47 protein-coding genes and 9 tRNA genes (2 of these 56 running past the window's edge) are annotated in these 57,240 nt (G+C 64.4%); 17 read left to right on the top strand and 39 right to left on the bottom strand.

Features of this window, described 5'->3' with window-relative positions:
* Positions 1-648 carry the 5' portion of a 3-deoxy-D-manno-octulosonic acid kinase gene (locus tag A7D16_RS16220; RefSeq protein WP_064634260.1) on the bottom strand. Its footprint begins 102 nt before the window's first position, so only the first 648 of its 750 coding nucleotides appear in the window; the start codon lies at positions 646-648; its stop codon lies beyond the left edge, outside the window.
* 20 nt (positions 649-668) lie between these two features.
* Here A7D16_RS16220 and A7D16_RS16215 point away from each other — a divergent pair, with 20 nt between their 5' ends.
* Positions 669-1,718: a glycosyltransferase family 9 protein gene (locus A7D16_RS16215; RefSeq protein ID WP_064634259.1), complete on the top strand. Its 1,050-nt coding sequence runs from the start codon at positions 669-671 to the stop codon at positions 1,716-1,718.
* A 94-nt stretch (positions 1,719-1,812) separates the two neighbouring features.
* Here A7D16_RS16215 and A7D16_RS16210 read toward each other — a convergent pair whose 3' ends face one another.
* A complete protein-coding gene (locus A7D16_RS16210) occupies positions 1,813-2,217 on the bottom strand; it encodes a DUF6165 family protein (protein WP_064634258.1) in 405 nt (134 codons plus the stop codon).
* A gap of 241 nt (positions 2,218-2,458) precedes the next feature.
* Positions 2,459-2,549: transfer RNA gene (locus A7D16_RS16205), tRNA-Ser, on the bottom strand.
* Positions 2,550-2,746: 197 nt separating this feature from the next.
* On the opposite strand from A7D16_RS16205, the gene A7D16_RS16200 reads away from it, so the two are divergent.
* Positions 2,747-3,451 (top strand): PP2C family protein-serine/threonine phosphatase, encoded by a 705-nt coding sequence (locus A7D16_RS16200; RefSeq protein ID WP_064634257.1) that lies wholly within the window; start codon positions 2,747-2,749, stop codon positions 3,449-3,451.
* 43 nt (positions 3,452-3,494) lie between these two features.
* Here A7D16_RS16200 and dnaQ read toward each other — a convergent pair whose 3' ends face one another.
* The 3 genes from dnaQ to A7D16_RS16185 are packed head-to-tail and all read right to left on the bottom strand — an operon-like array spanning position 3,495 to position 5,390.
* The gene (gene dnaQ / locus A7D16_RS16195) at positions 3,495-4,229 is read right to left on the bottom strand and encodes a DNA polymerase III subunit epsilon (RefSeq protein ID WP_064634256.1); all 735 of its coding nucleotides are present in this window, start codon (positions 4,227-4,229) and stop codon (positions 3,495-3,497) included.
* 8 nt (positions 4,230-4,237) lie between these two features.
* Complete coding sequence (rnhA, locus tag A7D16_RS16190; protein WP_064634255.1) at positions 4,238-4,690, bottom strand: ribonuclease HI; 453 nt, start codon at positions 4,688-4,690, stop codon at positions 4,238-4,240.
* 43 nt (positions 4,691-4,733) lie between these two features.
* Entirely contained in the window at positions 4,734-5,390 is a 657-nt protein-coding gene (locus A7D16_RS16185) for a hypothetical protein (protein ID WP_064634254.1), read from the bottom strand.
* 12 nt (positions 5,391-5,402) lie between these two features.
* Between A7D16_RS16185 and gloB the strand changes: the two genes are divergently transcribed.
* Together gloB and A7D16_RS16175 are read left to right on the top strand one after the other, a co-directional pair.
* Positions 5,403-6,170: a hydroxyacylglutathione hydrolase gene (gene gloB, locus A7D16_RS16180; RefSeq protein ID WP_064634253.1), complete on the top strand. Its 768-nt coding sequence runs from the start codon at positions 5,403-5,405 to the stop codon at positions 6,168-6,170.
* The gene (locus A7D16_RS16175) at positions 6,167-7,348 is read left to right on the top strand and encodes a lytic transglycosylase domain-containing protein (RefSeq protein ID WP_064634252.1); all 1,182 of its coding nucleotides are present in this window, start codon (positions 6,167-6,169) and stop codon (positions 7,346-7,348) included. Before gloB ends, A7D16_RS16175 begins: the two co-directional genes overlap by 4 nt.
* A 734-nt stretch (positions 7,349-8,082) precedes the next feature.
* On the opposite strand, the gene A7D16_RS16170 is transcribed toward A7D16_RS16175, so the two are convergent.
* The 10 genes from A7D16_RS16170 to A7D16_RS16125 all read right to left on the bottom strand — a co-directional run bounded on the left by A7D16_RS16170 (position 8,083) and on the right by A7D16_RS16125 (position 17,491).
* A complete protein-coding gene (locus A7D16_RS16170) occupies positions 8,083-10,053 on the bottom strand; it encodes a peptidyl-prolyl cis-trans isomerase (protein WP_064634251.1) in 1,971 nt (656 codons plus the stop codon).
* Between the two features lie 265 nt (positions 10,054-10,318).
* Positions 10,319-10,395: transfer RNA gene (locus A7D16_RS16165), tRNA-Asp, on the bottom strand.
* Between the two features lie 93 nt (positions 10,396-10,488).
* Positions 10,489-10,565, bottom strand: a tRNA-Asp gene (locus A7D16_RS16160).
* Between the two features lie 28 nt (positions 10,566-10,593).
* A tRNA-Val gene (locus tag A7D16_RS16155) sits at positions 10,594-10,668 on the bottom strand.
* An 11-nt stretch (positions 10,669-10,679) separates the two neighbouring features.
* Complete coding sequence (locus A7D16_RS16150; protein ID WP_002806049.1) at positions 10,680-10,952, bottom strand: HU family DNA-binding protein; 273 nt, start codon at positions 10,950-10,952, stop codon at positions 10,680-10,682.
* A 213-nt stretch (positions 10,953-11,165) separates the two neighbouring features.
* Positions 11,166-13,637, bottom strand: a complete 2,472-nt coding sequence (lon, locus tag A7D16_RS16145; protein ID WP_064634250.1) for an endopeptidase La — start codon at positions 13,635-13,637, stop codon at positions 11,166-11,168.
* A gap of 144 nt (positions 13,638-13,781) precedes the next feature.
* Positions 13,782-15,068, bottom strand: a complete 1,287-nt coding sequence (gene clpX / locus A7D16_RS16140; protein WP_003483788.1) for an ATP-dependent Clp protease ATP-binding subunit ClpX — start codon at positions 15,066-15,068, stop codon at positions 13,782-13,784.
* Positions 15,069-15,193: 125 nt separating this feature from the next.
* The gene (gene clpP, locus A7D16_RS16135; protein WP_002806026.1) at positions 15,194-15,820 is read right to left on the bottom strand and encodes an ATP-dependent Clp endopeptidase proteolytic subunit ClpP; all 627 of its coding nucleotides are present in this window, start codon (positions 15,818-15,820) and stop codon (positions 15,194-15,196) included.
* A 92-nt stretch (positions 15,821-15,912) separates the two neighbouring features.
* Positions 15,913-17,205, bottom strand: coding sequence for a trigger factor (gene tig, locus A7D16_RS16130; protein ID WP_064634249.1), 1,293 nt, complete (start codon positions 17,203-17,205; stop codon positions 15,913-15,915).
* A gap of 201 nt (positions 17,206-17,406) precedes the next feature.
* Positions 17,407-17,491 (bottom strand) — tRNA-Leu (locus A7D16_RS16125).
* Positions 17,492-17,765: 274 nt separating this feature from the next.
* On the opposite strand from A7D16_RS16125, the gene A7D16_RS16120 reads away from it, so the two are divergent.
* Positions 17,766-19,034 carry a two-component system sensor histidine kinase NtrB gene (locus A7D16_RS16120; protein ID WP_064634248.1) on the top strand — a complete coding sequence of 423 codons (1,269 nt, stop codon included), beginning with the start codon at positions 17,766-17,768 and terminating at the stop codon, positions 19,032-19,034.
* Positions 19,035-19,477: 443 nt separating this feature from the next.
* Here the strand turns inward: A7D16_RS16120 and A7D16_RS16115 are convergent.
* From A7D16_RS16115 to A7D16_RS16100, 4 genes are all read right to left on the bottom strand, one after another.
* Positions 19,478-19,553 (bottom strand) — tRNA-Lys (locus A7D16_RS16115).
* A 93-nt stretch (positions 19,554-19,646) separates the two neighbouring features.
* Positions 19,647-19,723: transfer RNA gene (locus A7D16_RS16110), tRNA-His, on the bottom strand.
* A 32-nt stretch (positions 19,724-19,755) separates the two neighbouring features.
* Positions 19,756-19,832 (bottom strand) — tRNA-Arg (locus A7D16_RS16105).
* A gap of 42 nt (positions 19,833-19,874) precedes the next feature.
* A tRNA-Pro gene (locus A7D16_RS16100) sits at positions 19,875-19,951 on the bottom strand.
* A 150-nt stretch (positions 19,952-20,101) separates the two neighbouring features.
* Here A7D16_RS16100 and A7D16_RS16095 point away from each other — a divergent pair.
* The gene (locus tag A7D16_RS16095; RefSeq protein WP_064634247.1) at positions 20,102-20,863 is read left to right on the top strand and encodes a Bax inhibitor-1/YccA family protein; all 762 of its coding nucleotides are present in this window, start codon (positions 20,102-20,104) and stop codon (positions 20,861-20,863) included.
* A 130-nt stretch (positions 20,864-20,993) separates the two neighbouring features.
* Here A7D16_RS16095 and A7D16_RS16090 read toward each other — a convergent pair whose 3' ends face one another.
* The 3 genes from A7D16_RS16090 to grxC all read right to left on the bottom strand — a co-directional run bounded on the left by A7D16_RS16090 (position 20,994) and on the right by grxC (position 22,933).
* Complete coding sequence (locus A7D16_RS16090; protein ID WP_064634246.1) at positions 20,994-22,001, bottom strand: isocitrate dehydrogenase; 1,008 nt, start codon at positions 21,999-22,001, stop codon at positions 20,994-20,996.
* 231 nt (positions 22,002-22,232) lie between these two features.
* Positions 22,233-22,628, bottom strand: a complete 396-nt coding sequence (locus tag A7D16_RS16085; RefSeq protein ID WP_064634245.1) for a carboxymuconolactone decarboxylase family protein — start codon at positions 22,626-22,628, stop codon at positions 22,233-22,235.
* Entirely contained in the window at positions 22,625-22,933 is a 309-nt protein-coding gene (gene grxC, locus A7D16_RS16080; protein WP_064634244.1) for a glutaredoxin 3, read from the bottom strand. Before grxC ends, A7D16_RS16085 begins: the two co-directional genes overlap by 4 nt.
* A gap of 149 nt (positions 22,934-23,082) precedes the next feature.
* On the opposite strand from grxC, the gene A7D16_RS16075 reads away from it, so the two are divergent.
* The 8 genes from A7D16_RS16075 (at position 23,083) to lpxH (ending at position 34,112) form a co-directional block, all read left to right on the top strand.
* Complete coding sequence (locus A7D16_RS16075; RefSeq protein WP_095522428.1) at positions 23,083-24,729, top strand: M48 family metalloprotease; 1,647 nt, start codon at positions 23,083-23,085, stop codon at positions 24,727-24,729.
* A 204-nt stretch (positions 24,730-24,933) separates the two neighbouring features.
* Entirely contained in the window at positions 24,934-25,623 is a 690-nt protein-coding gene (gene phoB / locus A7D16_RS16070; protein WP_064634242.1) for a phosphate regulon transcriptional regulator PhoB, read from the top strand.
* 73 nt (positions 25,624-25,696) lie between these two features.
* On the top strand, positions 25,697-27,025 hold the full coding sequence (gene phoR / locus A7D16_RS16065) for a phosphate regulon sensor histidine kinase PhoR (protein ID WP_064634241.1): 1,329 nt from the start codon (positions 25,697-25,699) through the stop codon (positions 27,023-27,025).
* Positions 27,026-27,144: 119 nt separating this feature from the next.
* The gene (ppk1, locus tag A7D16_RS16060) at positions 27,145-29,247 is read left to right on the top strand and encodes a polyphosphate kinase 1 (RefSeq protein ID WP_064634275.1); all 2,103 of its coding nucleotides are present in this window, start codon (positions 27,145-27,147) and stop codon (positions 29,245-29,247) included.
* Between the two features lie 175 nt (positions 29,248-29,422).
* A complete protein-coding gene (gene ppx, locus A7D16_RS16055) occupies positions 29,423-30,943 on the top strand; it encodes an exopolyphosphatase (RefSeq protein ID WP_161945036.1) in 1,521 nt (506 codons plus the stop codon).
* A 216-nt stretch (positions 30,944-31,159) separates the two neighbouring features.
* Positions 31,160-32,296, top strand: coding sequence for a glycosyltransferase family 4 protein (locus A7D16_RS16050; RefSeq protein ID WP_064634239.1), 1,137 nt, complete (start codon positions 31,160-31,162; stop codon positions 32,294-32,296).
* Entirely contained in the window at positions 32,277-32,819 is a 543-nt protein-coding gene (locus A7D16_RS16045) for a phosphatase PAP2 family protein (protein WP_064634238.1), read from the top strand. The genes A7D16_RS16050 and A7D16_RS16045 overlap by 20 nt, the downstream gene beginning before the upstream one ends.
* Positions 32,820-33,359: 540 nt before the next feature.
* Positions 33,360-34,112, top strand: coding sequence for a UDP-2,3-diacylglucosamine diphosphatase (gene lpxH, locus A7D16_RS16040; RefSeq protein WP_064634237.1), 753 nt, complete (start codon positions 33,360-33,362; stop codon positions 34,110-34,112).
* Between the two features lie 183 nt (positions 34,113-34,295).
* Here lpxH and A7D16_RS16035 read toward each other — a convergent pair whose 3' ends face one another.
* Together A7D16_RS16035 and A7D16_RS16030 are read right to left on the bottom strand one after the other, a co-directional pair.
* Entirely contained in the window at positions 34,296-34,715 is a 420-nt protein-coding gene (locus A7D16_RS16035) for a hypothetical protein (protein WP_064634236.1), read from the bottom strand.
* A 133-nt stretch (positions 34,716-34,848) separates the two neighbouring features.
* On the bottom strand, positions 34,849-36,102 hold the full coding sequence (locus A7D16_RS16030; RefSeq protein ID WP_064634235.1) for a zinc-dependent metalloprotease: 1,254 nt from the start codon (positions 36,100-36,102) through the stop codon (positions 34,849-34,851).
* 137 nt (positions 36,103-36,239) lie between these two features.
* On the opposite strand from A7D16_RS16030, the gene A7D16_RS23205 reads away from it, so the two are divergent.
* Positions 36,240-36,521 carry a hypothetical protein gene (locus A7D16_RS23205; protein WP_153043176.1) on the top strand — a complete coding sequence of 94 codons (282 nt, stop codon included), beginning with the start codon at positions 36,240-36,242 and terminating at the stop codon, positions 36,519-36,521.
* Between the two features lie 43 nt (positions 36,522-36,564).
* On the opposite strand, the gene A7D16_RS16025 is transcribed toward A7D16_RS23205, so the two are convergent.
* The 9 genes from A7D16_RS16025 to A7D16_RS15985 all read right to left on the bottom strand — a co-directional run bounded on the left by A7D16_RS16025 (position 36,565) and on the right by A7D16_RS15985 (position 48,331).
* Positions 36,565-37,389, bottom strand: coding sequence for a ferritin-like domain-containing protein (locus A7D16_RS16025; RefSeq protein ID WP_064634234.1), 825 nt, complete (start codon positions 37,387-37,389; stop codon positions 36,565-36,567).
* Between the two features lie 129 nt (positions 37,390-37,518).
* Entirely contained in the window at positions 37,519-38,985 is a 1,467-nt protein-coding gene (gene purF, locus A7D16_RS16020; protein ID WP_064634233.1) for an amidophosphoribosyltransferase, read from the bottom strand.
* A gap of 30 nt (positions 38,986-39,015) precedes the next feature.
* A complete protein-coding gene (locus tag A7D16_RS16015) occupies positions 39,016-39,762 on the bottom strand; it encodes a CvpA family protein (RefSeq protein ID WP_064634232.1) in 747 nt (248 codons plus the stop codon).
* A 215-nt stretch (positions 39,763-39,977) separates the two neighbouring features.
* Positions 39,978-41,027 carry an SPOR domain-containing protein gene (locus tag A7D16_RS16010; RefSeq protein WP_064634231.1) on the bottom strand — a complete coding sequence of 350 codons (1,050 nt, stop codon included), beginning with the start codon at positions 41,025-41,027 and terminating at the stop codon, positions 39,978-39,980.
* A 68-nt stretch (positions 41,028-41,095) separates the two neighbouring features.
* A complete protein-coding gene (gene folC, locus A7D16_RS16005) occupies positions 41,096-42,394 on the bottom strand; it encodes a bifunctional tetrahydrofolate synthase/dihydrofolate synthase (RefSeq protein ID WP_064634230.1) in 1,299 nt (432 codons plus the stop codon).
* Between the two features lie 167 nt (positions 42,395-42,561).
* Positions 42,562-43,128 carry a hypothetical protein gene (locus tag A7D16_RS16000; RefSeq protein ID WP_153043175.1) on the bottom strand — a complete coding sequence of 189 codons (567 nt, stop codon included), beginning with the start codon at positions 43,126-43,128 and terminating at the stop codon, positions 42,562-42,564.
* A gap of 63 nt (positions 43,129-43,191) precedes the next feature.
* Entirely contained in the window at positions 43,192-43,836 is a 645-nt protein-coding gene (locus tag A7D16_RS15995) for a histidine phosphatase family protein (RefSeq protein WP_064634228.1), read from the bottom strand.
* Positions 43,837-43,926: 90 nt separating this feature from the next.
* Positions 43,927-46,011, bottom strand: coding sequence for a S46 family peptidase (locus A7D16_RS15990; protein ID WP_193395475.1), 2,085 nt, complete (start codon positions 46,009-46,011; stop codon positions 43,927-43,929).
* Positions 46,012-46,237: 226 nt separating this feature from the next.
* A complete protein-coding gene (locus A7D16_RS15985) occupies positions 46,238-48,331 on the bottom strand; it encodes a phosphocholine-specific phospholipase C (protein WP_064634226.1) in 2,094 nt (697 codons plus the stop codon).
* A 103-nt stretch (positions 48,332-48,434) separates the two neighbouring features.
* On the opposite strand from A7D16_RS15985, the gene A7D16_RS15980 reads away from it, so the two are divergent.
* Positions 48,435-50,849: a TonB-dependent receptor gene (locus A7D16_RS15980; protein WP_095522425.1), complete on the top strand. Its 2,415-nt coding sequence runs from the start codon at positions 48,435-48,437 to the stop codon at positions 50,847-50,849.
* Between the two features lie 398 nt (positions 50,850-51,247).
* Complete coding sequence (gene tdh, locus A7D16_RS15975; RefSeq protein WP_193395473.1) at positions 51,248-52,282, top strand: L-threonine 3-dehydrogenase; 1,035 nt, start codon at positions 51,248-51,250, stop codon at positions 52,280-52,282.
* A gap of 512 nt (positions 52,283-52,794) precedes the next feature.
* On the opposite strand, the gene A7D16_RS15970 is transcribed toward tdh, so the two are convergent.
* The 5 genes from A7D16_RS15970 to A7D16_RS15950 all read right to left on the bottom strand — a co-directional run.
* A complete protein-coding gene (locus A7D16_RS15970) occupies positions 52,795-53,511 on the bottom strand; it encodes a TorF family putative porin (protein WP_064634224.1) in 717 nt (238 codons plus the stop codon).
* Between the two features lie 289 nt (positions 53,512-53,800).
* The gene (locus tag A7D16_RS15965; RefSeq protein WP_064634273.1) at positions 53,801-54,832 is read right to left on the bottom strand and encodes a sulfate/molybdate ABC transporter ATP-binding protein; all 1,032 of its coding nucleotides are present in this window, start codon (positions 54,830-54,832) and stop codon (positions 53,801-53,803) included.
* Between the two features lie 7 nt (positions 54,833-54,839).
* Positions 54,840-55,793: a sulfate ABC transporter permease subunit CysW gene (cysW, locus tag A7D16_RS15960; RefSeq protein ID WP_064634223.1), complete on the bottom strand. Its 954-nt coding sequence runs from the start codon at positions 55,791-55,793 to the stop codon at positions 54,840-54,842.
* Positions 55,790-56,647 (bottom strand): sulfate ABC transporter permease subunit CysT, encoded by an 858-nt coding sequence (gene cysT / locus A7D16_RS15955; protein ID WP_064634222.1) that lies wholly within the window; start codon positions 56,645-56,647, stop codon positions 55,790-55,792. Before cysT ends, cysW begins: the two co-directional genes overlap by 4 nt.
* Positions 56,648-56,649: 2 nt before the next feature.
* On the bottom strand, positions 56,650-57,240 hold the 3' portion of the coding sequence (locus tag A7D16_RS15950) for a sulfate ABC transporter substrate-binding protein (protein WP_064634221.1). It continues 507 nt past the right edge of the window; only the last 591 of its 1,098 coding nucleotides appear in the window; its start codon lies beyond the right edge, outside the window — the gene reads right to left on this strand; it ends in the stop codon at positions 56,650-56,652.

Raw genomic sequence — 57,240 nt, 5'->3', positions numbered from 1 at the left:
ACGATGCAGGCGCTTGAGATTACGCTCGCGCCAGCGCGTGGCCGGAATGCGCAGCACGCCGCGGTCGAAATCGATCAGCCAGCCATGCCCGCCGGCGTCGAACAGAATGTTGTGCGCGTTGAGATCGGCATGATCCAGGCCGGCGCGATGGAAGCGCGCAATCAGCTGGCCGGTCGCCTCCCACGGTGCACCGCGGCCGGCCACCTGCGCGTGATCGGCCAGCGAGCGCACATGTTCCAGTCGCTCCATCAATAGCGCCGCGCGATAGCCCAGGCCTTCGCGCAGATAGCAGGCAGCCAACGGGCGCGGCACCGGCAACTTGCATTTGATCAGCTCCCGCATCAGCCGGAACTCGGCAAAACTGCGTGTGCGCCCTGCCCCTTTCCACAGATAGCGATCGCGGCTCACGCGTGCGGCCATGCCGCCACGCAGATACTGCCGCAGCACGCTGTGGCCGAACGGCGCGTCCACGAACCACGCGCCGCCACGCCCGCCTTCGCCCACCGGCCGCGCCCTGTCGCCCCACGATTGCGGCGAAAACAGGCTGGCATCGGCTTGCCGCAGCCGTTCGCGGTCGAACAGAATGGCACCATAGCCGCGACCTTCGCGGTACGGCGCCATCGCTTCGGTGGCATCGAAAGAAACCATCTATCGAGTCTAACAACACCATGGCTGTAACGCCCGCATCGCTGTGTTTGCTGCGCTTGTCCGCCCTGGGCGATGTCACCCATGTGGTGCCGCTGGTGCGCACCTTGCAGGCAGGGTTTGCGGCAAGCGAGCTGCATTGGATCATCGACAAGGCCGGGCTGAAATTGCTCGATGGCCTGCCCGGCGTGCACTTCCATGCCTACGACAAACGCAGCGGCGTGGCCGGCATGCGCGCGCTGCGCCGGTCGCTGGCACCGCTGGGCCGTTTCGATGCCTTGCTGCAGATGCAGGTGGCCTTTCGCGCCAACGTGCTATCGGCCTTCGTGCCGGCGCGGCGCCGCATCGGATACGACCGCAGCCGCTCCAGGGACCTGCATGGCTTGTTCGTCAACGAGCGCATCGCCGACCGCCCCGGCATCCATGTGCTCGACGCCATCGGCAGCTTTGCCGAGCCGCTTGGCCTGCGCCAGACCCAGGTCCGTTGGGATCTCCCGGTACCTGCCGAGGCGCACGCCTGGGCGCGTGCGCAATGGGACGACGATGGCCGCCCGGTGCTGATGATTTCCCCGTGTTCCAGCCATGCGCGCCGCAACTGGTATCCCGATCGCAACGCCGCACTGGCCGATCATGCCGCCGCACAAGGCTGGCGGGTCGTGCTATGCGGCGGGCGCAGCGAACTGGAACGCAGCACCGCCGATGCCATCGTCGCGGCCGCGCGCGCCCCGCTGCTGGACCTGGTCGGCAAGGACACGCTCAAGCAACTGCCCGCCCTGCTCGCACGTGCGGATCTGGTGGCCACGCCGGATTCCGGGCCGATGCACATCGCCAACGCGATGGGCATCAAGGTGCTCGGCCTGCACGCGGCCAGCAACCCGCGACGCAGCGGCCCGTATTCGGACGTGCGCTATTGCGTGGATCGCTACGACGCGGCCGCGCGCAAGTTCCTGCACAAGCCGGCCGACCAGCTGAGCTGGGGTACCAAGATTGAATTCGACGAGGTGATGTCGCTGATCACCGTGGACGATGCAATCGCCGCCTTCGAGCGTTATCGCACCGACCATCCGCGCTGACGATCGCAGCTCAACCAGACCCGCCTACGCCCCTGATCGCGCTGGCTGCATCACCAGCGCAATCCATACCGGCACAATCTATGAGCCAATGCGCTCAGACGCCTTTGGCGCGATAGTCCTGATACGACTTTTCTTCCACATAGGAAGACCCCAGCGCCAGGTTGATCTCTTTCTTGATGCGCGCGCGCTCATCGTTTTCGATGTACACGCTGCGCGCCAGCTGTACGAAGGTGTCGTCGAAGCTCTGCGCCTGTTCCTTGAGGCGGATGTCGTCCTCGATGACCCACAGCCGCTCGTTGACAGCTTTGAGCTCGGCGCGCAGGCGCACGATGTCGTGGCCGGCGGCCGGATGCGCCATCCAGCTGGTTTCCAGCGCAGACAGCTCGTTGCGCACATTGGTCAACTTGGCCGCATCGCTCATGCGCTCGGACTTGATCTGCAGGATCGCGATCTTGTCGAGCAGCTCACCAAAGGACACGGGCACCAGGATCTCGGACATGACAGGCCTCCAACGGGGGTCGAGCGGATTGTAGTCATCGCATCCACAGGCGGCTGCGACACATAAACAAAAGCCCCCTTGCGGGGGCTGATGCGAATCTGGCGACAGAGCGGGGATTCACTCGGCACCACGTGCCTTCGCCGTGCAAACAGCTGCGCTGTCTGTCGAACCCGGGGCTTTTCACCCCCCCAATGACGCCGGCGAAACGCACGCGGCACTGGCACAACTGCTCGCCTCAATCTGGCGGAGAGGGGGGGATTCGAACCCCCGAGGCGCTATAAACGCCTGCCTGATTTCGAGTCAGGTACATTCAACCGCTCTGCCACCTCTCCAGATGGTCCCCAGTGTCCTGGGGCCGTGCATCATACGGGCACACGCGCCAGGCCACAAGCGGCCTGGGCCAGCGCCGGCAGGGTCGGCCATCGCTCAGGCGTGAACCGGTACTGCGACGCCCGTGTGCGGTCTGTTGCCGCTGACCGGTCGGGCCGCGATGATGGTGGCGCATCTTCATCCTTGGCGACCCGGCCCCATGCTCGAATTCGGACACCTTACCCATGTCGGCCTGCGCCGTGACCTCAACGAGGACACCTATTACGGCGATAGCGAACTGGGACTGTGGCTGGTCGCCGATGGCATGGGCGGGCATGCCTGCGGCGAAGTGGCCAGCGCGCTGGCACGCGAGACCATCGTGCGTGAAATCCGCGCGGGCACTCCGCTGGTCCAGGCAGTGCGCATCGCCGACGAGGAGATCATCAAGACCTCGCGCCGTTGCAACGACACCTTGCCGATGGGCACCACCGTAGTGGCCGCACGCGTGCTGGGCCAGCGCTTCGAAGTGGCCTGGGTCGGCGACAGCCGTGCCTATCTCTGGCGCGATGGCCGGCTGGCGCAGTTGAGCCAGGACCACAGCTACGTGCAGGAACTCATCGCCCAGGGCACGCTCACCAGCGAGCAGGCACGCGCACACCCGCACCGCAACGTGGTGACCCAGGCACTGGGCGTGACCGACCCGGCGCATCTGAATGTTGCCACCATGCAGGGCGAACTAAAATCCGGCATGCAGCTACTGCTGTGCAGCGACGGCCTGACCGAAGAAGTGGACGATGCCGCCATCGCGGCCACCTTGTCGCAGGCCGATTGCAGCGCGCAGGAATGCGTGGAATGTCTGGTTGCCGCAGCCCTGGATGGCGGCGGTTCGGACAACATCACCGCGATCCTGGTGCGCAGTTACTGACGCGGCGGCCCCAACGGCGGCAATCCACCTTGTGCCAGACGCCTCAGCCGGCAACAGCGATTTCTTCGGCCGGCGCATCCCACAACGCACGCCCGGCTTTCTTGCGCAGCTGCGCCAGACGCGCTTCGTGCGCCTGCGATTCGGAGGCGGTCACCGCGACGCGCGGACGCGGCAACAACAGCGCCGGGTCGAACGCGATCATGCCGCCGGCGGTGTCGGTGTGCTGGCCGGTGTCGGCGCTGGCAAAACCAATCTCCTCCTGACCCGAGGTCAGCGCGATGTACACATCGGCCAGGATCTGCGCATCGAGCAAGGCGCCATGCAACTGGCGATGCGAGTTGTCCACGCCCAGACGCTTGCACAAGGCGTCCAAGGAATTGCGCTGCCCCGGATAGCGCTCGCGCGCCATCATCAAGGTGTCGACCACCGTGGCGCGCTCGACGATGCGCCCGTAGTTGTCGCCCAGCAGCGCCAGCTCGTTGTCCAGAAAACCCAGATCGAAGGCAGCGTTATGGATGATCAGCTCCGCGCCATCGATGTAGGCGAGGAACTCCTCCACCACATCGCCGAATAGCGGTTTATCGGCCAGAAATTCCAGGGTCAGCCCGGTCACCTCCTGCGCGCCAGGCTCGAAGTCGCAATCGGGCTTCAGATAACGATGGAAGTTATTGCCGCTCGGGCGCCGCTCGAGCAGCTCCACCGCACCGATTTCAACGACGCGGTTGCCCTTGCGCCATTCCAGGCCGGTGGTTTCGGTATCGAGAATGATCTGACGCATGTGTCCTCTTACGATGTTGCGCGACCATCGCGCTGGGCGGTGGCCTGATTGCGGGCGAGCACGTCGACGCGCTCGTTGTCCGGGTCGCCATTGTGGCCTTTCACCCAGCGCCAATCGATGCTGTGGCGTTGCGTGGCCGCATGCAGCCGCTCCCACAATTCGCGATTCTTGACAGGGTCGCCGCCCGCGGTTTTCCAGTGACGCCGCACCCAGCCCGGCATCCACTCGGTGATGCCCTGCCGCACGTACTGCGAGTCGGTATGCAGCACGATCTGGCACGGCTCGGTCAGCGTTTCCAGCGCCATGATCGCCGCCATCAGTTCCATGCGGTTGTTGGTGGACACCGCCTCACCGCCGGCCAGCTCCTTCTCGCGCCCGTTGTAACGCAACAGGGCCGCCCAACCGCCCGGCCCGGGATTGCCGAGGCAGGAGCCGTCGGTATGCACTTCGATTGATTTCATCAGCTTCCAGAGTTGTTACTTCAACAGGTCAGACTTAGCCAGGTCAGAGCGTGGCCACCGGTTGCGGCCAGCGCGTCGGCAGCATGATCGGCGTCGGGCCGATCGCGGCAGCGGCGCGTTTTTCCACTTCCAGCAGATACACCGCGCGCCAGGGTGCGCGGCCAGGATCGATAGAACTGCTATCGGTGCGCCAGATCGGCCCCAGGTAGCGCTCCGCCTGCACGCTTTGCAGGCCAGCGCGTTGTGCCAGCAGACGCCAACGATCCGGCCGCAGCGCCACCGGCCCACGGCGCGCCCAACGGAAACGGTAGGGACTCATCGGATTGAGCGTGAACAGCCACAGCCGGCCACCGGGCATCAACAGCCGCTCGCATTCGGCCAGAAAATCCGCTGCCCCGCCAACCACAGCATGCTGAACCACAATCGCCTGCAGGCTTTCGGTCGGCAACGGAAACGGCATTGCACAGCGCGCATCGCCGGTGAAGCGCCCGGCACTGCGATGCAGGCGCAAACCGCGCCCTTGCAGGGATTCGCGCGCAGGCAGCTCGCGCGTCGGTGTCAGCCACAGCCAGGGCTGCGACGGACGGCTCTGCAGCGCTTCCAGCGCCAGGCGGCGTTCCAATTGGAGCAGGCCTCGCCCGGCTCCAGTATCAAACCAGGATGAGACACCAGCTTGACGGGAGAATGGCGTGGCGGGCATGGTCCCAATTCTATGCGACTGATCGCCCTGCCCGCATTCGACGATAACTACATCTGGGCGCTGGTCGCTGCGGACGGCCGCGCCGTCATCGTCGACCCCGGCCAGGCAGAGCCGGTCTTGGCTGCCGCAGAGCGCGATGACCTGGTTCCCAGCGCCGTCCTGCTGACCCATCATCATGGCGACCACATCGGGGGCGTGGCGGCGCTGCAGGAGCGTTGGCCGGGCCTGGCACTGTTCGGCCCGGCCGACGAACGCATTCCTGCCGGCGCCCATCAGGTCGGTCAGGGAGAGCGCTTGAGCCTGCTCGATGTCGATTTCCAGGTGCTTGAAGTGCCTGGTCACACCCGCAGTCACATCGCCTTCGTGACCGACGGCCATCTGTTCAGCGGTGATACCCTGTTCAGCCTAGGCTGTGGGCGGATGTTCGAAGGTACCGCACCTCAGATGTTCGACTCGTTGCAGCGCCTGGCCTCCCTGCCCGGCGAAACGCTTGTGTGTTGCGGCCACGAATACACCTTGGCCAATGCGGCCTTTGCGCTGCACGTCGATCCCACCAACGCTGCCTTGCAGCGCCGTCAACAGGAAGCCCAGGCCATGCGTCATGCAGCCCGTCCTACCCTGCCGATTTCGCTCAAGAGTGAACTGGCCACCAATCCGTTCTTACGCACCAACCGCCCCGAGATCCGCGCCGCAGTGGCACCGCGCGCAGCCGGCGCACTTTCCTCTGAGGTTGATGTTTTCGCCGAACTTCGGCGCTGGAAAGACGAATTTCGCGCATGAGGCGCCTGGTTTTGGCAGTGCTGGCCGCCTGTGCGGCCATCACACCGGCGGCCGCGTCGTCCAACGATGCAAGCCGTCTTGCAGCCGCAACCAGCACCGCCACGCCGAGCAGCGCCCCCGGCGTGCGCAATGGGCGCGAGATCTTTTCCTCGTTCCTGGAAGGCCGTGCTGACCCCGGCTGCGATAGCGAGCATAGCGACACTCGCTGGGAACAACATTTCTCACGCGCCCCGGCACGCCTGGCCGACGATGCACAGGATGTATTGCCGCTGTTCGGTTACGTGGTGGACGAACTGCGCGAAGCCGATATGCCGACCGAGTTCGCGCTGATTCCCTTCGTCGAAAGCGGCTACCGTCCCGGCGCACGCAATGGCAGCGGCCCCGCCGGCCTGTGGCAGTTCATTGCCACCACTGCGCGCAACCACCACGTGCCGGTCGGCGCGCAATACGACGGCCGCCTGTCGGCAGTGGATTCCACCTCTGCGGCCGTGCGCTATCTCAAAACGCTCTACGGCATGTTCGGCGGTGACTGGCGCCTGGCGCTGATGGCCTACAACGCCGGTGAGTACCGCGTGCTGCAGGCAATGCGCAGTGCCGGGATGAACGCACAGAACGCGCGCCCGTCCGAACTGCCGGGAATGTCCAAAGTCACCTACGAATACGTGGAAAAATTGCACGCACTCGCCTGCGTGCTCGATCACGCGCAGCAACAGGGCAACTTGCTGACCTCGCTGGATCGTCAAGTTCCGGTACTCACCGAACATGCGCTGCCGGCTGGCACCAGCCTCAACACCTGGGCGGGGCAGCGCGCGATCGAGCCGCAGCTGCTCGCCCGCCTGAATCCCGCCCTGGCCGGCGCACGCGCCGCGCCGGGCGGCGTGCATGTGCTGGCTCCGATCGCGCCGGCGCAACCTGGATCGACCAGCGTCGCGGTCGCATCCGCTGATCTGGGAAATGCCGCCGACAGCGACGATGCTAAGCCGACCGTTGTTGCCAGGGCATCTAGCAAAGCATCGGCCTCACCCACACGCACCCACACCGTGCGCAATGGGGAATCGGCCTGGGCAATCGCACGCCGCTACGGGGTCACCGTGACGACGCTGCTCGCCAACAACGGCCTGGACAAACGTGCCGTTCTGAAGCCGGGCATGGTGCTGTCGTTCGACAACACGCCTTGAGTTGTACGTCTTGTTTGCAGCGCGCTTGAGCGTTCTGCGGTGCGGTGCAGGCAACCGACCAGCATCGCAATTGCCTAGACACCGAGCTTCACTCACCGAACTAGCCTTCTTGCAGGAATGCCGCTGCGGTCCCGAGAGGTAGCGGAGTGGTGGCAGGGCGCAGCTAGCCCGGTGAGCAGCTACGGCGCGACGCGCCAAAGAGCTGAAATGCGCGACGCATTTGCCACTCGCGATCCGGCAAGGATCACACACCCTGCAGAAGCATTCCGCAGCGCAAGCCATGATGACAACGACGCGCGCTGCTGAGTCAGCCACATGCATCGCTATCTGGCTGCCTTGCTTTTTGCGATCACAAGCACGGCACCCACGTGCACTTTCCCGAGTAACACCTGCGCGCGTCGTCATAGCGCAGAGCGTTAGCGGCTGGCGATCTGCAGCGCACAAGCACACAAGAGCAACCCGGCAGAGATGACGACGGCAGCGGGCAGCGGGCAGCGGGCAGCGGGCAGCGGGCAGCGGGCAGCGGGCAGCCATAAAGCGTAACGCCCGCCTTCAACCAACCGAATCGCACAGACACCACTGCACCGCAGGAACATGCCGATCACTCGGACCACACTGTGACGCGTTGCGCACCTGATCGATACCACTGCGTCAGCTGACTTGCTTCTCCACCACACAGCCCAAAGAAAAAGCCCGGTGACCCGGGCTTTTCTCTTACCGATCGAGACCCAGCCTTACAGCTGCGCTTCTTCGATCTGGATCTTGTAGCGCTTGCGCATTTCCTTGACGTACGCCTGCGCAGCGTTGTTTCCATCGATCTGGCTCAGCTGCTCGCGCAGCATCGTCTGCTGCTCGGCCGGCATCTGCTTCAGATCGCCCGGCGTGGCCTTGCTGATGATGAAGACAGCGAAGCGTCCACCATCCAATTCCACCTTGCCAACCGACGGCTTGCCTTCGGTCGGGCGCGGAGCGCTGAAGATCGCACGGTTCGCAGCCGGGGTCGGAATCGGTGCCGTCCGCGGCAGTCCCGGGATCGGCTGCACCTGCAGTTTTTCGCTGGCAGCAAGCGCCTGAAGTGTCTCACCCTTCTGTACACGCGCCAGTAACGCGTCCGCAGCAGCGGCAGCGGCCTTTTCGTTGCGGTCCGCACGAATCGCCGCAGTCACCTTGTCGCGCACCTTGTCCACCGGCAATGCCTGTTCGGCGGTGTGGTTGGTCACGCGCAACACCACGCTATGGTTTGGCGCGATGGTGATCGGGTCGCTCACCGTGCCGTCCTGCACCAGCGTTTCGGAAAACGCCGAGCGCAGCACGGCCGGATTGGCGGCAACGCCGCTCGCATTGCTGCGCGAGAACGGCCCCAGCGTCCGTACCGGCAGGCCAACCTGCTTGGCAGCCGGCTCCAGTGCGGTGGGATTCTTGTAGACCTGGTCCACCAGCTTGCCGCTGACGTCGGCAAATGCCTTGTCGGCGTCGGCCTTGAGCTGCTCGGCGGCCAGCTGATCGCGTACCTGCTCGAACGACTTGCCCTGGCCACCCTTGACCTCACGCAGCTGGATCACGTGGTAGCCGAATTCGCTCTTGATCGGGCCAACCACATCGCCAGCCTTCATCGAGAACAGCGCGTCCTCGAATGGCTTGACCATCGTGCCCTTCTCGACCCAACCCAGGTCGCCACCGGCATCCTTGGAGCCGGGATCCTGCGAATTGGCCTTCGCCAGCGCGGCGAAGTCGGCGCCCGGCTGCTTTGCCTCGGCAGCCAGCTTGGCGGCCTTCGCCTCGGCAGCCTTCTGCGCTGCCGCATCGGTACCGGCGCTGATCAGGATGTGCGAGGCAAGCCGCTGGTCCGGTTCGACGAAGCGTGCCTTCTCTTCTTCATAGCGCTTGCGCAACGCGGCCTCGTCGGCGGCAGTCGCTGGCGGCATGGTGGCGGCATTGAGCTCGACGTATTCGATGGTGACGGTTTCCGGCTGCCGGAAGTCCTGCGTATGCCCGTCGTACCACTGCTTGATCTGCGCATCGCTCACCGGCGCAGTATCCGCCGCCGGTGGCGGCAGCATCGCCAATTCCACGTCGCGCGTCTCGCCCATCAGCTTGAGCAGACGCTCGAATTCGGCCTTGGTGGCGAAACCCGACTCGGCCACGGCCTGCGGGATCACCGACTGCTGCAGACTATCGCGCACCAACGCATCGAACTGCGCTGGCGTACGTGGCGGCGTGCCCTGCGCAAGCGCGGCGCGGTACTGGTCCGGGCTGAACTTGCCATCGACCTGGAACGCCTGAATATTGGTGATGTAGTCGCGCACGGCCGCATCGCCAATCACGATCCCGGCATCTTCTGCGCCCAGGCGCACCACTTGTTCGTCGACCAACTGGTCGAGCACCTGCAGCTTGTTTTCGCGCGATTCAAACGTGCGCGGGTCGAAGTTCTCGCCCTGACGCTGACGCTCCTGCATCCGCGCCTGTTCAAAACGCGCGCGGAAATCCTGCGTGCTGATTTCGTGGTGCTGCCACAGCAAGGAGACCGGCCACCACGATGGCGCGGACTTCCACCAATTCGGCGGCGCCTGCACCTTGGCCACGTTATTGGCGCCAATGCCGCCAAGGTAGCTGTTGTCGATGACGAACAGGAACGGAATCATCAGCAACCCGAGAATGGCGGTGGCGATCCAGCCTGACGTCTTGTCGCGAAGTTTCTGCAGCATTGGCAAATCACGGCCTGTGGGCGAGCCGGGCAGTGTAACGCGCTTGACGCCAAGCACCCAGCCCAATGCCCGTTACTGCGGTGTCGTGATGCAGCAATGGCATAAAACCTGACTCACCAACGCGCGCCGGGCATCTTATCGCCACAAAACCGCACCGAAAACGCAGCGCCGGGCGAGCCGCGCCAAGCCGATGCGCGCGTTGACCCGCACGCGTCCCAAGGCCAAAAAAAAGCCCCCGGCACAAGGCCGAGGGCTTGGGTATAACTGGCGGAGCGGACGGGACTCGAACCCGCGACCTCCGGCGTGACAGGCCAGCATTCTAACCAGCTGAACTACCGCTCCGCTTTAAACTTGGACATCTTTCTCCGCGCCATCCGCAATACGAATGCTGTGGAGAAAACGAAGCCCCCAATTGCTCAGGGGCTTCGGTGTAACTGGCGGAGCGGACGGGACTCGAACCCGCGACCTCCGGCGTGACAGGCCAGCATTCTAACCAGCTGAACTACCGCTCCGCGCTTGAAACGTTTGCCTGGTGCTTAATGGTGGGTGCTGAGGGTTTCGAACCCCCGACCCTCTCCGTGTAAGGGAGACGCTCTACCGCTGAGCTAAGCACCCTAGCGAGTCGGTTAGTTTACTGCATCCTTCAGGGCTTTGCCAGCCTTGAATGCAGGATTCTTCGAAGCCGCGATCTTGATGCTGTCGCCGGTCTTCGGATTGCGGCCGGTGCGCTCAGCGCGCTCGCGGACCTGGAAGGTACCGAAGCCAACGAGGGTGACGGCGTCGCCCTTCTTCAGTGCCTTGGTGATTTCGCTCACAACCGCGTCAACAGCACGGCCAGCTTCAGCCTTGGAGATGTCAGCGGCAGCGGCAACGCCATCGATCAATTCGGTTTTATTCATTCTTGAAACTCCCTTTGCGGCAGATGCCGCGGAATCGACAATCGGCGCTCTTGCCGTTAGCGAAGAACCCGACACAAGTGGTATCGCGTGACGCATCACATTTGCCGCGCCCACGAGTCGTGCATTTATACCAGCGCCCCCAACAGCACGCAAGCCAAAACCCAATAACGACGCGGGTTTTGGCTTGTTTTGCCGGGGCTTAGACAGCCCCCGTTAGTGCTTGACGCGGGTGCCTGGTGTGCTACGCGACTTACCGCGCACGGCAACGCGCGAAGCCGTCTTGCGTGCCTTCTCCTTGCCGGCCTTCTTCGGGGTCAACGGACGCTCCAGTGCCAGATCAAGCACCTCGTCGATCCACTTCACCGGCACGATCTTCAGATCGCGGGTGACGTTGGCCGGGATGTCGGCAAGATCCTTGCGGTTCTCGTCGGGAATCAACACGGTGCGGATGCCACCGCGCAGGGCCGCCAGCAACTTCTCCTTCAAGCCACCGATCGCCGAGACACGCCCACGCAAGGTGATCTCGCCGGTCATTGCCACGTCGGCGCGGATCGGCACCTTGGTCAACACCGACACCAGCGAGGTGACCATCGCGATGCCTGCGCTTGGGCCGTCCTTGGGAGTGGCACCATCGGGCACATGCACGTGCACGTCTTGCTTCTGCAGGAAATCCACATCGATGCCCAGCCGCTCGGCACGCGAACGCACCACCGACAACGCAGCCGATGCCGACTCCTTCATGACGTTGCCCAACTGACCGGTGAGGATCAGGTTGCCCTTGCCCGGCACCAGCGTGGATTCGACCTGCAGCAACTCGCCACCCACCTCGGTCCATGCCAGACCGGTGACCAGGCCGATCTCGTTCTCTTCCTCGGCACGGCCGAAGTCGAAGCGACGCACGCCCAGATACTTGTCGAGATTCTTTGCGTTGACGGTAACCAATGCCTTCGGTTTGCCCTTCTTGGCAACCGCCGTCTTGGCCGCCGGCTGCGGACCTGCGAGCGCAATTTCCTTGACCACCTTGCGGCAGATCTTGGCGACTTCGCGCTCCAGATTACGCACGCCCGATTCGCGCGTGTAATAGCGCACGATGTCCTGGATTGCGTCGCCGCCGATCTCGATCTCTTCCGGCTTCAAACCGTTGGCCTTGATCTGCTTGGGCACCAGGTACCGCATGGCGATGTTGAGCTTCTCATCCTCGGTGTAACCCGGGATGCGGATGACTTCCATGCGGTCCAGCAGCGGGCCGGGAATATTGAGCGAGTTGGAGGTGGCGACGAACATCACTTCCGACAGGTCCAGATCGACCTCCAGGTAGTGGTCGTTGAAGGAGTTGTTCTGCTCCGGATCGAGCACCTCCAGCAACGCCGACGACGGGTCGCCACGGAAGTCCATCGACATCTTGTCGATCTCGTCCAGCAGGAACAGCGGGTTCTTGCTGCCTACCTTGTTGAGGTTTTGCACCAGACGGCCCGGCATCGAGCCCACATAGGTCCGACGATGGCCGCGGATCTCGGCTTCGTCGCGGATGCCGCCCAGGCTCATGCGCACGAACTTGCGATTGGTCGCCTTGGCGATCGACTGCCCGAGCGAGGTCTTGCCCACACCCGGCGGCCCGACCAGGCACAGGATCGGCCCCTTCATCTGCTTCACGCGCGACTGCACTGCCAGGTATTCAAGGATGCGCTCCTTGACCTTGTCCAGGCCGTAGTGATCCGCGTCCAGCGTGTCTTCGGCAACCTTCAGATCCTTGCGAACCTTGGTGCGCTTTTTCCACGGCACGCCCAGCAGCCAGTCCAGATAGTTGCGCACCACCGCCGCTTCCGCGGACATCGGCGACATCTGCTTGAGTTTATTGAGTTCGGCCTTGGCCTTGGTCTCGACCGGCTTGGGCATGCCCGCCTCGGCGATCTTGCGCGCAAGTTCTTCCAGTTCGCCGGGCGCATCGTCCAGGTCGCCCAGCTCCTTCTGGATGGCCTTCATCTGTTCGTTGAGGTAGTACTCGCGCTGGCTCTTTTCCATCTGCGACTTCACCCGGCCGCGGATGCGCTTTTCCAGCTGCTGCACGTCGATTTCGCCGTCCACCAGACCGACCAGCAATTCCAGGCGCTCACCGATTTCGGTGATCTCCAGCAGGCGCTGCTTGTCGGCCAGGCGCACGCCGATGTGCGCGGCGATGGTGTCGGCCAGGCGACCCGGCTCGTCGATACCGGCCAGGGTCTGCAGCAGTTCCGGCGGCAGCTTGCGATTGGTCTTGACGTACTGTTCGAACAGCGACATCAGCGAACGCGCGATCGCTTCCACTTCGCGCGGTTCGCGCGCATCGCTGGCCTCCACTTCGGTGCCCTGGCCCTGCAGCGCGCCATCCTGCTCGACGACCTTGTCGACAGTGACGCGCGACAGGCCCTCAACCAGCACCTTGATGGTGCCATCGGGCAGCTTGAGCAGCTGCAGCACCTGCGCCAGGGTGCCGACGGTATACAGATCGCCGGCCGCCGGGTCGTCGGTTTCGGCGGACTTCTGCGCCACCAGCAGGATGCGCTTGTCCGCCTCCATGGCTTTTTCCAGCGCGCGCATCGACTTGTCACGCCCGACGAACAGCGGGATCACCATGTGCGGAAACACCACCACGTCGCGCAGCGGCAACACTGGCAGATCGAGAACTTCTGGTTGGGACTGGGCCATGGGGCGCTCCACAGGAATGGGGGTTTTGGGGCAATAAAAAAGCCGATGGCCCCGTTATGGGGCCATCGGCGAGGTGTTGCAAGTAGCGCTCGGAAAGCCTTTAGCCGCAGGCGAGGCCAAGACCTGGCGAGGCGGCGACAAGGCTCAGTCGCCGGATGCAGCCTTGGCCGGAGCCGGTTGCGCCTGGTAGATCAGATACGGCTCGGATTTGTGCTCGATCACCGACTCGTCCACCACCACCTTGCTCACATTTTCCTGCGAGGGCAGCTCGTACATCGTGTCCAGCAGCACCGATTCGACGATGGTGCGCAGGCCACGCGCGCCGGTCTTGCGCTTGAGCGCCTTCTTGGCGATCGCGGACAAGGCATCCGGACGGAACTCCAGTTCCACGCCTTCCATATCGAACAGCTTCTTGAACTGCTTGGTGATGGCGTTCTTCGGCTCGGTCAGGATCTTGATCAGCGCCGGCTCGTCCAGCTCTTCGAGCGTTGCGACCACCGGCAGGCGGCCGACGAACTCGGGAATCAGGCCGAACTTGATCAGATCTTCCGGCTCGACTTCGGCCAGGATCTTGCCGACTTCCTGCTTGCGCTCGCTGCTCTTGACCTTGGCACCGAAGCCAATGCCGCCCGCATCGTTGGAACGCTGCTGAATCACCTTGTCCAACCCAGCGAACGCACCGCCGCAGATGAACAGGATGTTCTTGGTGTCGACCTGCAGGAACTCCTGCTGCGGATGCTTGCGGCCACCCTGCGGCGGCACCGAAGCAACCGTACCTTCGATCAACTTGAGCAGCGCCTGTTGCACGCCTTCGCCGGACACGTCGCGGGTGATCGACGGGTTCTCGCTCTTGCGCGAGATCTTGTCGATTTCATCGATATAGACGATGCCCTGCTGCGCCTTCTCGACGTCGTAATCGCACTTCTGCAGCAGCTTCTGGATGATGTTTTCCACGTCCTCGCCGACATAGCCGGCTTCGGTCAGCGTGGTGGCATCGGCGATCGTGAACGGCACATTGAGCAGGCGCGCCAGCGTTTCGGCCAGCAGCGTCTTGCCCGACCCGGTCGGACCGACCAGCAGGATGTTGGACTTCGCCAGCTCGACGTCGTCGTTCTTGCTGCGGCTCTCGATGCGCTTGTAGTGGTTGTACACCGCCACAGCAAGCGTGCGCTTGGCGCGCAACTGCCCGATCACGTATTGATCGAGGACCTCGAGGATCTCGCGCGGCTTGGGCAGGCTGGAACGTGCCGACTGCGCCTTCTCTTCGAGTTCCTCGCGGATGATGTCGTTGCACAGCTCAACGCACTCATCGCAGATGAATACGCTGGGACCGGCAATCAGCTTGCGGACTTCATGCTGACTCTTACCGCAGAACGAGCAGTAGAGAATCTTGTTGCTGTCGCCGGAACGACCTTGGCGGTCTTCGCTCATGCTTCTGTTACCCAGTTACCCCACCCGATGCACGGGGGTTCGATTTCGAGAATAGCACAGGGTCGGGAGGACATTCGCCCTGCCCGACCCTGCCGGTTTTTCCTGCAATTTCAACAATCTGGCGATCAAGACGGCTGGATCGACTCTTCCGGACGACGCTCTAGCACCTGATCCACCAGACCATAGGCCTGGGCATCGACCGCGCTCTTGAAGTTGTCGCGCTCGGTGTCGCGCGCGATGGTCTCCAGCGACTGGCCGGTGTGCTTGGCCAGGATCTCGTTCAAGCGCGAACGCAGGGTCAGGATTTCGCGGGCGTGGATGTCGATATCGGTCGCCTGGCCCTGGAAGCCACCCAGCGGCTGATGGATCATCACGCGCGAATTCGGCAGCGCGTAACGCTTGCCGGCCGCACCCGAAGCCAGCAGCAGCGCGCCCATCGAGGCAGCCTGACCGACGCAGATGGTACTCACGTCCGGCTTGATGTACTGCATGGTGTCGTAGATCGCCATGCCGGCGGTGACCACGCCACCAGGCGAGTTGATGTAGATGCTGATGTCCTTTTCCGGGTTGTCCGCTTCCAGGAACAGCAACTGGGCCACGATGACGTTGGCCATATGGTCGTCGATCGGACCGACCAGGAAGATCAGACGCTCCTTCAGCAAACGCGAGTAGATGTCGTACGCACGCTCGCCACGGCTGGTCTGCTCGACCACCATGGGCACCAGGTTCAGGGCTTTGGTCACAATGCTCATCGGTCTTCCTGTTGTGGCAGCGGCCTGTGCCGATGCCCGTGTTCGATATCCGCACCCCGACGACGGCAGGGCGCGGTTCTCTTGCTACCGCCTCAGACCCGGATGGCGTCCTGGAACGACAGCGGCTGCTCGGTGTGCTGGGCGCGCTCGGCGATCCAGTCGATCACCTGCTCTTCCATCACACGGCTCTGCAGCCCACCCATCAGTTGGGGGTCGTTGCGGTACATCTCAATGACCTGTTCCGGCTCTTCGTAGGTCGAAGCGATCAGACGCAGCGTTTCGCTGACACGCTTGGATTCCAGACGCAGCTCGTTGCGGCGTGCGACTTCACCGACCAGCAGACCGACCAGCACGCGCTTGGCGGCGGCGTCCATGAAGCCCTGATGCGCGTCGTCCGGCACCTGGCCTGGATCGCGGCCGCTGCGACGGACCTGCTCGACCTGCTGGGCCAGCATCGAACGCGCTTCGTTTTCGACCAGACGCGGCGGCATTTCGACGTGCGCATAGGCAGCAATCAGCTGCTCGCCGACTTCGCGACGCAGGCGATTCATCAGCGCGCCCTTGAGCTCGCGCTCCAGGTTGGTGCGGATGTCGGCACGGAACTGCTCGGCATCGCCACTCTTGACGCCGAAGCTCTTGATGAACTCCTTGTCAACCACCGGCAACACCGGCTCGGACACCTCAACCGCCTTGACGTGCACCTGCACGGTCTTGCCAGCCAGCTGCGGCACGCGCCACTCGGCCGGGAAATCGATGGTCAGGGTCTTGTCTTCGCCCTTGGTCAGGCCTTCCAGACCCTTCTCGATCTGGTCGAACATCACGCCCGAGCCCAGTACGCTGCTTCCGGTCTCCACGCCTTCGGCAGGCAGACGCTCGTCGCCGGCCTGCGACCAGGTTTCCAGCGCTACCAGGTCGCCGACCTGCGCACCGCGCTCGACCGGATTCCAGGTGCGGCGCTGCAGGCGCAGGTTTTCGATCATCTGATCGATATCGGCATCGGTCACTTCGGCGGTCGCACGCACCACCGACAGCTTGGTCACGTCGATCTCGCCGAAGTCAGGCACCACTTCGAAGGTGGCGACGAAGTCGAAATCGGTTTCGCCCTGGTCGATCCGCGGGTTGCCGGCCAGACGCAGCGAGTGCTCGCGCACGGCCGAATCGAAGGTTTCGCGCAACAGGCCTTCCATCGCTTCGGCACGCACCTGCTGACCGAAGCGCTGCTCGATGACCTTGGTCGGCACCTTGCCCGGGCGGAACCCCTTGATGCGCGTGGTCCGCGCCAACTCGCGCAGGCGGCCACCGACATGGGTCTCCAGGCGCTCCTGCGGCAGGGTGAAGGTCAGGCGGCGTTCCAGATTGCCGGTGGATTCGATCGATGCTTGCATGTTGACTCCTGCCACCGACAGCGCACAGCGTCGGCACGAGATGGAAGATGCGGGTTGACGGAGGGCGAGAATGCCGCCGAGCCTTGTAGTTTCGCCGATAACGGCGGCCGCTGCCAGCGGCATGCGCGCAGCGGCGTCACGCACGGCAACCACCGGTTTGCGGGAAGTGCAGCGGCCGGAACCCACACGGCCGCGCGGCATTGGTGCGAAAGGGGGGACTCGAACCCCCACGCCTTGCGGCGTCAGAACCTAAATCTGGTGCGTCTACCAATTCCGCCACTTTCGCAATGCCGCAGCTGCCCGGGTATTGTTGCAGGGATGCCTGCAAAGAAAAAGCGCTGCAGGCTGTTCAGGCCTGGCCTGCCGACCTCTGGACGCGCTATGGCGATGTTTGGCGACTCCTTGAAGCCGCCCCTTGACACCTGACCCTGCGCTAGAGCCCGGTGAATGATTCATGGCCGCGCCCTGCTGCAGGGTAAATCCGCGTCCTTCTGCGCGCGTAGGACAGCGACAATGTTTGCGAAAATTCCGTTAATCAGCCAAAAGAGACAATAGCCGCGATGAGAGATCGGTATCGGCAGATCGCGGCCCTGTCGCGAGACTGCATCAAAGAGATCGACCTCGCCGGGCGGATCGCGGCAGTCAACGTCAATGGCTTGAACGTCCTTGGCGCAAGCCACCAGGACCAGCTGATTTCCCGCCCCTGGCGCGAGTTATGGCCACCGGAGTCCGTGGGCCTGGTGGATGCTGCAATCGCAGCGTCCCTTGACGGCTCGGTACACGAATTCGAGGCGGCCTGCGTCAACTTCGTTGGCGTGCGCCAAACCTGGCAGGTCGTCACCAGCCCGCTATTCGACGAGCAAGGCAATGTCGAGGCAATCTTGGCGGTGAGCAAGAACATCTCCGACCGCCGCGCGCTGGAGGCAGCCTTCCATACGCTGGACAGTACCCTGGCCGCGGAGCGGGCGTTTTCCACCAGCGCCCTGATGCTGGCGCGCGCGCGCGAAAACTCGCTGTCGACCGAACTGCACAGCTTGCGCGACCTGCGCGAGCGCATCGAGGGCGACCTGGACATTGCGCGCGCCGCACAGAACGCTGCCGAAAAGATCTCCGAGCAGGCGCAGAAAGGCGAAGCGGTGGGGCAACTGCTGGCCGGCGTGGTCCACGATCTGAACAACGTGCTGCAGGCGGCCACCTCGGCGATCGACCTGGTCGTGCAGCGCGCGCAGATCGATGCACACGATGCCAAGCTGCTCGGCGTCGCCGATGCCGCGCTTCAACACGGTTCGGTGATGGCGCAGCGCCTGGTCGGCTTCTCGCGCCAATACCCCTACAGCCCTGAAGCGGTGGATCTGGCCGAACTGGCAGAACAGCTCAGCCCGCTGCTGGAACAGGTGGTTGGCGCAGACCTGCGGTTGCAGCTTCGCACCGTCGATGGCGGATGTTGCGCCATGGTCGACCGCCACACGGTGGAGCGCGCCATCCTGAACCTGGTGATCAACGCCCGCGACGCCTGCAGCAGCGGCGGCAGCATCAGCGTGGAAACCGGCGAAACCTTCGTTACCGAAGAAGATGCGCAACTGACCAAACCGGCAGGGCGTTACATGACCATCACCGTTGCCGACACCGGGCACGGCATGGACAGCACGGTGCAGGCGCGCCTGTTCGAGGCCTACTTCACCACCAAGCACGCAGACAAAGGCGCCGGCCTGGGATTGGCGCAGGTGTATAGCGCGGTACGCCAGGCGGGCGGCTTTGTGGACGTCACCTCGGCCCCGGGCCAGGGCGCGCGCTTCGTGCTGGCGTTTCCGCGCGTGCAACGGGACTAATCGCTTGCGCCGATGACTTCGCGTGACCAAGTCGCGGCATGTTGATTCGTAGACCGCCTGCAGATTGCGTGCGCGCACTCAGTCGCACGACAACCTGAAGGCGCGCAATGGCGTGCCGCCGACGTGCTGCACAGCACTGCTCCTGGCATCAGCGACGATGTATCACCGACGATCCGCTCAGTAATCGATCCCTGCCAATGTGCGTGGAGTGGCACACCGGCTACGCATCGGTGTCGATCCTTGCCTGACAGACTGTTGAGAAAATCATCTGCGTGGCGCAACGACGAGCAACTGCGATGCAGGCGATACCGCAACGCTGCGGCAGCATCGCAACCCGGATTAAGCGCTGGCCGCGACTCGTTGACAGCGGGCACAACACGCAGGCTTCTGTTTTAGTCGCGGAAAAAGAAAAGCACCTAGGTGTTTGCCTAAGTGCTTTTATTTGGTGGGCCGTCAAGGATTCGAACCTTGGACCTATTGATTAAGAGTCAACTGCTCTACCAACTGAGCTAACGGCCCTGAAACTGGTCGCACATTGTATGTGCTTTTTTGCTTCGTTGCAACACCCCGCGATGCATCGGGTCAAACGTTCCTGCAACTGCCTGTCATCAGTGGGGTGGCTGAGGGGACTCGAACCCCCGACATCTGGAATCACAATCCAGTACTCTAACCAGCTGAGCTACAGCCACCACTGAAAACCTGCTTCCTACCGCACCGCCGATGGCGCGCCCGACAGGACTCGAACCTGTAACCGCCGGCTTAGAAGGCCGGTGCTCTATCCGGTTGAGCTACGGGCGCCCGGACCGAACTTCGCATTCCCACGCCGTCGAGAGCTCGGAATGGTCGGGGTAGAGGGATTCGAACCCCCGACATCCTGCTCCCAAAGCAGGCGCGCTACCAGACTGCGCTATACCCCGGCGGGACCTTTTCATCCCGAAGGCTGGAAAGGTCGGCTATTTTGGGAACGATTGGCCTCGCTGTCAATCACCCTGTGTAAATTGGGAGATCCGGTATCCTCGCAATAACGCTCACCCATACGGCGAGCAACACTTTCATGGAGAAGACGCATGCGTAGCGGTAACCCGGCCCTTCGGGAATCCACGTTCCTCGACCTTGGCTCCGGCTCGGTGGTCACTCGCGATGGTCAGGCGATGACACTCAACGGGACCGTCAACAAGACCGGCCTGCTGTTGCTGATGGCGGTCGTCACCGCTGCGTTCGCGTGGTCGCAGTCGCTTGGCGCAGACGGTGTGCCGCTGCCGGCCGCACGGATTTACATGATCGCCGGTGCGATAGGTGGTCTAGTGTTCGCGCTGGCGACCAGCTTCAAGCCGACCTGGGCGCCGATCACCGCGCCGCTGTACGCGCTGGTGGAAGGCTTTTTCCTGGGGTCGATCTCGGCGGTGTACGAAGCACGCTTCAACGGCATCGTGTTTCAGGCGGTGCTGCTGACCTTCGGCACCATGTTCGCGCTGCTGTTCGCGTATCGCAGCGGCATGATCAAGGCGACCGAGAACTTCAAGCTGGGCGTGGTGGCGGCTACCGGCGGCATTGCGCTGGTGTATCTGGCGACGATTGTGCTTGGCTTTTTCGGCGTGCGGATTCCCTTCATTCACGACTCGGGCCTGATCGGCATTGGCTTTAGCCTGTTCGTGGTGGTGGTGGCGGCACTGAATCTGGTGCTGGATTTCGACTTCATCGAGAGCGGCGTCGAACAGGGCGCACCCAAGCACATGGAGTGGTACGGCGCATTCGGCCTGATGGTGACGCTGGTGTGGCTGTACATCGAGTTCCTGCGTTTGCTGTCGAAGCTGCAGTCGCGCAATTAGCGGGGAATTGGGAATCGGGAATCGCAAAAGCGCTTCCCTGCGATCGATGGCCGAATGACGCAAGACGAATCCCAAGCAAAAAGAAAGGGCGCCTAGGCGCCCTTTCTTTTTATGCGATCAACCAATGCGCTCAGAGGCGGCTGGCAATGGCCTTGGCAAAGCCCATGGTGTTGCCGGCGCCGCCCAGGTCGGGGGTCAGCGAGTCCTTGGCTTCCAGGGTCGCGACGATGGCTTCGCGCAGGCGCTCGGCGTTCTGCGGCTGACCGATGTGGTCCAGCATCTGCGCCGCGCCCAGCAGCAAGGCGCACGGGTTGGCCTTGCCCTGCCCTGCGATGTCCGGCGCCGAGCCGTGCACGGCTTCGAAGATCGCCGCGTCCAGGCCGATATTTGCGCCCGGGGCCAGGCCCAGGCCGCCGACCAGACCGGCACACAGGTCGGAGATGATGTCGCCGAACAGGTTGGTGGTCACGATGATGTCGAACTGCTCCGGACGCATCACCAGCTGCATGCAGGTGTTGTCGACGATCATTTCCTGGAATTCGATTTCCGGGTACTGCGCGGCCACATCGCGTGCCACCTTCAGGAACAGGCCCGAGGTCGACTTGATGATGTTGGCCTTGTGCACCGCGGTGACCTTCTTGCGGCCGGTGGCGCGCGCCAGGTCGAAGGCGTAGCGCACGATGCGCTCGGAGCCCTTGCGGGTGATCCGGGTGCCGGAGAATGCAGTCTCGCCATCCTCGGATACGGTCTGGCCTTCGCTCAGGTACGCGCCTTCGGTGTTCTCGCGGACGGTGATCAGGTCCACGCCATCGGCGAAACGCGACTTGGTGTTCGGGAACGACTTGGCCGGACGCACATTGGCGTACAGGTCGAACTTGCGACGCATGGCGACGTTGATCGAGCTGAAGCCCTCGCCGACCGGCGTGGTCAGCGGGCTTTTCAGCGCCACCTTGTTCTTGGTGATCGACGCCAGGGTGGACTCGGGCAGCAGATCGCCGTGCTTTTCCAGCGCGACCAGGCCGGCGTCGGCATATTCGTAGGTCAGGCCAGCTTGCAGCGCGTCGAGCACGAACAGCGTGGCATCCATGATCTCCGGGCCAATGCCGTCGCCGCGGATGACCGTGATTGTCTGCGTCATATCGTTGGGTTTCCGAACTTGAAGGGGGGAGCGCCAGCCGTCAAACCCGGCAGATCGGCGCAATGAGGTTTCACCGACAATTATGCCCGATGCCGGTGAAGGCGCCCAAACCGACCTTGGTCTAAGAGCGGCAGACCCCCAAATGCAAGGCGCCGCCCCGATGGGCGGCGCGTGCACGCTTGCTCGTTTCTACGACGCGCCAATCCCCACTCCCGCGCCTCAACTACCCACTCAGTCGTGCGCGTGCTGCGCCGGGGCCTGCGCGCCGCCTTCGAGCTGATCGAGAAAATCCACCGCGCGGCGCAGGTGCGGGATGACGATGGAGCCGCCGACCACCAGGCCGACAGAGAAGGTTTCGAAGAACTCCTCGCGGGTCACGCCTGCCTCTTTGCACTGGGCGACGTGGTAGCTGATGCAGTCGTCGCAGCGCAGTACCATCGAGGCGACCAGGCCGAGCAGCTCCTTGGTCTTCACGTCCAGAGCGCCGGCCTGGTAGGTCTGCGTGTCCAGGGCGAAGAACCGCCGCACCACCTGGTTCGGCTCGGCCAGGATGCGCTGGTTCATGCGCTGGCGGAATTCGGTGAACTCGCGCAGGCGGTCGTCTGCGCCGCCGTCATTGGCGCTCATGCCTGACCGCCGGCGCTACCGGCCAGCAACGGTTCGAGCTTGCCGGCGCGGTGCATGGCCATCATGTCGTCGTAGCCGCCCACGTGGACGTCGCCGACGAAGATCTGCGGCACGCTGGTGCGCTTGGCCAGGGCGACCATCTTGTTGCGCTCGGCCGGGTCCAGGTCGATCCGCACCTCGGTCCAGGTCTTGCCCTTGCTCTTGAGGAAGTTCTTGGCCGCCACGCAGTATGGGCAGATGGCAGAGGAATACAGGGTGATCTGCGGGCCGGAGGCCGCGTCCTGATCGGTATGGTCTTGGCTCACGGGAAACTCCGTGGTTGGTCTGAGGTCTGACACATGGTACCGGGCGACTGGAATTTCCATGTCGTCACCGCAACACTGTGGATTAACCGATGATTCACGCCATCGCGCCGTGCTGCCCGCATGCTCCGCGCCCTACCTGGGAGTTCCACTTGCGCCTGCTACCGCTCGCCACTGCCCTCACGCTGGCCGTCGCCATGGGCATGGCACCTGCGCAGGAAAGCCGCCTGCCCGACATCGGTTCGTCGGCTGGCGAATTGCTGACCCCGGCGCGCCAGGCCGAGTACGGCAGGATGATGCTGGCCGAGTTGCGCAACTACGACTACGTGCTCGACGACCCGCTGATCACCGACTGGCTGCAAACCATGGGCACCCGGCTGGGCGCCAACAGCGACCAGCCGCAGCAACCGTTTACCTTCTTCATGCTGCGCGACCGCCAGATCAATGCGTTCGCCACGTTGGGCGGCTATATCGCGGTCAATGCCGGGCTGGTCTTGACCGCCGAGCGCGAGGACGAAGTGGCGGCGGTGCTGTCGCACGAAATTGCCCACGTCACCCAGCAGCACGTGCTGCGCGGGGTGGAACGCGCGCAACGCGACCAGATCCCGATCCTGCTCGGCATGCTGGCAGCAGTGGTGGCGGCGCAACAGGCCGGAGGCAACTCCAAGGGCGATGCCACCATGGCCACCATTACCAGCGCGATGGGGCTGATGCAGCAGCGGCAGATCGACTACACCCGCTCCAACGAATCCGAAGCCGACCGGCTGGGCATCCGCACCCTGGTGCGCAGCGGCTACGATGTGGACGCGATGGCCGGCTTCTTCGAGCGCATGTCGGTGGCGATGCGCGCCAACGAGGGCGGTTACAGCGCACCGGATTTCCTGCAGACCCACCCGGTTACGGTCACCCGTATCAGCGAGGCAAAAGCGCGCGCCGAGCAGATGAAGAAGAACACCGTGGTGTTGACCACCTCGGTGCCGGGCGGAAGCCGCCAGGAACGCGTTGACCCGGCCGACCCCTCGCTGTCGGAGCCACTCAGCCGCAACGGCAATGCGCTGCTGCCCTATGCGCTACGGTTGCCGGTGGACGCACTGAGCCGCGGCGCAGACCAGCAGGGCTTCGACTGGGCCAAGGAGCGCCTGCGCGTGCTCAGCGCAACCACGCCGGATGCGGCGATTCGCGAATACGAGAACCTGCGCCGCAGCGCCAAGCAAGGCTTGAGCGATGCGCAGCGCTACGGCCTGGCGCTGGCCCGGCTGCGCAACAGCGGCGGCCGGCCGGGCGAGCCGGTGGCCGAGCTTGCCGCCCTGCTCGATGCGCACCCGGACAATCTGTGGCTGGCGCTGGGTCTGAGCGAGGCGCAAGCGCGGGTGGGCCAGCGCGAGGCGGCCAATGCGCGCTTCGATGCGCTGCTCAAGCAATTGCCGAACAACCGCGCGGTGGCGCTGACCTATGCCGGCGCGCTCAACGAGCAGGCCAGCAAGGGGTCCGGCCAGCGCGCGCGTCAGGTGCTCGAGCCTTTGCTGCACCGGCGCAGCGACGACCCGCTACTGCAGCAAGGCTACGCCCGCGCCTGCGAGCTGTCCGGCGACCACCTGCGCGCGAGCGAAGCGTATGCCGAAGCGGCGTTTTTGAACGGCCGTGCCGAACAGGCGCTGATCCAGCTGGAAGCGTTGAAAAAGAAAGATCTCGACTATGTGACACGGGCGCGCGTGGATGCACGCATCGCCGCGATCACCCCGACCGTGCTGGAGCTGCGGCGCCAGGGCATCCGCGACCCGGATCTATCCACGCGCTGATTCCCGCGCACTGACATCCTGGCGTTACGTTGCCGGCATCAACGATGCGAACGCATGCTTTCGCAAGGCGACCCGGCGAGGCGTAGCGGTTCAGTCCGCTTGACGCAACGGCGGACCGTACGAAGGCAACGCCAGCGATGTCACATTAGAGTCACAAAACCGTAGTCTACTGGCGATCAACCAGAGCCAGACGGTAAGCCCCGCGTGCAGAAACGCATTCTGATCGTCGATGACGAACCCGCGATCCGCGACATGGTGGCGTTCGCGCTGCGCAAAGGCGAGTTCGAGCCCATCCATGCCGGCGACGCGCGCGAGGCGCAGACCGCCATCGCCGACCGCGTGCCGGATCTGATCCTGCTGGACTGGATGCTGCCGGGCACCAGCGGGCTGGATCTGGCGCGTCGCTGGCGCAAGGAACAGCTGACACGCGAGATTCCGATCATCATGCTCACCGCGCGTGGCGAAGAAAACGACCGCGTCGGTGGCCTGGAAGCCGGCGTCGACGATTACGTGGTCAAGCCGTTTTCGGCACGCGAGCTGCTGGCACGCATCCGTGCGGTGATGCGGCGCACCCGCGAGGACGACGAAGACGGCAGCGTGGCGCTGGGCCGCCTGCGCATCGATGGCGCCGCGCACCGCGTGTTCGCCGGCGATGCGCCGGTGCCGATCGGCCCGACCGAATACCGCCTGCTGCATTTCTTCATGACCCACCCCGAGCGCGTGTATACGCGCACCCAGCTGCTGGACCATGTCTGGGGCGGCAGCGTGTATGTGGAAGAGCGCACCATCGACGTACACATCCGCCGCCTGCGCAAGACGCTGGAACCGTTCGGCCTGGAAAACATGGTGCAGACCGTGCGCGGCTCGGGCTATCGTTTTTCGTCGGCGACCTGACGTGCCGCCAAGCCGCCCGGCCGGACTCTGGCCGGGGCGGCTGCCCACCTGACGCTTCGTGATCACGCCTTCCATGCCTCAACATATTCGTTCCGCCTGGCTCAAGACGCTTGGCACCCTTGCGCTGTTGCTGGGCGCTGCCGTCGTGGTGGGCGTATTGATCGAGCATGTGTGGATGGCACTGACGCTCACCGCGCTGGGCGTGCTGACCTGGCATTACTGGCGCCTGCGCCAGGTGCTGCGCCGGCTCACGGCGCGCCAGCGCGCCGAACCGGCCGCCGGCGTCGGCGCCTGGAACGAGCTGGACCGGCTGCTGTATCGCAGCCAGGCCGAAATGCGCGGGCGCAAGCGCCGCCTGATCGATATGTTGCGCACCTACCGCGCCGCAGCGCAGGCGCTGCCGGATGCGGTGGTGGTGGTGGATCGCAACGGCCAACGCGTGCAGTGGTTCAACAAGGCCGCCGGCGGTTTGTTGGGCCTGCATCACCCCGGCGATATGGGCGTATCGGTAGTGGAGCGGCTGCAGCCGTTGCCGCTGGCGCATTGGCTGGCGGCCGGTCGCAATGCAGAACCGATGCTCGATGCCGCCTCGCCGGTGGACCCGGATCTGCGCCTGAATCTGCGCCTGATTCCCTATTCCGACGACTACTGGCTACTGGTGGCGCGCGATGTCAGCAAGCTGCTGCGGCTGGAACAGGTACGTCGCGACTTCGTGGCCAATGTCTCGCACGAACTGCGTACCCCGTTGACGGTGGTGCACGGTTACCTGGACATGCTCGACCCGGAAGATTTCCCCGATTCGGGCCCGATGCTGGCGGAGATGCGCAAGCAATCGCAGCGCATGGCGCAGCTGGTGGAAGACCTGTTGACGCTGTCGCGGCTGGAATCGCAGGAAGAACTCGGCGAAGAACACGTGGCGATGGCGCCGATGCTCTCCACCCTGCGCCGCGAGGCCGAGGCGCACAGCCAGGGCCGCCACACGGTGGAAGTGATCGATGAGGCCGGTGTGGATCTGCTCGGCTCCAACAAGGAACTGCACAGCGCGTTTTCCAATCTGGTGACCAATGCGGTGCGCTACACGCCGGGTGGCGGCACGGTGACGATCCGCTTCGTGCGCGAAGGCGATGGCGCGGCGCTGGCGGTGCGCGACACCGGCTACGGCATTCCCGCCTCGCATCTGCCGCGCATCACCGAACGCTTCTATCGGGTGTCCAGCAGCCGCTCGCGCGAGAGCGGCGGCACCGGGCTCGGGCTGTCGATCGTCAAGCACATCCTGGGGCTGCATCAGGCGCGCCTGGACATCGAAAGCGAAGTGGGACGCGGCAGCGAATTCTCGTGTCATTTTGTGGCTGCGCGCGTCGTGCAGCGCGAGCAATCGGTGCCACTGTCACGCTCGGCGTGATATGTAGTAAGCATGCGCCGCAACGCGCTGCGATCGGCTCGTGACGTGCGCACCGCGTTACCTTCGCTGCATGGCACGCGCGGCAAATACGCACACTTTCCGTCTTGATGACCGACTCCATGGGCCACGCCAAAGAACTGCACGACATCACACCCGGCGACGACATCGCCACCGATCCCTTGCGTGATCCGGCGCTGTACATCAACCGCGAGCTGTCGCAGCTGGATTTCAATTTCCGGGTGCTGGCGCAGGCGCTCGATGAACAGGTGCCGTTGCTGGAAAGGCTGCGCTTCCTGTGCATCTCGTGCACCAATCTTGACGAATTCTTCGAGATCCGTGCGGCCACCGTGCGGCACGCACAAGAGTTCGGGCTGCCGCCGGCACCGGATGGGCTGAGCCCGACCGCCATCCTCAACGCGGTGCACGATCGCGCCGCCAAGCTGGTCGAGCAGCAATACCACGCATGGAATGAAGTACTGCGCCCGGCGATGGAAGGTGCCGGTGTTGCCGTGCTCAGCCGCTCGGCCTGGACCTCGCGCCAGAAGCGTTGGCTGCGTGCGTATTTCCGCAACGAGATCATGCCGGTGCTGTCGCCGTTGGGGCTGGACCCGGCGCACCCGTTCCCGAAGATCCTCAACAAGACGCTGAACATCGTGGTGGTGCTGGAAGGCCAGGACGCGTTCGGCCGCGCCGGGCATCTGGCCATCGTGCGCGCGCCGCGCTCATTACCGCGCATCATCCAGCTGCCGGCAAGCCTGTCCCCGGAGGGCACGCAGAGCTTCGTCTTCCTCTCATCGGTGTTGTCCGAGTTCGTGGACGAATTGTTCCCGGGCATGCAGGTCATGGGCTCGTATCAGTTCCGCGTTACCCGCAATTCCGAACTGGTGGTGGACGAGGAAGAAGTCGAAAACCTGGCGCTGGCACTGCGCGACGAACTGGTCACGCGCGGCTACCGGCCGGCGGTGCGCCTGGAGATTGCGCACGATTGCCCGGCGCCAATCACGCGCACCTTGTTGCAGAATTTTGGCCTGAACGAAAATGCGGTGTACCGCATCGTGGGGCCGGTCAATCTGAGCCGTGTCACGCAGGTCTACGATCTGGTGCAGCGCCCCGAGCTCAAATACCCCTCGTTCAATCCGCGCACCTTGCGCGACAGCGAAGGCATCTTCGAGATCGTCAAAAAGGGCGATGTCTTGCTGCATCACCCCTTCGATGCGTTCACTGCGGTGCTGGACGTGATCCGTCAGGCCGCAGTCGACCCGAATGTGCTGGCGATCAAGCAGACGCTGTACCGCACCGGCAAGGATTCGTTGATTGTCGATGCGCTGATTCTGGCCGCGCGCAACGGCAAGGACGTCACCGTGGTGGTGGAGTTGCGTGCGCGCTTCGATGAAGAAGCCAACCTGGGCCTGGCCGACAAGTTGCAGGAAGCCGGCGTGCAGGTGGTCTATGGCGTGGTCGGTTTCAAGACCCACGCCAAGATGCTGCTGATCGTGCGGCGCGAGGGGCGCAAGCTCAAACGCTACGTGCACCTGGGCACCGGCAATTACCACAGCGGCACCGCGCGGCTGTACACCGACATCAGCCTGATCACGGCGGATGCGGAGATCGGCAACGATGTGCACATGCTGTTCCAGCAGTTGTCCGGGCTTGCCCCGCGCATGAAGCTGGAGCAGTTGTTGCAGTCGCCCTTTACGCTGCATGCCGGTGTGCTCAAGCGGATCGATCGCGAGACCCGGCTGGCCCGCAGGGGTCGCCCGGGCCGCATCATCGCCAAGATGAATGCCCTCAACGAACCGCAGGTGGTGCGTGCGCTGTACACAGCGTCGCAGGCGGGCGTGCAGATCGATTTGATCGTGCGTGGCGCCTGCACGCTGCGCCCCGGGGTGCCGGGCGTGTCCGAGAACATCCGCGTGCGCTCGATCGTGGGGCGATTCCTGGAACATAGCCGCGTGTACTGGTTCGGCAACGACGGTGCGGCCGAGTTGTATTGCGCCAGCGCCGACTGGCTGGAACGCAATCTGCTGCGGCGGGTGGAGACCTGCTTCCCGATCCTGGAGCCGGATCTGGCCAAGCGTGTCTACCGCGAAGTGCTGCAGAACTATCTGGACGACAACGTCAGCGCCTGGGAGCTGGATGCCGAGGGCGTGTACCACAAGCGCACTCCCGGCCCGGGCGAGCCGCCACATTCGGCGCAGATGACCTTGCTCGACCGGATCTGAGCGCCGCGGGCAGCGCGCAGGGCGGGACGCCGTTCGCCAAGACGAGCGGCGCGTCCGCAACCGCTGCCTGCAAGTGGCACCCGGCGATTCGACCGCCGACCACGCCCGCTCGCGCATGCGCATACGTGACCTCTCACGGGGCCAGCGGCCCATCGGCTACCATGCGGCCATGCCAATGCCCTCCCCCATGATTCCGCCCCTGCGCGATGGCGATTTTCTTGCCGCCATCGACCTAGGGTCCAATAGTTTCCACATGGTCATTGCGCGCTACCTGATGGGTCAGCTGCGCGTCGTCGATCGCTTGCGCGAGACCGTGCGCATGGCCGATGGTCTGGATGGCAAAGGTGGCATCTCCAACGAAGCGCGTCAGCGCGCGCTCGAATGCCTGGCACGTTTCGGCCAGCGCATTCGCGAAGTGCCCTCGCTGCGCGTGCGCGCGTTGGCCACCAACACGGTGCGGCAACTGCGTTCGCCGCAGGCGTTTCTGATGCCGGCCGAGACCGCGCTGGGCCATGCGATCGAAGTGGTCAGCGGGCGCGAGGAAGCGCGCCTGATCTATCTGGGCGTTGCGCATGCGCAGCCGCCCAAGCCCGATCAACGCCGGCTGGTGATCGACATCGGCGGCGGCTCGACCGAGTTCATCATCGGCCGCGGCTTCCAGACGCTGGAACGCGAGAGCCTGCAGGCCGGCTGCATTGCCAGCACGCGGCGGTTTTTCCCCGGCGGCAAATTGTCCAAGAAGAAATGGAAGGACGCGCTGACCGAGATCGGCGCCGAATTCCAGCAGTTCGCCGGCCAGTACAAGGCGCTGGGCTGGCATGAAGCGATCGGCTCGTCCGGCACGCACAAGGCCATCGGCGAGATGTGCGCGGCGATGAAGCTGACCAAGGGCGCGATCACCGCCGAGGCGCTGCCGGCGCTGCGCGACGAGTTGCTCAAGGCCAAGCGCATCGAAGATATCCAATTGCCTGGGCTGGCCGCCGAGCGGCGCCCGATCATCGCCGGCGGCATCCTGGTGCTCGAGGCCGCCTTCCAGGCGCTGGGGCTGGAGAAGCTGATGGTCAGCAAGGCCGCGATGCGCGAAGGCATCCTGTACGACATGCTCGGCCGCGGTGGCGAAAACGATCCGCGCGACAGCTCGGTGGCCTCGCTGGTGCAGCGCTACGGCATCGACGAAGTACAGGCGCAGCGCGTGGAAGCCACCGCCTGCCGGCTGTTCGACCAGGTCTGCGAGTCCTGGCAACTGGATGGCGACGATGCACAGGTGCTGCGGCGCGCGGCGCGTCTGCACGAGCTGGGGCTGATCATTGCGCACAGCCAGTACCACGTGCACGGCAGCTACATCCTGGAACACTCGGATATCGCCGGGTTTTCGCGGCAGGAACAGCAGGTGCTGGCCGCGCTGGTGCGTACGCATCGGCGCAATGTGCCCAAGACCGCATTCGACGCGCTGCCGGACCGCTTGTTGCTGCCCACCCGCCGCAAGGCCGCGCTGCTGCGGCTGGCGGTGTTGCTGCACCGCGCGCACGAATCCGACCCGATCCCGACGCTGGAACTCACTGCAGATGACACCCGGCTGTCGTTGATCCTGTCGCAAAGCTGGATCGACTCGCGCCCGCTGCTGCGCGCCGACCTGATCGGCGAAGTCGAAAGCATGGCGGGCCTGGGGATCACGTTCAAACCGTTTGTGACCTGAGGCCTTCGGCCTCAGTTGGGATTGGGGATTGGGGATTGGGAATTTGTTGATCCCTGCAGACCACGTGTTGCGGGCTTGCTGACATTTGCACAGCCCGCTTCTGCGAATCCCGAATCCCGAATTCCCACTCCCGTCGCGCCTGTCATCGCCACGTCTTATTGGCGCAACATCCATGCCATCGCGCTCCCGGAAGCTAGTCAAAACGGGAGAACGGGCATGCGCTACGCGATCGTTACCGAAACCTATCCCCCCGAGGTCAACGGTGTTGCACTGACCGTGCACGGACTGGAAACCGGGCTGCGCGCACGCGGGCACCAAGTGGATGTGGTGCGTCCACGCCAGAGCGCAGACACCGCACCGACCGCTGCGCTGCTGGTGCGCGGTGCATCGCTGCCGCGCTACCCGGGATTGAAATTCGGCCTGCCGGCCACGCAACGCCTCGTGCGTCATTGGCGCAGCACGCAACCGGATGCGATCTATGTGGCCACGGAAGGCCCCCTGGGCTGGTCGGCGATGCGCGCGGCTCGCCGGCTCGGCATTCCGGTCGCTACCGGCTTGCACACCCGCTTCGACGAATACCTGCCCGACTACGGCGCCGCCTGGCTGCAGGGCACGGCCTTGCGCTGGATGCGGCGCTTCCATAACCAGGCCGATGCCACCCTGGTCCCCACGCGCGAACTGCAGCAGTTCCTGCGCAACGACGGCTTCGAACGCGTGCAATTGCTGGCGCGCGCAGTGGACAGCCAGCAATTCGACCCAAGCCGTCGCGACCCGGCATTGCGCGCCACCTGGGGCATCGAAGGCGAAGGCTTTGCCGCCATCTACGTGGGGCGCATCGCCAGCGAAAAGAATCTGCCGCTGGCAGTGCGTGCCTTTCGCACGCTGCAACAGATCCGCCCGAACGCGCGCTTCGTGTGGGTGGGCGATGGCCCGGCACGCGAGAAGATTGCGCAGGAAAATCCGGACTTCATTTTCTGCGGTGTGCAGCGCGGCGATGCCCTGGCGCGTCACTTCGCCAGCGGCGATCTGTTCCTGTTCCCCAGCCGCAGCGAGACCTTCGGCAATGTCACCCTGGAAGCGATGGCCAGCGGTGTGGCGACGGTTGCTTTCGATTACGGCGCTGCACGCGAGTACCTGCGCAACGGCCAGACCGGCGCGGCGGTGGATACCGACGACGGCTTCATCGAGGCCGCCGTTGCGCTCACCAAAGACGACGCACTGCGCCAGCGCTTGGGCAATGCGGCAGCGCAAGCGATGAAAAAGCTGCATCCAGACAATGTGGTTTCCGATTTCGAAGCCTTGTTGCTGGGAATCAGTGCTGCACGGGGGCGTTATGTCGTCAACGCGGCTTGAGGTCTTGCGCGGCCACGAGGTACGCTGGTGTCGGCGCGCCAATCACTGGTGCCGGCGCCACCCGGTACGGCGCGCGTTCGCCACCATCAGCCGCCTGGGCGACGGCGTGTTCTGGTACGCCCTGATGGGGTTGCTGGTGGCCCTCGACGGCATGCACGGCGTGCGTGCATCGGCGCACATGGCCGCCACCGGCGTACTCGCATTGACGTTGTACAAAGCGCTCAAACGCTGGACCCGCCGCCCGCGCCCGTATGCGGCAGACATGCGCATTCGTGCCTGGGTGGCACCGCTGGACGAGTTCAGTTTCCCCTCCGGCCACACCTTGCACGCGGTGTCCTTCAGCATCGTGGCGCTGGCCTACTACCCCTGGCTCGGCCCCTTGCTGGTGCCGTTTTCGGCCGGCGTGGCGCTCTCGCGCGTGGTGCTGGGGCTGCACTATCCCAGCGACGTGCTGGCCGCCACGGTGATCGGCGTGCTGCTGGCGAGCCTGTCGCTGTGGGAGTTGCCGGCGGTGTTGGGGTAAGTGCTGCCGGTTTGCGTGAGGGCGGCTTGCTGACAGGTAAGCGTAATGGTAAAAGGACAGGTACCAGAACGGTACCGAGTAAGCAGCAAGACCTGTTCGCTTCATCCTTCTCCCGCCGGGACATTGTCCTCCTTTACGGGGGAGAAGGTGCCCCGCAGGGGCGGATGAGGGTACGTGCGAAGCTTCATAGACTCGCCGTCGATTGTTCTTTCGCCAACGTTGATAAAGTAAAACGCAGCGCAGCAATTGCGACTTCAGCGTGTGGCTTCGCCCCGTACCCTCACCCCTACCCCTCTCCCGCAGGGAGAGGGGATCTTGCGCTGAAGGTATGCGGTGAGTTGATAAAAGTTGCCCATCCACGCGCATGCCCATGGCGCGTGCGACCCGCAGGAGGTCTAAATAGCGTTCACCAGCCTCCGGCGTCGTTGCAAAAATCGTTCGCACATCAATCGTCACGCAACTGAAGCGCTTCTCCGCTTCTCCGCTTCTCGATTCCCAATTCCCAATTCCCTCCCCGCCCTGCCGCCGTACAATGGCGCAATGACGACCCTGTTCATTTCCGACCTGCATCTGGATCCGGCCCGGCCGGCGATCACCGAGTTGTTTCTGGATTTCCTGCGCACGCAGGTATCCGGTAGCGACGCGCTCTACATCCTGGGCGACCTGTTCGAAGCCTGGATCGGCGACGACACCCCGTCCACGGCCGCCGATGCGGTGGCAGTGGCGCTGCATGCGGTGGCCGACGCCGGCGTGCCGGTGTTCTTCATGCACGGCAACCGCGACTTCCTGTTGGGCGAAACCTACGCGCAGCGCGCGGGCTTCCGCATCCTGCCCGACCCCACCGTCATCGATCTGTACGGGCACACCACGCTGCTGATGCACGGCGACCTGCTGTGCAGCGACGACACCGCCTACCAGGCATTCCGCGCGCAAACACGCGACCCGGTGTTTCAGGCGCAATTCCTGGCGCAGCCGCTGGCCGCACGGGTGGCGTTTGCGCAGCAGGCGCGCGCGGCCAGCCAGGCGCGCCATGCAGAACTCAAGCAGGGCGACCAATCGCGCTTCGAGACCGTCACCGACGTGACGCCATCCGAAGTGGAAGCCACCTTCGTGCGGTACGGGTTGGACCGGCTGATCCACGGCCACACCCATCGCCCTGCCATCCACACGGTGCAAGCCGGCGGCCACACCTGCACCCGCATCGTGCTGGGCGACTGGTACGAACAAGGTTCGGTCCTGCGCGTGGATGCCGACGGCGTGGCGCTGGAGCAGTTGGCGCTGTCACCCGTCTGACCGACGCGCTGTGCCCGCCGCGGCACAGCGAGGCACTGCTGCATTCAAGGCGCTCGGAATCAACTCAAGCGCACCCGACTCGCGCGCGGCCCCTGTCGTGCGGCTGTGCAGGGATGGAGCGGCGATGCTTGCCGAAACAGATGCGCAGATCAGCACATCTACCTCGCGCGATGACCGCCAGCCTCACTGCAGGCTTTTCGCACGCTCGGCGTAGTCGACGAAATCGGCGTTCACCACGTCGTACCACAGCAGCGTGCCATCGGCCTGGACGCGGAAACGGTCGCGCACCGGGCTGGTCTGCGGGTCGCCGGGGCAATCGTCGCCATGGCGCTCGTGTACGGCAAATTCGAACGCGCCCGGCGAAGCCGCATCGTCTTCTTCTGCCATGATGCTGATGCAGTTGTCCGGGTAGACACGATCGCTCTGCAGGCGGGCTTCGAGCACACGTAACGCACGGGCGTGCACGTCGGCGCTGGCAGCCGGTGCAGGCGCGGTCGCGGCGGGTTTGGGCTGTGTGGCGACCGGGTCGGTGGGTTGCTGCTTGCATCCGGCAACCGCCAGCGCGGCCAGGCAGACAAGCGCATAGCGCAGGGACGTGGACATGAGGGCTCCGCTCGACAGGACAGGGCCGGCAGTTACCGGCGGTGCGCCTAGTCTGCGCGATCCACGCGCGCGGGTGTAGCGAACAAGCCCGGCACACGCGGTGCCGGGCCGGACCTGGATCAGGGAAGAAACCCTAACGGAAGCCGGCAATCGTGGCCTTGGTGTTGACCAGCACGCGTTGGTTGTCGGCGGTGCTGGCGTTGCCCATCGGCACGCCGTTGTAGCTGATGTTGGGGTTGGACCAGTAGTTCAACCGCGGGCAGCCGCTGGTGCAGTCGTAGGCCATGATGGTGCGCCAGCTGTTGCCGTAGCGGTAGCCGTGGCCATAGGCATACGGCGAGGTGCTGGGGTCGTTGGTGGCGTCGTGGCGTGCGCTCTGCAGATGCCCGATTTCATGCGCGAAGCTGTAATAGCCGGTGGCGCAATCCCAGTACACCGATGCGAATGCGCTTGCGGCGGTCGAGCCGATCCCCGACGCCAGACCGCAGTAGCTGCTGTTGTCCAGCACGATCACGCCCACATCGGCAGTGTAGGTATTGCGGCTGGTGTGGATGCTGTCCATGTAGCCGTCGTTGGTCACACGGAAGCGCTGCAGGTCGGTGGTGAAGTTGCCGGTTTCGGTGTAGCTGTTGGTCTCGTAGCGCGCCAGCTGCAAGGTGATGCCCACGTTGCTGTTGATGTAGCCCTGGTTGGCTTCGGCCACCGCCAGCTGCACCAGCGATTGCATGTTGCCGCCATAGGCGGCCACGGCCTTGTTGGTGGCGACCACCAGCACGCGGATGGTGGCCGGGCTGCCGGACGATGCGGCAGCGGCGGTAACGCGTCCGTCACTGGGCATGTCGAACTTCGGCAGCAGGCTGTATTCGGCCGGATGCTCCTGCGGCATGCGCTGCTCGTCCACCTGCACCAGCACGTGGCGGCCATCGGCGAGCGGACGCAGGCGATACAACTTGCCGGCGTAGCGGATGGTGCCGGTGACAGTGTCGCCGCTGCGCACCAGGATGGCCGAGTTCAGCGGGTCAACGCCCGACAGCGTGCGCGCGCGGGTGCCGGCACGCGGGCCGAGGTTGCCGTACCACACGCTATCGCCGCCCTCCAGTGCATCTACCTTGGCCTGGGTGGCAGTAATGGTCTGGCCGTCCAGCTGCAGTTCCAGCAGTTTTTCCGTCGCGGTCACCGCGCCGGCGTCGAGCTGGACCACTTGTGCGTTGGCAGTGGACGGGGCGCTCAACAGGCGTTGCAGCGCAGGTTCGGCTGCAGCGGTGGCAGTGGCGCTGCGGCTCAGCGCAGGGCCGGTTTGATACAGCGGCTTGCCGGCAGCGGCGGCCGAACCGGCCAGGCACATGGCGATCAGACCCACCGTGGTGCACATCGACTTCGACTTCATCGTCTCTCTCTCCTTAGACATGAAAGTTACGGATGTGAAACACCGGACCCCTGCCCCCGGGACGCCATTAGGGCACCTTGGACCGCACCGAATGCAAGTTGTTACAACAGAAAATTACAGTTCTGTGATGTTTGCCAATGACTGGATGCGATTCCAACGGTGATCACGCAGGAACCAGCGCACAGTTCGCGCGCCAAGCCGCGCTGAGGTGGCGCGGCATTGCCTGCCGTCTCGGCGTCGTCAAGTTCGGGTGTGCTGTCGCGATCAGGATCAGCGGTGTGGGCCGCCATCGACTGCGCGCTTCGCCACGCAACGGCAGTGGCGCTTCACGCGCGCCGCTGCAGACCACACTTTGCGTGTCTCAGCTCGACAAGGGCTTTGACCTCGGCAGTGGCACGTCGATCGGCACACCGCAGTGATCGACACATCGGGCACACAGTGCGCTGCGCATGCGCCGCCCGCTCAGCCAGCCTGCTCCACCAGATCGGCCAGTTCGTCTTCGTCGAAACCGGCAAGCAACCGCGCTTGCAGATTGAACGGCCCATGCAGATAGCCGCCGGCGTATTCGCGCAGCAAGGCCTTGAAGCGTGCGCGCGGCTCGATGCCGGCCCGCTCGCAATACCAGCGATACCAGCGTGAGCCGGCGGCCACGTGTGCCACTTCTTCGCGCAGGATGGTTTCGAGCACCTCTGCCGTGGCAGCGTCGCCAAGCGCGCGGAGTTTGACGATCATTGCCGGCGTGACGTCCAGACCGCGCGCTTCGAGCACGCGCGGCACCAGGGCCATGCGCGCCAGGCCGTCGTGCGCGGTTTTCTCGCACATTTCCCATAAGCCGTTATGCGCGGCGAAGTCGCCGTAATCGCGCTCGTGCGCCTGCAAGCGTGCGCGCAACAGCATGAAATGGCGCGATTCGTCATCGGCCACTGCCACCCAATCGGCATAGAACGCCTGCGGCAGACCACGGAAGCGATACACCGCATCCCAGGCCAGGTCGATGGCGTTGAGTTCGATATGCGCGATGGCGTGGATAAACGCCGCGCGCCCGTCCGGCGTTCCCAGTCCGCGTCGCGGCAGCTCGCGTGGATGCACCAGGATTGGTGTTGGCGGCCGGCCCGGCATGCGGATCGGTTCGGGCACAGGCGCCGCCGCATCGATCACCACATGGCCCGCGCGAAAGGCCGCTGCGTACTGCTGGGTCAACGCGACTTTCTGCAGCGGGTCGGCCTGGTCCAGACACTGGCGCGCAGCAGCGAACAGATCGGCGCTTTCGAACGAACCGGTGCTCATGCCGTCGGCCGCAAGGTGTGACCGCTTGTGGCAGACACGCAGTACGCCCGCAAGCGCCCGCAGGCGCGCTGTGTTGCACAGCCTGCCGGCAGCATCAGCGCAGCCAAGCGGCCGCGCCACCGCACTAACTCAGGCGCGACGACGCTTCTTGGCATCGTCCGAGCGCAACTGCTGGATGCGTTCGAAATAGCCCGGCTCGATGCCGGTGATGTACTCGCCGTTGAAGCACGAGGAATCGAACTGCTTGATGTCCGGGTTACCTTCGCGCACTGCCACTTCCAGGTCTTCCAGGTCCTGGTAGATCAACCAGTCGCAGCCGAGGAATTCCTGGATTTCCAGCTCGCTGCGGCCATGCGCAATGAGCTCTTCTGCGGCCGGCATGTCGATGCCGTAGATGTTGGGATAACGCACCGGCGGCGCGGCCGAGGCCAGGTACACCTTGCGTGCGCCAGCATCGCGCGCCATCTGCACGATCTGCCGGCTGGTGGTGCCGCGCACGATCGAATCGTCCACCAGCAGCACCACGCGGTTGCGGAATTCCAGATGGATCGGATTGAGCTTGCGACGCACCGACTTCTGCCGCTCGCCCTGCCCCGGCATGATGAAGGTGCGGCCCACGTAACGGTTCTTGACGAACCCCTCGCGGTATTTCACGCCGAGCACGTTGGACATTTCCAGCGCCACATCGCGCGAGGTGTCCGGGATCGGAATGATGGTGTCGATGTCGTGGTCCGGACGCAGGCGCAGGATTTTTTCGCCCAGCTTCAGGCCCATGCGCATGCGCGCCTTGTGCACCGAGATGTTGTCGATCATCGAATCGGGACGCGCGAAATACACGTATTCGAAAATGCATGGGGCGTTGTTGGTCGGCGAAGCGCAGACTTCCGAAAACAGCTCGCCACGCGCGGTGATCACCAGCGCTTCGCCCGGGCGCACGTCGCGCACGCGCTGATACCCCAGGATATCGAGCGCGGCCGATTCGGAGGACACGATGTATTCGGTGCCTTCGGCGTGCTCGCGCTTGCCCAGCACCAGCGGGCGGATGCCGTGCGGGTCGCGGAACGCCACCAGACCCAGGCCCAGCACCACGCTGACCACCGCATAGCCGCCCTTGCAGCGGCGATGCACGCCGGCCACCGCGCGGATTGCCGCTTCGGGGGTGAGCATGCGCTGCGCGTCGAGCTCGTAGGCGAACACGTTCAGCAGCACTTCGCTGTCCGAATCGGTGTTGATGTTGCGGCGGTCGGCTTCGAACACCTGCTGGCGCAAGGCCTCGGTGTTGATCAGGTTGCCGTTGTGCGCCAGTGCAATGCCGTAAGGCGAGTTGACGTAGAACGGCTGCGCCTCGTCCATGCCTTCCGAACCGGCGGTCGGGTAGCGGCAATGCGCGATGCCGACGCGGCCCTCCAGCACCGCCATCTTCTTTTCGTCGAAGACGTCGCGCACCAGGCCATTGGCTTTTTGCACACGCAGGCGCGTGCCATCTGCGGTGGCGATGCCTGCGGCGTCCTGCCCACGATGCTGCAGGACGGTCAGGCCGTCATACAGCTGCCCGGCGACGTTCTGGTTGCCGACAATACCGACGATGCCACACATGGTGCGCGTTCTCCGCTGCGGCTTGCGCCGTTACTGTGAAGGTGGCCGTGCCTGGCCTTGGGATTCGACCCGAGCCGGGTCGCTTTCTCCGCCGCGAACCTGCGCCGGATCGATATTGGCCGGCATTGCCTGCGTCGGATCGCGTCCGTCGCCAGCCGTCTTGCCGGATTTGCCAAGCGCACGCGTGATGGTGTCGCTCAGGCCGGAACCGCCAAGTGCCTTGCCCAGGTCCGTATTATCGCCTGCCGAGGGCAACTTCCCCAACTCCGTTGGCAAGTTGTCGAGTTCCATCGATGGCATCTCCATCGACGGCATCCGCCATGCCGGCAGTTGCGCGCGCATCCAGCCGGCACCGGGCTGGAGCATGGGCAGCAGCACCGACTGGCGCCAGGACGGCTCGCGCGGCAGCGGGGTGAAGCCCATCAGCAGCACCAGCACGCTGGCCAAGAACGCGCCGCGCACCACGCCCAGGCCGAAGCCGAGCATGCGGTCGGTGCCACCGAGCTTGACCGCGTCCACGCCGGCGCGGATGACCATGCCGATCACGGCAACGCTGATCAGCACGCCGACGAACACCATGGCATAGCCGCCGAACGACTCGGTGGCCGACGGATGCTTGCCATCGGCCAGCCAGCGCGCCGCTGCGCCGCCGAACAGAAAGGTGGCCCAGCCGGCCAGCAGCCACGACAAGGTGCCGACCACGATCGCGACAAAGCCGCGCAACAAGCCCAACAGGGCCGACACCAGAATGATGACGCCCAGCACCATGTCGATCATCGGCGAGGTCTCCGCGCGGCGCGCACGCCGTGGCTGCAATCTGGCTCGGTCGTCATTGCCCTCCCCTCCGTGGGTGCGAGGCGTTCAAAAATCCTGCCGCAGCCGGCAGCGCAATGCGGGCAGCTAGCGGACACATGGCGGTGCGCCGGCAATGCAGTGTACGAGCGGATGCCATAGACGCAGCGGCCGCGCTTGCGTGCGGCCGGCGCAGACGGTTACGGATGCGGACGCACCATGCCGGAAATGCCGACCTTGGCCGCAACCTGCGCACGTAACTGTTCCGCATCGCCGCGATTGGCTACCGGGCCGACACGCACGCGGTTGAGCGCGCCCTTGTCGGTACGCACCTGCTCGACGAAAGCGCTGAAGCCGGCGGCGCGCACGCGGTCGCGCAAGGCATCGGCGTCTTCGGCACGACCGAATGCGCCCAGCTGTACGGCAAACCCGACGCCGCTCGCGGCCGGAGCGGCCGGCGCGGTGGCAGCGGGCTTGGCCGGTTCGGGCTTGGCCGGCGCTGCCTTCGCAACCTCCGGCTTGGCTGGCGTGGGCGTGGGCTTGGGCGCTTCGGCGGGCTTGGGTGCCGCAGCGACCGGCTTGGCCGGTTCCGGCGGCAGGCTTTCGGTCTTGGTCGCGGCGGGCGCACTGGCGGCGGCCACGCTGCTGGTCGGTTTGACAGCCGGCGCAGGCGTCGGCGCCGGTGCGGCGGCATTGGCATCCAGCGTCACCACCTGCGCATTGACGTCGCTGCGCACCTTCACTGCCTGCAGGCGCGCCGATTCGGCCTGGGCCTGGTCGGCATACGGGCCGACGCGCACGCGCCAGGCCGGGCGGCCATTGATCTGGGTTTTTTCGCTGAAGCCGGGCAGCTGCGCCTGCTTGAGCCGCGCGATCACCGCATCGGCATCGGCACTGGTGGCGTAGGCACCGAAATTCACCGCGTAGTTGCCGGCGGCCACATCAGGGGCGGACGGCGCGCTGGAGGGCTTGGCCAGGTCGGCCGCATCCGGGTTGTCCTGCACCGCTGCCGGCGCCGTGGCGGCACCGCGCATGCCCAGTGCACCACCGGCCGGCGCATCGCCCGGGGTGACCAGCGGCAACTCGCGGGTTTCGAATTCGCCATTGCCGGGCGCGGCAGGTGCTTCGAGCGGCACATCGGCCACACCGCTCGACGGCGCGGGGCCTTTGACCAGCATCGGCAGGAAGATCACGGCAAGTGCCACCAGAACGATGGCGCCAATCAGTCGCTGTTTCAGAGCAGTGTCCACAGAAGAGAGCTAAAGGCGGCGTGGCGGGGTGCCGCAGCGATTATAAGGCCGGCGCCACCTCGCCGACCCTAGTGGGCTGAATGAAGTGCGTTTAGCGCATCGGCCACGGTATGAAACGAGCCGAATACCAGCAAACGGTCGCCAGGCTGGGCGGCGGCCAGCACCGCGCGCACGGCATGCGCGACATCGGCAAGACACACCGCCTGCGCCGCAGCCGTGCCCTGCAGACGCTGCTGCAAAGCCTTCGCCGATTGTGCACGGACGCCTTGTAGCCCCGCCAGCGTCCAGTGATCCACCTGCGCCGCCACTGCCTCCACTACGCCCACCGCATCTTTGTCCGCCAGCGCGGCATAGACGGCATGGGTGACGCCGGCGATCGGCTGCGCGGCCAGTGCCTGACCCAGCGCGCGTGCAGCCTGCGGGTTGTGCCCGACATCCAGCAGCACCTGCACGCCGGCAATATCGATGCGCTGCAGGCGCCCCGCAACTTGAGCATCGGCAATACCCTGCGCCCAGGCCGCTGCAGGCACGTCTACCGGCAAGGCCTGCAACGCGGCGATCGCGGCTGCAGCGTTGGCCAGCTGTATCGGCGCGTGCAATGCCGGCATCGGCAGCTCCAGGGTCACTGCCACATCGCGCCAACGCCATTGCGGCGCGTCGGCTTGCTGGGTCTCAGCATGCTGCGCCTCGATCGGCTCGAAGAAATAATCGCTGCCGGCGCGGATCGCATTCGCACCCAACTGGTAAGCGCGACGCAACACACTGGAAGGCGGGTCGATTTCGCCCAGCACCACCGGCTTCCAGGCGCGGATGATGCCGGCCTTCTCGGTGCCGATCGCTTCGCGATCCTGGCCCAGCCAGTCGGTGTGATCGATGTCCACGGTGGTGATGACCGCCACATCGGCATCGATGATGTTGACCGCATCCAGGCGCCCACCCAGGCCGATTTCCAGTACCGCCAACTCCAGCGCGGACTGCTGAAACAGCCACAGCGCGGCCAGCGTACCGAACTCGAAATAGGTCAGCGTGGTGTCGCCGCGCACTGCCTCGACCGCAGCGAACGCTTCGACCAGCTGCGCGTCGCTGGCCTCGTTGCCGTCGATGCGCACGCGTTCGTTGTAGCGCAGCAGATGCGGCGAGGTGTAGGCACCCACCTTGCAGCCGGCCGCCCGCCCGATCGCCTCGATAAAGGCCACCGTAGAGCCCTTGCCATTGGTGCCACCGACGACGATGACGTGCTTGGCCGGCGCTGCGATCTGCAACCGCGCCGCGACCTCGCGCACACGCTCCAGACCCATGGCAATGGCGCTGGGATGCTGCTGCTCGATATAGGCGAGCCAGTCGGAGAGTGTGGCGGGAGTGGTCACGGTATTACCTGGCGTTCTTTCATGGCTGAAATTATCGCGGTTAATGACGTCTTGAACCAATAGTGGCGAGACCCTTCGATCCTTGAATCACAATCTTTAATGCCTGCCTCGCACATCAATGAACACACATCAAAATCATCGCGCGCGGCACCGGCGCGAGTTGCACATCACAATGGGTGGCGTGCCGGTGGTAATGGTTTGCCGAGAGAGTAACCATGCACGGTGGAACCCAAAGATGAGCGTTTGCCTTGAATGACTGCACTCACCGCGCCATTCGGGAAGCTCATCAAATCGTGCTCGCGCATGCAAAGCCGCCCAGGTACGCCATGGGGCAGTGGAGAGATCATGAGTCCGTAAGGGCATATCAGGCTTCTATGCGCAGGGCGTACGAGCACCTGTTCCGAATACATGCTGCCAAATGCCTCGGTCCATACCCACGGGACAATCCTGACGACCAGCGCCCATGCCACCAATCCAATCACCATCGTCGCCATCAGCCATCGGAAGATGCAGCGTTCAATACCGATTCGCTGCAGCTGACGCTGGAGCCTGCCACTGGCATTGGCCCAGAGCACCGTGCCAAACAGGGCTATGGCAGCGAAACAAAACACCACTAGGGTGAGGTCGATCAAAGCATTGGCTGGCGGAAGAAATTTGAAAGAATTAGCAAAGAAAAGCAACGCCGTCGGCGTTAAAAACAAAATAGCTAAACGTATAAGATGCGGCCTATGCATTCGTTGGACACCCGGCAAAAGTAGACACAGTCCTTCCTTGTGCGCCACACCTACCCGTGACTGCTACAACGCCCGATGCTTGGCTTCACCGAAAAACGGCGTGTGATGCGCGCAATCGTTCAGGCGCACCACATCCAGATGATCCACGTCCTCACCTTCGAGCAGGTTGAGCGTGGTCGGTGCCTGGCGGAAGGTCCACAGCTTGGACAACGGCAGGCCCAGAATCTTGCACAGGATCACGCGATTGACTGCATCGTGCGCCACCACCAGCAAGGTGTCGTCGGCGCCCAGGCCATCGGCGGCACGCGCCAGGCCGCGCCAGCTGCGGTCCAGCACCTGACGCAAGGATTCGCCACCGGGCATCAGCACGGTGTCGGGTTCTTCGCGCCAGGCGCGCAGACGTGCGGGATCCTTGTCGTTGATCTCGCTGGCCAGCAGGCCTTCCCATTCGCCGTGCGCAATTTCCTGCAGGTCGGCATCGGTCTGGAGTATCGCTTCGCGCGAAGCGCCCAAGGCAGCCTTGGCGGTGGCCTGCGCGCGCGACAGCGGCGATGCCACTGCGCGGTCGATCTGCAGCGTGTGCAGCCGTTCGCCCAACGCGCGTGCCTGGCCTTCGCCCACCGGCGACAGCGGAATATCGATCTGGCCCTGGTAACGGCCTTCGGCGTTCCACGGCGTCTCGCCGTGACGAGCAAGCAGGATGCGCATGCGCTGGGAGTTCCTTGGGGAGGGGCCGAGTCGCCGCAGCGAAACGGGAGCGCATGATAACCCTTACCGCCTCCCCGCCGGCCGGCCGCGTCAGCGCACGCCGAGCTCCTTCAGCAGCTGCGGCGCCGGGGCGACTTCGGTCATGATCCAACGCATATAACGGCTGTCCACGGCAATCATGCGGGTCATGGCCGGGTCGAAGATCCAGTTGCTGCTCACCGACTCCCAATTTCCGTCGAACGCCAGACCGACCAGCTTGCCTTGCGCGTCCATCACCGGCGAACCGGAGTTGCCGCCGGTAATGTCCAGATCCGAGAGGAAGTTGACCGGTACCGAACCCAGGCGCTTGTCCTCCAGGCCGGCATAGCGCTTGGCCTTGACCGCATCCAGCAGGGACGTGGGCGAATCGAACGGTTCGGCGCCGGTTTCCTTGGCGGCGACCCCTTCCAGCGTGGTGAATGGCGTATAGGCCACGCCATCCTTGGGGGTGTAGCCCTTGACGTTGCCGAAGGTGATGCGCAGCGAGAAGTTGGCGTCCGGATAGACCGATTCGCCCTTGCTCCTCCGGTAGTCGGCCAGGGCTTGCAGATACACCGGCCGCGCCTTCAGCTGCTCGCCAGTGTGCAGCTTGTCCTCGCGCTCGATCTGCAACAGCGTTGGGGTCACCGCCACGGCGTACCGAATCGCCGGATCGGTGCTGGCTTCGAAGGCGGCCCGGTCGGCAGCGAGCCACTTCAGCCGCACGTCGGTGCTGCCCAACGCAGTGCCTTCGAGCTTGCCCAAGGCGGCCTGCACGGCGGCCGCATCGCCGCCACCCAACCACTGGTCCAGCGCAGCGATGCGCTGGTTGGCCGGCAGCTTCAGATACTGGCTGAGCCAATACTGTTGAAGTTGACGATCCATGGCCGGCACGTAGCGGCGCTCCATCTGCTTCATCGCCGCTTCGATGGTTGGCAGGTCGCGGTCCTGGTAACCGGATTCGCGTTGCGCATCGGGCTTGGCACGCTCCAGCGCCAGCCGGTACAGCGTCACCGCTGCACCCACCGTACCGGTGGAGTCGAACTGGCGCAGCACGAAATCGCGCTGCTGGGTGGCTTGGCTGTTTTTGAGCAGTTTGACCAAGGTGTCGTGCGCCGCAAGCGCGTTGCGCCCGCTTGCACCCCGCCCCTTGAGCCAGGCCAGCACCGCCGCTTCGTCGGCCTGCTTGGTGGCCTGCGCGCCAATGCGCTTGAAGCCTTCCAGTTGCCCGTCGAAGTTCTTGGCGGAGTTATTGAAGCTGGCCACGGTGCTGGCGTATTTCACCTGGATGTCGGGATCTTGCTTGCCGGCCTGTTCGATCAGGCCGATCACGTCCTTGATCTGCTGGCCGACCACCGGGTAGGTCCAGCTGGCGGTGTTGTCGAATTCGGCTGCCAGTGCATAACGGTTGGTCTTGTACGGATAGCCGGCCACCATCACGAAGTCGCCGGCGCCCAGCGGCTGGTCGGCAAACTTCAGGAAGTGCCTGGGCTGGTACGGCACATTGTCCTTGGCATAGGCGGCGGGCTTGCCGTCCTTGCCGACGTAGGCGCGATAAAACGAGAAATCGCCGGTGTGCCGCGGCCACATCCAGTTGTCGATGTCGCCGCCGAACTTGCCCACGCTACCGGGCGGTGCATAGGCCAGGCGCACATCCTTGATCTCCAGACTTTTGAACAACCGATAGGCGTTGCCACCGGCAAAACTGAAGAACTGGCAGCGGTAACCCGGCTGCGCTTCGCAGGCGGCGATCTGTTGCTTGCTGAAATCCTCAAGTGCCAGCGTGCGCTTGAGCGCATCGTCTCCGGCAGTGGCCATCGCCGCCTTGGCCGGCGCTGTGACGTCGGTAATGGCGTCGAGCACGTAGATACGCGCACTTGGGCCTGCGCTGAGCTCGTCTGCAGGGCGTGCAGCGTTGAACCCGTCCTTGATCAGATTCTTTTGCGCGGTGGAGTTGAGCTGGATCGCGCCATAGGCACAGTGGTGATTGGTGACGACCAACCCCTGCGGTGACACGAAGCTGGCGGTACAGCCACCCAGCGCGACCACGGCGCCCATCGGATCGCCGGTCAGGTCGGCCAGTTGCTGCGGCGAAAGACGCAAGCCGGCTTGCTGGAGTGGCCCGGCAATTTCCGGCAGTTGTTGTGGAACCCACATTCCCTCGCCAGCCTGCGCAGATGCGGCAACGGCCAGCGTGGCCAGGATGGAAACAGCAAACAGGTTCGGACGCATCGATAGCCCCAGAGTCATTTCGTTAGAGTGTAACGCTGACGTCGGCGACGCACGCCATGACTGATGGCAGGGTCGGCACCCGCTGCTGTCGGTAAGCGGGCGTGTCGCCGTGCGGCATGCGGCGGCCTGGCGGCCTGTGTCGCAGCGGCAGCTAAGCGCCAGCTTGAACGCGGCCGAATGCGGGGTCGCTGCGGCTGGGCCTGCCGGTTTCCAGATGCCCGGCCAGCCGGCGGCGGAAGGCGCTGCCCGGTTGCTCCACGACAAGGTCGTACCAGTGATCGCTCGCAGCGAGCGCCAGGCGAATGGTTTCGCGCTGACCTGCGGCCAGCTGCAACGAACGTGCGGTTGGGTCTGCATAGCCCAGCGCACGCAGCTGCACCGTGCAGGCGTGCTGCCCGGCATTGCCGATGTCCAGCACCAAGACGTCGCCATCCTGCCGCGCGTCTACCCAGGGCGCTGCCGATGGAGCGGAGGTCGATGAAACCTCGCCTGCGAATTCGCGCAGGAAGCCGTTTGGTCCGTGCACGCGCACGTTGTACTTGCCGTTGTGCATTGCCCCAACCGGCACATCGTCCAACTGCGTGCCGGGCAGCACCGTGTAATACCACGGGCCGCCACTGGCAGCGCTGCTGTAGACGTTGAACGCCGCTGCAGCCGCACCGCTGTTGACGAACTGCAGCTGCACACCGGTGTTGTCGCGCACCCGTGCATGCACTTGCAACGCATATGGCAATGCGCGCGCGGGACGTTGCCCCGGTTCCTGTTTCGGCATCGTTGCGGCGGTGGGTGCAACCGGCAGCGGTTTATCGCGTACGGCGGCCGTGCGTGCGCGGTAGTCGTCGACCGATGGCAACGCGCTCAACGCCGAGTCGTCCGGCTTGCGGAAGTCGAACACGCTGGTGAGATCGCCGCTGACCGCACGTCGCCATGGGCTGATATTCGGCTCGGCCACACCGAAGCGACGCTCCAGCAGGCGCAGCACCGAGGTATGGTCGAACACCTGCGAATTGACCCAGCCGCCCCGCGTCCACGGAGAGATCACCAACATCGGCACGCGGATTCCAAGGCCGACCGGCACACCATTGTACGACTCACCGCGCACATCGACATTGCTGCGCCCCATGCGTGCGTCCAGCGCCGGCAGCGGTGCGGGCACATGATCGAAGAAGCCGTCGTTCTCGTCGTAATTGATGATCAATGCAGTCTTGGCCCACACCTCCGGATTGGAGGTCAGCGCGTCGATCAAACGCGCCACCAGCGATTCGCCATAGGCCGGCGGCGCTTCGGGATGTTCGCAATACGCGGTGGGCGGAATGATCCACGACACCTGCGGCAGGCGCTTGGCCTGCACATCGGCTGCAATGGCCGCAATCAGGTGATCGGCCTGGGTGTGTGCTGCATTTTCTGCGGTGGACCCGGGCACGCAGGCACGTGCGCGCCGATAGCGCTCGTCGGCGCGGTCGAGCCCCCGGTAGTGCGCAAAATATGCCAGCGAGTTGCAGCCGAAGTTGTCGTATTCCTGGTACACGCGCCAATCGATGCCGGCGGCCTGTAGCCGCTGCGCATACGTGGTCCAGCCCATCGCCGCGTAACCGGGCTTGTCGCGCGCCATGTCGGCGGTCCAGTTGCCATCGTCGGCGTTGTCGGCCACCTGTGCGCGCAGGTCACCCACGCTCAGGCCGCTGGTGCCGGTGAACAGGTACATGCGGTTGGGATTGGTCGGCCCGTGCATCGAGCAGAAATAGCCATCGCAAATGGTGAAGGCGTCGGCGAGCGCGTGGTAGTACGGGATGTCCTGACGCTGGAAATACCCCATCGTCAGCTCGCCCTTGTACGGCACCCAGGCGTCGTATTCGGCCCAGCGTGCCGGGTCCTGCCCGTGGCCGGCTTTCCAGGAGTGATCCAGGCTCTTGATCAGCGGCGCGCAGGTGGTTTGCGAATCGAAGGCGAACGGCAACAGGCGCCGTCCATCGGCCGCAGGCTGGCTCCAGACCGGGTTGCCGTCGCGCAGTTGCAACGCATGCGGGTCGCCGAATCCGCGCACGCCACGCAGTGCGCCGAAGTAATGATCGAACGAGCGATTTTCCTGCATCAGGATCACCACATGCGCGATGTCGCGCAATGTGCCGGTGCGCGAATTGGCCGGCAGCGCCAGCGCGCGCCCGATCGACGAAGGCAGCGCCCCCGCCGCAGTGAGTGCAGCAACCCGATTGAGGAAATCGCGGCGCGAAGCAGATGACGTCATGACCAAAATCCTGGCGAAGCCTATGCAATGCAGCGCGCGATGCGGCTGCAGAGCACGTGTATAGCGGGCAAGCACGACAGTTTTGCGACAGCCACCGTCATCAATGTTTCATGAGCCGTTGACACCCTGCGTCGCGAAACGCCGGTGTTGCACCGCGCGTCCGCCCTCCGCCGCGCTCGAACAGGATTCCCCCATGACTTCCGCTCGTCGTTTTGATGTCACTCCGCTGGCGCTCGCCTTGGCCGCGCTGCTTCCCGTCATGGCGCAGGCCGCCGACCCGGTGGCCGCCAGCGTGGCCGACGCACCGGCAACGCCGGCCGATGCTGCAGGCAATGCAACGCAGCTGGATGCCATCAACGTGGTCTCGCAGGGCAGCACGCGGCAGGTGCAGCGCATCAGCCGCCAGGACATCGAACAACTCACACCGGGCAGCAGCGCCTTCAAGGCCGTCGAAAAACTGCCCGGCGTGCAGTTCCAGTCCGCCGATCCGTTCGGCACCTACGAATGGTCCACGCAGGTCACCCTGCACGGCTTCGATCAGAGCCGTCTGGGCTACACGCTCGACGGCATCCCTCTGGGCAACATGAGTTACGGCGTCACCAACGGCCTGCACATCACCCGCGCCATCATTTCGGAAAACCTTGGTTCGGTGGAAATCGCGCAAGGCGCCGGCGCGCTCGGTACTGCGTCCAACACCAATCTCGGCGGCACCCTGCAGTTCTATTCGGCCGATCCGCAGACCACGCCGGGCGCGCGGCTGGTGCAGACGGTGGGCAGCGATGCGACGCGCCGTACCTTCGTGCGTGCCGACACCGGCGACCGCAACGGCTTGTCGGCGTACCTGTCCTACGCCAATGCCAGCACCGACAAATGGAAGGGCTTCGGCGACCAGACTTCCGAACAGGCCAACCTCAAGACCGTGTACCAATGGGGCGACGGCAACCGGCTGAGCCTGTTTCTGGACACCTCGCGGCGCAAGGAATACGACTACATGGATCTGTCGTTGACCAGCCAGCGTGCGCTGGGCTGGGACTACGATTATCTGCAGCCGGACTGGTCCACCGCCGTGCAGATGGCGCGTGCATATCAAAACACCGGCGCCACCAGCGGCGTGGCCAACGGTTACCCGCAATCGCTGGCCGGGCTGCCCAGCGATTACAGCTGGCTCGATGCCAGCTACTACGCCGGCGGTGGCCTGCGTCGCGACAATCTCGCCGGCCTGTCCGGCACCTTCGTGTTCGGTGGCGCCACGCTCGATGCCACCGGCTACTACCGCGCCAATCGCGGCGAAGGGCAGTGGGTGACGCCGTACGTGGTCACCTCGGCGCAGATTCCGGTGTCGCTGCGCACCACCGACTATGGTCTGGACCGTTTCGGCGGCACCAGCGCCTTGAAGTGGTCGTGGGGCAATCACGATCTGGAAGTCGGTGCATGGGCGGAAAACGCGCACACCACGCAGGGCCGCAATTACTTCGCGCTTGGCAACGAGGGCTATACCTCGCTGTACAACATCTACGAAGCACAGACCCCGTTCCGCCGCGATTTCCAGCAGCGCTACACCACCCAGACCCGCATGCTGTACCTGCAGGACACCGTGCGCCTGCTCGATGACCGGCTGACGCTGAACTACGGCGCAAAGGCGCTGGACACCACCACGCGTGCGCAATCGCTGGTGCCGACCACCGCACTGGCGCAGGGCCGCATCCGTGCCGAAGACAACTTCCTGCCGCAGGTGGGCGTGAACTACAAACTCGACGAGCGCCAGGACATCTACGCGTCCTACAGCAAGAACATCGCCGCCTTCGGTTTCACCCCGTTCGCCACCTCGCAGGCCGCCTTCGACCGCAGCCGCTCCACGCTGGAGCCGGAGCAGTCGCAAACCGTGCAAATGGGTTACCGCCTGCAGGACGAGCAGTTTCAGCTCTCGGCCGACGCCTACTTCACCAAGTTCTCCAACCGCCTGCTGACCACCTCGCCGTGCACCGCGGTGCAGACCTGCGCTCAGATCCTGAGCAACGTCGGCGCGGTGCACAGCGCCGGTGCGGATCTGGCGCTGATGTGGCGCCCGGTCGAAGGCCTGAGCTGGTTGAACTCGCTGTCATGGAACCGCTCCCGCTATCAGGACGATTACCTCAACAACGGCGTGGTGGCCACGGCCGGCAAGGACGTGGTCGGCATCCCCGCGTTGATGTTCTCTTCCAGTGCCAGCTACCAGCTTGGCAACCTGCGCCTGGATCTGGACGGCAAGTACGTCGACAAGCGCTACATCACCTTCCTCAACGATTCGCAGGTGCCGTCGTACTGGTTGTTCAATGCAGGCGCACGCTACGACTTCGGCCGCGTGGGCCCGGTCGAGAATGTCGCGCTCGCCCTCAACATCAACAACCTCACCGACAAGCGCTACTTCGCCAGCACCGGCACCAACGGCTACGTCGCCTCCGATCCGAACGGCTACAACCAGACCATGGTGGTCGGCGCGCCGCGGCAGTACTTCATGAGCCTGGATGTGAAGTTCTAAAACGGGTCAGCAGCGCGCCGGTGGCACTTCTCCAGCAGGAAAAAAAGTCCCTCTCCCGCCGGAGGCGAGAAGTACCGCATGCGCGCCAATAGCGCGCATGCCTTGGAGCGCCCGCGCTGCCAGCGCGGGCTGGGGCGCGGAGCGGGGTTGAGTGAGGGTACGGGCGAAGCCCTGGTGTCGTTCCAACTGCACGAGGCTTCGCTCGCACCCTCACCCGGCGCTACGCGCCACCTTCTCCCCATGAAGGAGGACAATGTCCCGACGGGAGAAGTACGCAGTCACACCTTCCCCTGTGGAACCTTGGCTAGCACCACCACTTACTTCCCGCACCGCCGCATGGCTTCACTGCCGCGGCGCTTATAATTGCCAACTTACTTTTACTCAGCAGGCCCCGCCAGATGGCGCAGACGATGAAGGCGCTGGTCAAGCGCGAAGCGAACAAAGGCATCTGGCTGGAACAGGTCCCCGTCCCGACACCCGGCCCCAACGAGGTGTTGATCAAGCTGGAAAAGACCGCCATCTGCGGTACCGATCTGCATATCTACCTGTGGGACGAATGGAGCCAGCGCACCATCACCCCCGGCCTGACCATCGGCCATGAGTTCGTCGGCCGCGTGGCCGAGCTCGGTTCGGCAGTCACTGGCTATCAGGTCGGCCAGCGCGTCTCGGCCGAAGGCCACATCGTCTGCGGTCACTGCCGCAACTGCCGCGGCGGCCGTCCGCATCTTTGTCCGAATACGGTCGGCATCGGCGTCAACGTCAACGGCGCCTTCGCCGAATACATGGTGATGCCGGCGTCCAACCTGTGGCCGATCCCGGACCAGATTCCGTCCGAGCTGGCCGCCTTCTTCGACCCCTACGGCAACGCCGCGCATTGCGCGCTGGAATTCGACGTCATCGGCGAAGACGTGCTGATCACCGGCGCCGGCCCGATCGGCATCATTGCCGCGGGCATCTGCAAGCACATCGGTGCGCGCAATGTGGTGGTCACCGACGTCAACGATTTTCGGCTCAAGCTGGCCGCCGACATGGGCGCCACGCACGTGGTCAACGTCTCCAAGACCTCGCTCAAGGACGTCATGGCCGACCTGCACATGGAAGGCTTCGATGTGGGCCTGGAAATGAGCGGCAACCCGCGCGCGTTCAACGACATGCTCGATTGCATGTACCACGGCGGCAAGATCGCCATGCTCGGCATCATGCCGCGCGGCGCCGGTTGCGACTGGGACAAGATCATCTTCAAGGGCCTCACCGTGCAGGGCATCTACGGCCGCAAGATGTACGAGACCTGGTACAAGATGACGCAGCTGGTGCTGTCGGGTTTCCCGCTGCACAAGGTGCTGACCCATCAGCTGCCGATCGACGATTTCCAGAAGGGCTTCGACCTGATGGAAGAAGGCAAGGCCGGCAAGGTTGTGTTGAGCTGGAATTGATCGGCTGATTGTGCAGGTACGCAAAAGGCGCCGCGAGGCGCCTTCTGTATTTCGGTCTTCAAAAGTGCTTAAAAACGCAGCGAGTGACCCTTGGGTGCAGACGAATCGCTTCAAGACACGCGACGTCGGCAAGGATGCAGACAAAGCTCAGTCGGTTGGGTGCGCGTGACCTTGCTAGTCGCTCTGTTGAAACCTACGCATACCGGCATCTCCACTGGTCCTTGCCCGCCCACCCTCGCGGGACCCTTGACGCATGGATGCCGCCATGGGGCTTACATGGACGTACTTGCAGCGTGTCCTGCGATGGTGGGCAGGCAAGGCCCTGCAGCCAAGACACAGATCAACCGCTCTACAGGTGATCGATGCGCACGATGCAATCACGCCAAAACAAAACAACCAAGATTTAAAGCTAAAGGGTCGTTTAAATAGGCGGCGAAGAATCCACGTAGCACTTCTTGCCGCCTCACCACTCCACAGCCAACTCGTCAGAGCCGCTGTTTAATCCATCGCCATCATGGCCAGGTAACCGTCGCAGTTGCCACAAGATGGTTCTGCGAATTCTGCCGACCAAAACCGAATTCGGCTGCTTCGCTGGTGTCGTAATAGCCCACGCTCAGACCCAGCGGGCCGAACGTCTTGCCCACGTTGACGCCGAAATCGTTGTAGTCGTGGTCCACCTGACTCAGCGACGATGTGTAGACGCTGTGCCCTGCATGCGCGCCGAATGTGAAGTCGTACGGCAACGCCCAGTTGGCGTCCAGTGCGTGGTAGTAACCGTCGGTGTCGGTGCCGTACAAATCGTTGGTGTAGGCAAGGGTCAGGCTGTAGGTCTTCAGGAACGTGGTCTTGGTGATCAGCTCGGCGTAATTGGAAGCGCCCGCGCCCAGATATTGATAGCGGTTCACCACCACGTCGAGATTGAAATGGGTGCTCAGGTCGGTGTTGTAGCCGACAAAACCATCCACTTCCCAGTCCGGGTCGCCCGCACCGAAGTCGACATTGGAACCCCAGGTGCCGACGTAGAAGCCATACGGCAGTTTGTATGTGAGCCCGGCCTGAAATGCAGGCTCTTCGTTGGTCTGCGAAATACCGCGAAACAAGTAGTCGCTGGTCACCGCAAAGGTGCCGCTGAGCGGGGACGCGGGCGCGTCTTCATCCTGTGCCTGGGCCAATGGCGTTACACACATCAGCAGCAACGACAGACAACAAGCGGGCGGGGACGACTTCATGGGCATCTCCTGGTGCGATGGGCGGGTGGATGGCGCGAAGCGAATCTGCAATGACTTATTAGTTCAACTTTCATTGCAGCGCAACATGAACGTCGCGCCCGCTTGATCCAGCGCACACACTCGGGTGCCGATGCGCCGATCAGGTGTCCGTCTCATCGACCGCTTGCACCGAATCTTGATGTTCAGGATTCAAGATTGGGCATTGGGGATTGGTCACAGCCAAGACGAAGGCGCGCTGTGTAGTCTCCCTTCCAGCTGACCCATGCCCGCCAGCGATGCCAGCGCTCACCTACGCGGGAAATACCCCGTATTGTCGCGCTGCCAGCCGCAGCTGCTGGCCCGGCTGAAAATTACCGGCCGAGGCCGGCAGTTCCACTTCCACTTCATTACCGGCCGGCTCCAGCGTGGCGCGCAAACGCAGGCGCGCGCCACTGCGCTGCGACCATGCCACCGTCGCCGGCCAGCCGGTATCGTCGGGCACCAGATCTTCAGGCCGCACATACACCTCGACCGGCCCCGCAGCCAACGCAGCATTGGCCAGCGGCAGCGCATGCCCGGCCACCTGGATCTGGCCCTGCGCCAACACGCCGGGAATGCGGTTGACCGCACCCACGAACGAATACACGAATGGCGAGGCCGGCTTGTCGTAGATGATTGCTGGCGTGTCGAGCTGCTCGATGCGGCCGCGGTTGAGGATGGCGACGCGGTCGGCCAGTTCCAGCGCTTCTTCCTGGTCATGGGTGACGAACACCGTGGTCAGGCCGGTGCGTTCGTGCAACTCGCGCAGCCAGCGGCGCAGGTCACGACGTACCTGCGCATCCAGCGCGCCAAATGGTTCGTCCAGCAGCAGCACGCGCGGCTCGATCGCCAACGCACGCGCCAGTGCCACACGCTGGCGCTGCCCGCCGGAGAGCTGGGTGGGATAGCGCTGCTCCAGGCCCTGCAACTGCACCAGTGCCAACAGTTCTTCCACCCGTGCACGGATGCGCGCTTCGGCCCAACGCTCGTTGCCACGCCGCACGCGCAAACCGAAGGCGATGTTCTCGAACACATCCATGTGCTTGAACAGCGCGTAGTGCTGAAATACGAAGCCGACCCGGCGCGATTGCACGCTCATGCGGGTGGCATCTTCATCGCCGAACAGCACCTGCCCGCCATCGGCATGCTCCAGCCCGGCCATGATCCGCAGCAGTGTGGTCTTGCCCGAGCCGGAAGGACCGAGCAAGGCGAGCAACTCGCCCTGGCGCACGTCCAGGGTGATGTCGTCCAGGGCGGTGAAGGTCTCGAACTGCTTGCGCAGGCGGTGGATGCGGATGCCCATGGTCACCTCAATGGCGGTGGTTTGCGGCCAGCGAATCGCCGTGCCGCCATTCCAGATACGTCTTCAGCGCCAGCGTCAGCAGCGCGGTCAATGCCAGCAGCGAGGCGCACGCAAATGCAGCGCTGTAGGCGTATTCGTTGTAAAGAATTTCCACATGCAGCGGCAGCGTATTGGTGCGCCCGCGGATATGCCCGGATACCACCGAGACCGCGCCGAACTCGCCCATCGCACGCGCCGCGCACAGCAGCACGCCGTACAACAGACCCCAGCGGATATTGGGCAAGGTCACGCGCCAGAACATCTGCCAGCCGTTCGCACCCAGGCTCAGCGCGGCCAGTTCTTCATCGCTGCCCTGCTGCTCCATCAGCGGCATCAACTCGCGCGCGATGAAGGGAAACGTGACGAACGTGGTCGCCAGCACGATGCCCGGCAACGCGAACACGATTGGCGGCAGCTGGACCACAAATTCGCCCAGCGCCGGCAACTGCACATGCCAGCCTTCGTCGATCAACGGCCAGGCCCAGCCGCTGCGGCCGAAGATCAGCACGAAGATCAAGCCCGCCACCACCGGCGAGACCGAGAATGGCAGATCGATCAGGCTGACCAGCAGGCGTTTGCCCCAGAACTGATGCTTGCTGATGGCCCATGCCGCAGCCACGCCGAACACCAGATTCAACGGCAGCACGATCGCCGTCACCAGCAGCGTCAGCTTGATCGCCGACAGCGCATCCGGGTCGACCACTGCACGCAGGAACGTCTCCCAGCCGCCGCGCAGCGCTTCGGCAAACACCAGCACCAGCGGCAGCAGCAGGAACGCCAGCAAGAAAACCAGCGCGCCCAGAATCATCAGCCATTGCACCCAACGCGGCTCGTTGGTGGCCGAATCGGTGATGCGGCGTGCCTGCTCGCTCATTGCGCGGGTCTGCACCATGGAAGGCAGCGACGAAACAGCATCGCTCATGCGGGCCTCCTTTGATAGCGCAGCAGGCGTGCCTGCAGCGTATTGACCAGCAGCAGGATCACGAACGACAGCAGCAACATGGCCGCGGCAATCGCAGTGGCGCCAGCGTAGTCGAATTCCTCCAGCCGGATGGTGATCAACAGCGGAGCGATTTCAGTGGAATTGGGCAGGTTGCCGGCGATGAAGATCACCGAGCCGTACTCGCCCACCCCGCGCGCGAAGGCCAATGCAAAGCCGGTCAACACCGCCGGCCACAATCCCGGCAGCACCACCCGCCACACTGTCTGCCAGCGCGAGGCGCCCAGCGTGGCGGCAGCGGCTTCCATCTCACGCTCGCTCTCGGCCAGCACCGGCTGCACCACCCGCACTACGAACGGCAGGCCGACAAACACCAGCGCCAGCACGATACCCAGCTGCGTGTAGGCCACCTTGATGCCGATCGCTTCCAGCCAGCGCCCGACCCAGCCGTTGCCTCCGTAGAGCGCGGTCAACGCAATGCCAGCCACGGCCGTCGGCAACGCGAACGGCAGATCGATCACCGCGTCGAACAAGCGCTTGCCCGGGAAGTTGTAACGCACGAACACCCAAGCCACCCAGGTGCCCATCACCGCATTGAATGCACCCGCCGCGAACGCCGTGCCAAAGCTCACCCGCAGCGCCGACAACACGCGCGGCTCGCTCCACACTTTCCATAGGCCGTCCCAGCCCAGGCCACTGGTCTTGATGAAGATCCCCAGCAGCGGGATCAGCACGATCAGGCCCAGCCAGGTCAGCGTGATACCAAGACTCAGGCCCAGCCCCGGCATCACGCGTCGGCGCGATGGCGACGCTGGACGTGCAACCGACGTCTGCATGCTTACTTCTTGGCCTGGATCTGGTCGAACACGCCGCCATCGGCGAAGTGCTCCTGCTGCGCCTTATCCCAGGAGCCGAATGCCTGCTGGATGGTCACCAGCTTGATGTCCGGGAAGCGGGCCACATCCGCCGGATCGGCAAATTCGCGATGCCGCGGGCGATAGAAATGCTTGGCGGCCAGCTTCTGCCCTTCCGGCGCATACAGATAGCGCAGGTAGGCTTGGGCCACCTCGCGCGTGCCGTGCTTGTCGACGTTCTTGTCGACCAGCGCCACGGAAGGCTCGGCCAGGATCGACAACTTCGGCACCACGATCTCGAACTTGTCCTTGCCCAACTCTTCGCGCGCCAGCAGCACCTCGTTTTCCCAGGCCAGCAGCACATCGCCGATACCGCGCTGCACGAAGGTGGTCGTGGCGCCGCGTGCGCCGGTATCCAGCACCGGCACGTTGCGGAACAACGCCTGCATGTAGCGCAGGATGCGTTCGCGGTCGCCCTTGAAGATATGGTCGGCATACGCCCAGGCGGCCAGATAGTTCCAGCGCGCGCCGCCGGAGGTCTTGGGGTTGGGCGTCACCACCGCCACGCCCGAGCG

Source organism: Xanthomonas nasturtii, assembly GCF_001660815.1.
GTDB classification, from domain to species: domain Bacteria; phylum Pseudomonadota; class Gammaproteobacteria; order Xanthomonadales; family Xanthomonadaceae; genus Xanthomonas; species Xanthomonas nasturtii.
The sequence above is the reverse complement of the archived record's forward strand: the minus strand, read 5'-3'. Positions and strand labels throughout refer to the sequence as shown.

Bases quoted from the DNA above. Each gene is read 5' to 3' on its own strand.
- A7D16_RS16150 (WP_002806049.1), bottom strand. From the start codon at position 10,952: ATGAATAAAACCGAATTGATCGATGGCGTTGCCGCTGCCGCTGACATC.
- dnaQ (WP_064634256.1), bottom strand. From the start codon at position 4,229: ATGCGTCAGATCATTCTCGATACCGAAACCACCGGCCTGGAATGGCGC.
- A7D16_RS16170 (WP_064634251.1), bottom strand. From the start codon at position 10,053: ATGCTGCAGAAACTTCGCGACAAGACGTCAGGCTGGATCGCCACCGCC.
- A7D16_RS15995 (WP_064634228.1), bottom strand. From the start codon at position 43,836: ATGCGCATCCTGCTTGCTCGTCACGGCGAGACGCCGTGGAACGCCGAA.
- cysW (WP_064634223.1), bottom strand. From the start codon at position 55,793: ATGAGCGATGCTGTTTCGTCGCTGCCTTCCATGGTGCAGACCCGCGCA.
- A7D16_RS16050 (WP_064634239.1), top strand. From the start codon at position 31,160: ATGCGCTACGCGATCGTTACCGAAACCTATCCCCCCGAGGTCAACGGT.
- clpX (WP_003483788.1), bottom strand. From the start codon at position 15,068: ATGAGCGAAGACCGCCAAGGTCGTTCCGGCGACAGCAACAAGATTCTC.
- cysT (WP_064634222.1), bottom strand. From the start codon at position 56,647: ATGCAGACGTCGGTTGCACGTCCAGCGTCGCCATCGCGCCGACGCGTG.
- A7D16_RS16200 (WP_064634257.1), top strand. From the start codon at position 2,747: ATGCTCGAATTCGGACACCTTACCCATGTCGGCCTGCGCCGTGACCTC.
- A7D16_RS15990 (WP_193395475.1), bottom strand. From the start codon at position 46,011: ATGTGGGTTCCACAACAACTGCCGGAAATTGCCGGGCCACTCCAGCAA.
- A7D16_RS15985 (WP_064634226.1), bottom strand. From the start codon at position 48,331: ATGACGTCATCTGCTTCGCGCCGCGATTTCCTCAATCGGGTTGCTGCA.
- A7D16_RS16015 (WP_064634232.1), bottom strand. From the start codon at position 39,762: ATGATCGACATGGTGCTGGGCGTCATCATTCTGGTGTCGGCCCTGTTG.
- tdh (WP_193395473.1), top strand. From the start codon at position 51,248: ATGGCGCAGACGATGAAGGCGCTGGTCAAGCGCGAAGCGAACAAAGGC.
- A7D16_RS16175 (WP_064634252.1), top strand. From the start codon at position 6,167: ATGAGGCGCCTGGTTTTGGCAGTGCTGGCCGCCTGTGCGGCCATCACA.
- rnhA (WP_064634255.1), bottom strand. From the start codon at position 4,690: ATGAAATCAATCGAAGTGCATACCGACGGCTCCTGCCTCGGCAATCCC.
- A7D16_RS16120 (WP_064634248.1), top strand. From the start codon at position 17,766: ATGAGAGATCGGTATCGGCAGATCGCGGCCCTGTCGCGAGACTGCATC.
- phoR (WP_064634241.1), top strand. From the start codon at position 25,697: ATGCCTCAACATATTCGTTCCGCCTGGCTCAAGACGCTTGGCACCCTT.
- A7D16_RS16085 (WP_064634245.1), bottom strand. From the start codon at position 22,628: ATGAGCGCCAATGACGGCGGCGCAGACGACCGCCTGCGCGAGTTCACC.
- A7D16_RS23205 (WP_153043176.1), top strand. From the start codon at position 36,240: ATGACTGGATGCGATTCCAACGGTGATCACGCAGGAACCAGCGCACAG.
- tig (WP_064634249.1), bottom strand. From the start codon at position 17,205: ATGCAAGCATCGATCGAATCCACCGGCAATCTGGAACGCCGCCTGACC.
- A7D16_RS16090 (WP_064634246.1), bottom strand. From the start codon at position 22,001: ATGACGCAGACAATCACGGTCATCCGCGGCGACGGCATTGGCCCGGAG.
- A7D16_RS16210 (WP_064634258.1), bottom strand. From the start codon at position 2,217: ATGTCCGAGATCCTGGTGCCCGTGTCCTTTGGTGAGCTGCTCGACAAG.
- A7D16_RS16095 (WP_064634247.1), top strand. From the start codon at position 20,102: ATGCGTAGCGGTAACCCGGCCCTTCGGGAATCCACGTTCCTCGACCTT.
- lpxH (WP_064634237.1), top strand. From the start codon at position 33,360: ATGACGACCCTGTTCATTTCCGACCTGCATCTGGATCCGGCCCGGCCG.
- A7D16_RS16215 (WP_064634259.1), top strand. From the start codon at position 669: ATGGCTGTAACGCCCGCATCGCTGTGTTTGCTGCGCTTGTCCGCCCTG.
- lon (WP_064634250.1), bottom strand. From the start codon at position 13,637: ATGGCCCAGTCCCAACCAGAAGTTCTCGATCTGCCAGTGTTGCCGCTG.
- A7D16_RS16000 (WP_153043175.1), bottom strand. From the start codon at position 43,128: ATGCATAGGCCGCATCTTATACGTTTAGCTATTTTGTTTTTAACGCCG.
- A7D16_RS16185 (WP_064634254.1), bottom strand. From the start codon at position 5,390: ATGCCCGCCACGCCATTCTCCCGTCAAGCTGGTGTCTCATCCTGGTTT.
- ppk1 (WP_064634275.1), top strand. From the start codon at position 27,145: ATGGGCCACGCCAAAGAACTGCACGACATCACACCCGGCGACGACATC.
- ppx (WP_161945036.1), top strand. From the start codon at position 29,423: ATGCCCTCCCCCATGATTCCGCCCCTGCGCGATGGCGATTTTCTTGCC.
- A7D16_RS15980 (WP_095522425.1), top strand. From the start codon at position 48,435: ATGTTTCATGAGCCGTTGACACCCTGCGTCGCGAAACGCCGGTGTTGC.
- A7D16_RS16035 (WP_064634236.1), bottom strand. From the start codon at position 34,715: ATGTCCACGTCCCTGCGCTATGCGCTTGTCTGCCTGGCCGCGCTGGCG.
- A7D16_RS15970 (WP_064634224.1), bottom strand. From the start codon at position 53,511: ATGAAGTCGTCCCCGCCCGCTTGTTGTCTGTCGTTGCTGCTGATGTGT.
- purF (WP_064634233.1), bottom strand. From the start codon at position 38,985: ATGTGTGGCATCGTCGGTATTGTCGGCAACCAGAACGTCGCCGGGCAG.
- A7D16_RS15965 (WP_064634273.1), bottom strand. From the start codon at position 54,832: ATGGGCATCCGCATCCACCGCCTGCGCAAGCAGTTCGAGACCTTCACC.
- A7D16_RS16030 (WP_064634235.1), bottom strand. From the start codon at position 36,102: ATGAAGTCGAAGTCGATGTGCACCACGGTGGGTCTGATCGCCATGTGC.
- A7D16_RS16025 (WP_064634234.1), bottom strand. From the start codon at position 37,389: ATGAGCACCGGTTCGTTCGAAAGCGCCGATCTGTTCGCTGCTGCGCGC.
- clpP (WP_002806026.1), bottom strand. From the start codon at position 15,820: ATGAGCATTGTGACCAAAGCCCTGAACCTGGTGCCCATGGTGGTCGAG.
- gloB (WP_064634253.1), top strand. From the start codon at position 5,403: ATGCGACTGATCGCCCTGCCCGCATTCGACGATAACTACATCTGGGCG.
- A7D16_RS16045 (WP_064634238.1), top strand. From the start codon at position 32,277: ATGTCGTCAACGCGGCTTGAGGTCTTGCGCGGCCACGAGGTACGCTGG.